Genomic DNA, 57,671 nt, shown 5'->3' with positions numbered 1-57,671 from the left:
TTCCTAATTGCTGATCATTTGTTGTTTCTGGTGTTGTTTCTCCAACAATTTGTCCACCGAATAGGACCAGAATACGGTCTGCCACATTGAGTATTTCATCCAGCTCAAACGAAATAAGCAAAACAGCCTTGCCTTGATCACGTTCAGCGATTAATTGTTGATGCACAAATTCAATCGCACCTACGTCCAGCCCTCGCGTAGGTTGTGCCGCAATCAAGACCTGCGGGTTTTTATTGATTTCGCGTGCGATAATGATTTTTTGTTGGTTTCCTCCTGACATCGAACGAACGAATGTATCAATGCCTGGTGTGCGTATATCAAATTCGTTCACTAAACGCGTTGCCATATCATCCATCGTTTTCTTATTAATGAAACCATGCTTGCTTATTTCTGGTTGATAATACGTTTGTAAAATTGTATTTTCACTGACAGAAAAGTCCAGAACGAGTCCATGTTTATGCCGATCCTGCGGAATATGTGACATTCCCGCTTCAGAAATCGTACGCGGTGCAAGATTGGCGATGCTTTTACCTTGTAACCAAATTTCACCTGAACGAATGTTTCGCATACCTGTTAAAGCTTCGATTAGTTCGGACTGACCATTGCCGTCTACACCAGCGATACCGACAATCTCGCCCGCCCGTACAGAGAAGCTGAGATTATTAACCGCGGCCTTGCCGTTACTACCTTGAACCACCAATTCTTTTACTGCTAATAACGCTTCTTTCGGGTTAGCTGCTCTTTTTGCAGTCTTAAAATTAACTTCTTTACCCACCATTTTTTCTGCCAATTGCTGCGCATCGCTCGATGCTACTTCCACACTTTCAATCCGCTTACCGCGCCGAATAATGGTGCAAGTGTCCGCTATTTCCATAATTTCCTTCAGCTTATGCGTAATGAGAATAATAGATTTACCCTCAGCTACAAGACGCTTCATAATAGCCAGTAATTCAGTGATCTCTTGTGGAGTTAACACAGCAGTCGGTTCATCAAAGATTAGAATATCTGCTCCACGGTACAGTGTTTTCAAAATTTCTACACGCTGCTGCATCCCTACACTGATCGACTCAATCGTTGCCATTGGATCAACATCAAGCTTATAACGTTCAGATAGTTCCTTGACTTTTTTACTTGCCCCTTTAATATCAATCTTCATCCCCTTTTTGGGTTCCATCCCGAGAATGATATTTTCTGTTACCGTAAAAGGCTCTACCAATTTAAAATGCTGATGCACCATCCCAATCCCGAGCTCAATCGCCTTGTTTGGACTATCCATCAGCTCATGTTTCCCATTCACATGAATCTCGCCTTCGTCTGGCTGATATAAACCGAATACGATACTCATTAGGGTGGATTTCCCTGATCCATTTTCCCCGAGCAAAGCATGAATTTCTCCACGCTTTAATTGCAAGCTAATCGAATCGTTGGCGACTACGCCGGGGAATCTTTTGGTTATCCCTTTCAGCTCTAACACGACATCTGTCTTAGTCATATAAGACCCTCCCCAAAATATTCGTCCCCTCTCTATCTAAGCTAATAATAGAAGAGGGGACGAGCTCGCATTATTTTTCCGGCACGACGATTTCACCATTGATTATTTTCGTGCGATATTCCTCGACCTTAGCAAGAACTTCCGGCGCTACGTTAACATCCGAATTTGGAGCAATATCGACTCCGTTTTCTTTGAGGCCCATTAACGTCACTTTACCTGCCGGAAATTCACCTTCAGCTAATTTTTTTGAAGCTTGGTAAACAGCCTCATCTACTTTTTTGATCATCGAAGTTAACGTAACATCTGGTCCGAAGGTTAAAGATTGATCTTTATCCACACCAATGACCCATACTTTTCCGCCCTTGCTGCCCCGTTCCTTCGCTTCATTAAACACACCATTGCCTGTTAGCCCTGCTGCATGGAATATGATATCTGCACCATCGTTATAGATTGTAGAAGCCGCAGATTTCCCCATATCTACCCGGTTGAATAGCCCTGTATAGTTAACGATTAATTTAGCATCTGGATTTACAGCTTTTATCCCTTCACGGAAGCCAGCTTCAAATCGTTTAATAACGGGAATTTCCATGCCGCCTACAAAGCCGATTTTATTCGTTTTCGTCGTTAAACCTGCGATAACACCTACGAGGAACGCGCCTTCTTGCTCCTTAAAAGAGATAGCTGCTACATTCGGCAGCACGAGGTCAGAATCAACAATTCCAAACATTTTATCTGGGTTTTCTTTGGATAGCTGTGTCACCGCATCAGCTAATGTAAAGGCAGTTGCCCACGTTAGATCATAGTTTGCTTTGACAAACTGATTCAGGTTAGGAACAACATCGCCATCTGTTTTTGGTTCTAGGTATTTCACTTCAAAACCAAAGTCCTTCTTTAATTTCTGCAACGCTTCCCAAGCACTTTGGTTAAAGGATTTATCATTTACACTGCCAAGGTCAGTTACCATTCCGACTTTCAGCTTTTTAAGCTCTTGTTTATTAGTCGTACCTGTAGCCCCTGCGTTACCCGTTTCGCTTTTGCTGCCATTTTGACCGCATGCTGTTATGACTAGCGTAAAAATCAGTATTAAAGGCAATAATGCTTTCATTGATCTTTTCATTGTGAATTCCCCCTAAAGTTATATTCCTCGATATCTGATTGATCTACTTGGTTTGATCTACTAACAAATCCAAGAAGCTTTCCCCGATAGTTGGTTTAGTTACCTTGAAATTTTCTGCAATTGTTGCAGCTAAATCAGCAAATGTATTTCTTGTGCCAATAGAAACGCTGTCCTTTGCTAACGATGGGCTGTAGATCAAAATAGGTACGTATTCACGTGTATGATCAGTTCCTGGCGCGGTTGGGTCATTGCCATGATCAGCCGTAATGATAAGTAAATCTTTGTCGCTGATTTGCTGCATGAGCTCTGGTACATATTGATCAAACTCTTCGAGGCAGGCAGCGTATCCTTTAGGATCGCGACGATGGCCATATAAAGAATCAAAATCAACTAAATTTGCGAATAACAGTCCTTTAAACGGCCGATTCAGCAGCTTGATCGTTGCCCTAATCCCATCCAGATTGCTCTTTGTTGGATACGATTCACTAATTCCTTGTCCTGAGAAAATATCGTTGATTTTCCCGACTGAAATAACATCGCAGCCTTCATTCTTGAGATGATCAAGTACGGTTTCTCCGAAAGGTTTGAGTGCATAATCATGCCGATTAGGTGTACGTTTATAAGCACCTGGCTCACCAATGTAAGGTCTCGCTATGACTCGACCAACTACATAAGGATCATTTAAGGTTAGCTCACGTGCAATTTCACATGCATGATATAACTCCTTTAATGGAATAACATCCTCATGAGCCGCGATTTGAAATACGCTGTCTCCGGAAGTATAAACAATCCATGCGCCCGTACGGAGCTGCTCTTCACCATACTCGTCCAAAATCTCAGTTCCAGAAGCTGGCTTGTTTCCAATTACCTTGCGACCCGTCATGGCTTCGAACTTCCCAATCAATTCCGTTGGAAATCCATCGGAGTATACTTGAAAGGGCAGCTTTACCTCGAGCCCCATGAGTTCCCAATGACCCGTCATTGTATCTTTGTTAGCGGATATCTCCGCCATCTTGCCATAACACGCTAGAGGATGATCCACTTGCAAGATCGTAGCCAGCGGTGCAATATTACCTAGTCCCAGAGCTGCGAGATTTGGTAATTTCATGTTCGGTACTTGCTCGCAAATATGTCCTAATGTATGGCTGCCTTCATCTCCGAAGTCCGAAGCGTCTGGTAAAGCGCCAATACCAACACTATCCAGCACAATCACGCTTATTCGCTCAAATTTCATAAATACACCTCAATTCTCAAAAAAAAGCTAAAGCAATGCATTGCTATTTTCCACCCAATCCATGCTACAATACGTTTCTAGCCGTTTCGCAATCTCTTACCTAAGAGTTGCTTAAATATTGAAATGCGAAAGGAAAAATACTTATGATCGACAACATCTCAGACATCTCGATTTTCTCGGACATTCCTAAGGATGAATTGCCAAAAATAACCCCATTGCTCAAAGAACGAAGATTCAAAAAGAATCATGTTCTGATGTTTGAAAATGACCAAAGTGACGAGGTTTATCTTATTCGCTCAGGTATGATCAAGGTTTATCGCATGTATGAAGGAAAAGAAGTCGTTCTAAGTATTACTAGTCCCGGTGATATCATTGGAGAAGTAGAAGCCTTGTCCAGTGACAATCATCGGATCTCATCCATAGAAGCCATAGAAGACGTCAACGTTTGGCTGTTGACAAAACGAGATTTCCTACAGCTTGTAGATCAATATCCTTCCATCCTGCGAAACGCTTACAAAATTCTTGTAGAGCGAACTCGAATGCTCAATCGCATGATTCGTTATTTGACCTTCCATGACGTACGTGGAAAAGTAGTTAATCTCATTATGGATCTCTATTACAACTTTGGAGTCGCAAGTGATAACGCATACAAAATCGATTTAAAAATTAATCAATCCTTGTTCGCCAACATGCTCGGAGTCACGCGAGAATCCATATCCAAAACGCTGGGTGAGTTTCAAGCGGAAGGACTGATCGACATTCGTGATAAGTACTTATACCTCCTTGATAAGGAAATGATAGAATCGATCTGTAATGAAACAGAAGAGCTCCCTACAATGCGCAAGTGGCATAACATTTAACGATGCCGTGCACCTAATAATACAAATGACAGCGCTTTATTTCCGTTACTGCGCTAACAGTTATTTTGTGAACCAGTTCACAAAAGTAAAGTAATCCCTTTAACATAATGTGGATTTCAATCGTGCTATGATTCTCGTGCATCCTATTTTGTAATGCACGATAAGAAACATTGGAGGGAATTCACATGAGTTTTCATATTGAAGCAAAGATTGGCGAAATTGCAGAATCCGTCTTATTACCTGGAGATCCGCTGCGTGCAAAGTATATTGCGGAGACCTTCCTCGAAAATGTCGTCTGTTACAACAATGTACGTGGCATGTTAGGCTTTACAGGCACATATAAAGGAAACCGAGTATCGATTCAAGGTACAGGCATGGGTATGCCTTCTGCATCCATATATATTCATGAGCTGATCAACGATTATGGTGCAAAAAATCTCGTTCGTATCGGAACATGCGGTGCCATTCAAGATGATGTTAATCTCCGCGATGTTCTTATTGCGCAAGCAGCGGCTACCGATTCGGCTATCATTCGCAACCAATTCCCTGGATATGACTTCCCTCAGATTGGGAGCTTTGATTTAATTAAAACCGCTTATGAAATTGGAGAAGGCAAAGGCCTTAACCTTCGCGTAGGGAACGTGCTTTCGTCTGATGTTTTCTACACAGAAGATAAAGATGCCGTTACAAAGCTTGGCCGGTATGGCGTATTGGCAGTAGAAATGGAAACAGCCGCACTTTATTATTTAACGGTTAAATTCGGCGTAAAAGGCCTCAGTCTCCTAACGGTAAGTGATCACATTCTCACTGGAGAACAAACGACTGCACAAGAGAGACAAACCACCTTCAACGATATGATCGAAGTTGCATTAGAAACCGTAGCTAAATAGATCTCATACTTATAATCAGTTGAAAATAAAAAAACAGATCATCCTCCTAAGAGGAATGATCTGTTTTCATAAACGGACTTATTTAATGCCTTGCTCTGCTACATAAGCCTGCCATTGTTTCGTGTATTCGGCTTGAATTTTCTCAAGACCAGCTTGTTTCGCTTTTTCCATGAAAGTGTTCAAGCCATCATCCACGCTCTTCACTAGACCCGCATTAAGCGGGAACAAGTATTGCTTCTCCACTTGCTCAAGCGCCGCTCTCTCCGCTTGGTATGGTGTGTAATCTTCTGCGAAACCTGTGAATTTATCAGGTACTTGGATTTTATCAAGATCGTCGAAGATTGCTTTTACGCCGTCATAGTTTTTGTCGAACAGCATGTACTCAGGGTTTCTCCAAGCCCAACCGTTCATGCCCTCGCGAGGGAAGCCGTTGGAGTTCGAATCGCCGATCATGGAGTAGTAACCGTCTTTCACTTCATAGTTTTTGCCTTCAACGCCATATTGCGTAAGCATGTTGTAGCGTTTGTCCGTAACCAGCTTCTCATAGAACGCAAGCGCGCGCTCTGCGTTTTTGCTGCTAGCTGGAATAGCGAAGCCGTTGTGGATCGGGTGTACCGGTGTTGCAATTCCGTTTGTTTTTGGGAACGGGTGGTAGCCCAGCTTCCAATCCGGGTGAGTCGATTGAATTTTGATAACCATATCATTGAAACGAGTTGGGTTGTCGCCGATAATAGCTGCAGCTTTACCGCTTGTTATCTGATCTTGCAAAGTATCTTTAACAGCTAGCACGTTTTTCACCATGTAACCGTTATCCTGCCAACGCTTCAATACAGTCAAATCTTGTTTTTGCTCGTCTGAACCCCAGTAGGAGTATACTTCATTAGGTGTTGCATAGTTGATGCCGACACCGTAAGGAAGCGCGCCGATTGGAGCGTGTGCAATACCTTTGAAACGGTCCATAAGGTTTGTTTTCACATCAGAGTTCATCGAAAGCGGTGTAACGGTTGGTTCGTTTTTCTTGATACCATCTAGATATTGCTCGAAAGTTGCAATATCAACGGGCGTAGGCAGATTGTATTTCTCACGCAGATCTTCGCGCCATACAAAGCCGTCCGTTACATACTCTTTGTAAGTAGCTGGAACCGTGTAGATTTGACCGTCGATTTTCACGGCTTCCCACATATCCGCAGGTACATAAGAGTTCAGCGTAGGCGCTGCAACTGGAAGAAGCTTATCAAGCGCTTGGAAAGCGCCTTTCTTTGCATACGATTGGTATTGTGTCCACTCCGCTGTATAGATCAAGTCAACCTGTTGGCCTGATCCGAGCAGCAGCTTATACTTTTGATCCCAATCTGTCCATGATGTGTAGTTGAATTTAACGGTAGCATTCAAATCTTCCAATGCCATTTTGTTTACTTGCTCTTGAATAGAAGCGATATCTTTAGGAGCATCGCCTAACATATAAAATTGCAATTCCACTTTTTTCGAAGTGTCGATGGCTGTTTTTTCCCCGCCTTCGTTTGTAGCGCCCTCTGTGTTTGTTGGAGCATTGGTAGCATTGCTGCCGCTATTTCCATTGTTGTTCGATCCGCAAGCTGCTAGTACTGTAATAAATACGATGATGGATAGAAACATGGAGACTGCTTTTGCTGCTTTCTTAGTCATGTGAATCCTCCCTTTAGTAAGTTCTTATCTATGTTAGCTAAACGCGGAATGATAGATCCCTTGTCTAGTTCTAACCTTTAACAGCACCGATCGTCAATCCTTTTACAAAATAACGCTGTACGAACGGATACAAGAATAGGATCGGTCCGGTTACGATAATGGACATCGCCATCTTCGTCGATTCAGTCGGCATGTCAGATCCCAGCGAGACACCGGTTCCTGAACCCATTTGCGCGACAAAGCTCATCGCATTAATGACGTTGTACAAGTAATATTGCAGCTGGTACTTGGTCGTATCGTTAATGAACAACGAGGAAGTGAACCAGTCATTCCAATAATGAAGCGCCAAAAACAATCCTACGGTTGCGATGCCCGGCATCGACAGTTGAAGCACAATTCGGCTATAAATGGTGAAGTCGTTTGCACCATCAATTTTCGCCGATTCAATAACCTCATCCGGTACAGCGGAGCGTATGAAATTTTTCATCAATATAATGAGGAAGGGCGTCATCAGACCCGGCAATATCAACACTTCAAGCTTGTCAGTTAGCTTCAAATACTTAGTCATCAGAATGTACCAAGGCACAAGTCCGCCGCCAAACAGCGTCGTGAAATAAATCATGAAGGAGAAGAAATTGCGATATTTGAAATCCTTGCGCTGCAAGACATATCCCGCCATCGTCATCAGGAACAACCCAAGTGTCGTACCGATAACCGTTGTTAATGTGGTAACGCCATAAGCCGTTAATACCTGCTTCGGAAAACGGAACACGGTCGCATAACCCTCAAAAGAAAACACGGTCGGGATGAGATGGTAGCCATCTCTTATAATGGCCTCATTTTGCGTAAAAGAAGCAGAGATGATGAGCAGGAAAGGAAACAAACATGCAACGGTTGATATAAGGATGACTACAAAAGCAATGAGTCTAAACCACTTCATATAATTGTCGTCTTTGATTTTCATGGGTACCTCCTACAGTTAGCTGATAGCGGTTGCTTCAGATCGTTTAGAACAATGCGTACTCGTCATTGATTTTCTTGATGATGTAATTGACGGTCATGATGAGAACGAAGCCGAATAGCGATTGGTACAACCCAGCGGCTGTCGACATTCCGATATCGAACGTTACCTTCAGTGAACGGTACACATACGTATCGAGAATATCTGTCGTATTGTAAAGAACGCCGTTGTTGCCGATCAGCTGGTAGAACAAGTCGAACTGACCTTTCATGATGCTGCCTAAAGCGAACAGCAGGAGCATGACGAATGTCGTCTTCAACATAGGAACGGTAATGTACCAGATACGCTGGAATATGTTCGCGCCATCAATTTTGGCCGCCTCATAATACTCTTCGCTAATTCCAGTAATCGATGCTAGGTAGATAACCATGCTGTATCCGATATTTTTCCACAGGTAGAAGATGATAATGAGGAACACCCACACCCAAGGCGTATTGTATACGTCCAATGAATCGTATCCGAGCGACTTAAGCGTCGAATTCAGAAATCCGCTTTCATAGTTGAACACGTTGTATACGATAACACTAAGAATAACGAAGGAAACGAAGTATGGCAGAAACATGATCGATTGCGTCAGCTTCTTAAACCATTGCAAGCGCAGCTCGCTTAGAAGAATGGCCAGCGCAATGGCGAGCACATTTCCAAGTAGAATAAATACGACATTATAGCCGACCGTATTTAAGGTTAGCCTAGCGAGAACCCCCGATTTCCATAAAAACTTGAAGTTATCGAGTCCAACAAATTGACTGTTGAACAAGCTTGTGTTGAAGTCGAACCTTGTGAAAGCGTAGTAGATACCTACCATAGGTACATACGAGTTAATTAGGAAGAAGATAAGCGCCGGCAATAGCATAAGGAAAAGTATACGATTCGTTACAAGCTCCCTAAGCACTCCATTTTTTTTCAACATGCAGATGATGTCTCCTCTCACAGCGTTCTTTTCTATTTCGTGTTGTCTGCTGTTCTCACTGTACGTCCAGCCCGTTTTGGAGAAAAGAGTAAGAATGCAAAGTCAGTGAACGAATTAGCGAAATGAACAGTGAACGATTTAAACTTTTATGTATTAACAAGCCATTTCACCGGTAACGCATAGCAAAAAAACCACGAGGTCGTCTGCTCGAAGCGTTATTCGAGACGAACGAAATCGTGGTTTTTACGACAAATGATTATGATTTTTGTAAAATCATGACGCCATGCGGCTCTATTTCTACCGTTTCGCTTACCTGAGAGTTTGTTAATAGGTCGAAATAGCTCGTATTTCCGAGAGAAATGGTCGATTGATGACTGTTATGATTCAAAACAAACGTATACACTTGATCATCCTTGACTCTCTGTGCGAGTTCCACACCCGCTGCTGCTGTGAACGGAGCAACAATCTGATGCTTATCGCACAACGTTTGGATCAAATCCGCTAACAATTTTTGTTCCGGCGCTGTTGCTACGTAATAGGCTTCACCAAGCCCAAACGAGTTTACCGTTAATGCCGGCATGCCTGCGTAGAAATCTTTGCCGTATGTCCCGAGAGCTCTCGCTCCCTCCAAATGAAGAAGATCACACAGCAAGCCGCACTCGTACGTCCCTGCTACATGGCCAAACGCCTCGCCAATCTCAACACTGTTGCGCATTTCGGGCAGCAGACTGTCAATTTCCTCTACCCATAAACCAAGCAGATTACGAAGCTTGCCTGGATATCCGCCAAGCGTGACCAGATCGTTCTCGTTTACGATGCCGCTGAAGAAGGTGGTGATAAAGGTGCCTCCACTTTGCACAAACGCTTCAATGCGTTCGGCAACACCCGGCTTTAGCATATACAACACAGGTGCAACGAGTATTTTGTATTTTGAGAAATCGCTAAGCGGACTAAGCACATCTATAGCCACATTCTGATCATAAAAAGCCTTGTAATATTTTTGCGCTTGGTCCAAATAATTCAGATCGACACTTGGCCCGCTCGTAATCTCTACCGCGTTCCACGTATCGATATCGAACAACAACGCCACCTCAGCATGAACCTCCGAATCAAGCAAACGATCACCAAGCTCGCCAAGCTCACGCCCCAGCGCAGCGCACTCACGAAATACTCGCGTATCCTCATGACCGACATGCTCGATAACGGCGCCGTGATATTTCTCGCATGCCCCGAAGGAGCGGCGAAGCTGGAAGAACATGACCGTGTCCGCGCCATGCGCAACGGCTTGATAGCTCCAAAGCCGCATCACGCCAGGCCGTTTTAAGCTGTTGTATGGCTGCCAGTTTTGCTGGCTTGGCGTCTGTTCCATCAGCATGAAGGGCTTGCCGTCCTTTAATCCGCGCATATAGTCATGACGCATCGCCACATTGCCCATTGGTTCATTCATTTGCGGATAGCTGTCCCAAGAGACGACGTCCATCGCTTCGCCCCATTTTTTCAGATCAAGCCCGTTAAACAAGCCCCAAATATTCGTCGTAATCGGAATATCCGGCGTAACAGCTTTCAGCTCCGCATATTCAACCTGATAGCACCCAAGAATAGAGTCGGACATGAACCGCTTGTAGTCGATGGCCATTGGCTGGAAGTTGCGATTGTCGCCGTTCAAATTGGATGGCGGAACAATTTCCTCCCATTCATAGACGGTATGGCCCCAGAAGCTCATATTCCACTCGGCGTTCAGCCGCTCAATCGTCTCGTACTTCACCTTCAACCATTCGCGGAACTCTGCAGCACAATTGCTGCAATAACAATGCGTACCGTATTCGTTGTTGATATGCCAAATGAGCAGTGCCGGATGATCTTTGTATCGCTCAGCTAACCTACGTGCCAGCTGGCCCGATAGTCTGCGGTACGTCTTGCTGTTCGGACAAAAGTTAGTACGAGCGCCATGCGTGCGCTTCTTCCCGTCAACATCAACTGGCAGCACATCCTCATATTTGCGCGACATCCATGCCGGCTGTGCGGCTGTCGATGTGGCTAGACAGGCATAGATTCCATTTTCCGCGATGAGGTTTAATAGTTTGTCCAGCCATTCGAAATGATAAGTATCCTCCGACGGCTGCAGCTTCGCCCAGCTGAATACGGGAAGCGTCACAACATTTATTCCCGCTTCCTTAAATAAACGCATATCCTCATGCCATATCTCCTCCGGCCACTGATCCGGATTATAATCTCCTCCGTACCAAATCTGTTTCAGCTTCGTATTAATCATTTCTTCACGGTCCCTTCTGCCATTAGCGTCGAATTCCGTGACATTCTAACGGATGCAGCACCCGCTTGTCATCTTACTTGGAGCGTTTCGCCAATAAGTTCACTCCAGTTCGTATTGTTCACTACATAAAATCAAGTTCATTCACCTTCATTTATTTGGTTCATTGCACCCAGATGCGAGTGAAGATTATAATGTTCCTTGTATCAGCCAACTGAAAAGTGAAATATTCTTACTAATTAATTAAAAGCATAGGATTAATCCTTAGCAATAAAGGGAAACGCTTACGCTTATTCGGTAAATTATGTTCATTCTAAATTGTTTTACATATATAAAGGGGGAGCCATCATGCCAGCTGTTCAATTGAAAAATAACGGAAAACTATACAGTAAGCTGCTGTTCACGATCACCTTGTGCATCGTGCTTACTTTATTGGTATCCTCCTTGTTTAATTTCTTCACTTACATGCAGATCGATTTGAAGAAAGCCTACCAGTCTGACGTCAGCAATCTAACTCAAACCAGCAAAGAAGTCATCAGCATGACCGAGAGCGCTCAGTCTCTCTCCTTCCAAATCTATCGAACCTTCAGCGTCTCTAAGCTTATGTTCTACAACGACCCTAACATTTATGATGTGACGGCAGCTATGAACGAATTGAACAACTATTTGAACTCCATGCCGTTCATTGAATCCATTTATGTGTACAATTCGGCCAATGGTCTGTTCTACACAGCCAGCCGTCAAGGTGAAGGGGGCACGTTCAGTAAAGAGGAGCTTGCAGATAGGGGGATTTTGGACATTCTCGACAACTATCAGGAGTATCGTCCGTTCACTCCTATTCCGAGAACCTATACAACCGTGAATCTGAGCGGTGAGCATCTAACGAAGGCTTATACCTATTTAGGTTATGATGCTATCGGTCAAACGCAAACGATTAATTCTGCTGTTATTATTAATATTTCTTCTGCTTGGATCAACAAAGATATTGGCGTCAATAAGAGCGACAGCGAAGGGAAATCATATATTCTAGACAATCAGAATCTTCTCCTATCCGGAGATTCACTCTTACCCAAGAAGCTAAACAACGAGGATAGCACCATCATTAACGAAAAGATTAAAAACAAGGAGTCTGGTTACGTTGTCGCCGACTTCGACGGAAAGAAGTCTCTTATCTCGTATACTTCTCCAGATTCCTTGGACTGGCAATACGTACGCGTGACACCATACAAGCATGTAACCAAAGCTATTTATTCCATCCGCAATACGACCATCTTGATTGCTGTCATCATTTTGGTGATCGGCTTATTTATCTCATGGCTGCTCTCTCGCATGCTGTATCGCCCTATTCATCAAATTATGAACAAGATGAACATTCTTGAAACAGAAAAGCGCAACAGTTCCTATACCATTAGGCAAAATATGCTGCGCAGCCTTATCCAAGGCTCACAATCATTGCAAACGAACGCGCAGCTTCAGAAGCTTATGCTAACTGGAATTAATTTCGACTTTCAGTCGTGTTATCGAGTTGTCCTATTAAAAATTGATGAGCTTGCCGCTTTGAAGCAAACGCGCGGAGATGATCTGCATGTCTATAAGTTTGCCATTATGAATATAGCTTCCGAGATCGCCCAAAACGATTATCGTGTGGAAACTGTTGACATGGGTGCCGATTATGTCATCATGCTTCTTGGCCGTCCCGACGATTCCGGTGAGCCTGATGACGAGCTGCTACGTCATATGCTTGCCAAAATTCAGCGATCCTCGTTGGATTTTTTGAAGATTGGTCTCTCGATCACCTATAGCCCAGAGGCCCTTCAGGCACAGCAGCTCTCTACCCATTACAAGCTGGTGAAAGAAGCATCACAGCACCGCTTGTTCCATGGTCTTGGCTCGTTGATTAATGGACAGGATATCATTTCCTTAAAATCGAAGGAGTATATCTTCCCCGCTGACAAAGAGCGGAAATTGACCGATGCATTAATGACCTCGAAGACGGAGGAAGCAAAAAAAATGTTTGCGGAAATCGTACAGGAGACGGCGCAGTATCCGATCCATGTCGTTCAGCTCGCCATCTCGCATCTGACGATGACCGTGAACAATATCTTGTTCACGATTCAGAAAAACAATAGTTTGGACGTTGAGGCAAGTCTTAGCATTCATATTCCAACGCCGGATCATTTTGAAACGATTAATGAGCTTAATGAAGTCTTTTTCTCGCTATTCGATGATATTCAAACGAAGCTTTCCATGAAACGCTCTACCAAACAGGGTGATCTCATTCGCAAGATAAATGATCTTATCCAAAAGGAATATGCAAATCCGAATCTAAGCCTGAACTGGATTGCCGATGAATTAGACATGTCCTCCATCTACTTGAGCCGAGTATACAAACAACAGACGTTAGCTACAATTGTTGATGTCATTAATAATGTACGTATGGAACGAGCGAAGGAGCATCTGGAGAATACCGATTTGTCGATCGTAGATATCGCTGTGAAGAGCGGCTATACAAGCAGCTCCTATTTCCACCGCATGTTCAAAAAGAGCTTTGGTGTAACACCTTCCGATTATCGTAAAACGAAACTGGGTTAACAAAGCGGCTATCGCCAGCCGCTTGTTTGAGACGGGCGACGATAATGACCTGATTATCAAGTTGAATAAATCGTTCAGCTAGTGCTAAACCAATTCCAGAGGCACCACCAAGGTTTGTTGATAAATGAAAAAAGTTCCGTTAGCATGGTGGAGAAAGCTTATTTTGGAGTAGAGGAGTTGTAAGCGGATGAAACAAAATAAATATGATGATTCTAATTTCTTTTCACAATACAAGGAAATGCCGCGTTCCACCCATGGACTTGAAGCTGCGGGTGAGTGGCATGTATTCAAATCCTTATTGCCAGACTTACATGATAAAAGCGTGCTTGATTTAGGCTGCGGCTTCGGCTGGCATTGCCTCTATGCTCGTGAACAGGAAGCAAGCTCAGTGGTAGGTGTTGATATTTCTGAGAACATGCTTCAAAAAGCTCGAGAACAAACCGATGACACTGCTATTACTTATATACAAATGCCGATTGAGGATATCGCATTCTCAGATTCTCAATTCGATATTGTTATCAGCTCATTGGCTTTTCACTATATCGAATCGTTCGAAACCCTTTGCAAAAAGGTATATGATTGTCTAAAACCGGGAGGAGCTTTCATTTTTTCAGTGGAGCATCCTATATTTACTTCCCGAAATGAACAAGATTGGCATTACGATGATCAAGGAAACCGTCTGCACTGGCCAGTAGATCAATATCAGTCAGAGGGCTTACGAAAAACATCATTCCTAACCGATAACGTTATTAAATATCATCGTACCGTTTCAACTTACATCAATGACTTGATTGGGGCTGGGTTTGAGTTAAAAACCATTAAGGAACCGATGCCTTCCGATGAAATGCTGGAGAATAATCCTCTGATGCAGGACGAGAATCGGAGACCTATGTTCATGATTATTTCTGCACAAAAAGCTAGCACTTCTAACTGACTTAGAAATTGCGAAACGGTTACGTGACTTATTCGTCGATTGTTATGGTGCAACACTGTAATCAGTGATTGACGCGTTTAGGTTTCAGCAATAAAGGTTTCAATTATAATAGTTCAAACCAAACCCCGTGCTTGAGTATCATCCCAGCGGTATTAGAAGATGTTTTTTGAATTCTGCATTCGATTAACGGACATCAGAGACCTTATCTACGGTATATCTTCCTGTTTCTCGATCCTAACGGACATAGCATACCTTATTTCGTAATTTCCAAGCGTTTGATCACTATTTTGGGCAAATAACGGCTTCTATGTCCGTTAGTAAGCAAATTGACCATAATAATCAGAAATAACGGCCTCTGTGTCCGTTAGGAGGCTGCCAAACGGCAGCCTTTCTCTGTCTAGCGCAACCGTGCATGAGTACACCTGAGCATCCATCTATACTGCATGCTCACCAGTGCGCTGGACGAGCAAGCGAAGGCGGGAGCTTCGTAGCGGCATTCCCTTTTGCAGCATTAAGCTGGAATTGTGTGAGAAAGAGACTCTCTGTGAGGTTGGCACCTTTGAGGTCAGCATCTCGGAAATCAGCTCCGATGAGATCCGCTGCTCTAAGATCGGCATCTCTGAGGTCTGCGGCAATAAGATAAGACCCTCTCAAATTTGCTCCTCTAAGGTCAGCGCCTCTAAGCTTGGCTCCAATGAGGTCGGCTCCTCGGCCGTAGGTTTTCTTACGTCCTCGAGTGCTTCTCTGCTCGCGATGGGCCTCCCCGCGCACAAGCTCACTGACTTTAAGAAGAAGTTCATTGACCTCAGCTCGATGTGCTGACACGTTCAGTTCCATGAGAGAATCGGGACTTAGGCGAGTGAGCCGCTCCGTCTCTTCGAGCGCCAATCTAAGCTCATCGTGAATTGGACGTGTCGTTTCCAATACAAGCGTCTCTCTCAAATACCAAAGCAGCTCATGGATTTGCCGCATGACCCGGAACACTTCGAACATTTGCTCCGCAGAATCTGGGACTTGCCGCCAATCATGACCGCCGTAGGTGACCTGTGAAACCTGTTGTCCAGCTCCAAAGCAATCGTAAACTGTACAACCTTTAAACCCCTGCTCCCTAAGACTATTATGTATGCCGCAGCGGAAGTTGGATTGTAGATTGCTGCAGGGATGACCGGCGTCTTTATCGATTGCAAAGTCTATAGAAGCTGCGAAGGGCAATGAAACACAGCATAAACCAAAACAATTCTCACAGTCAGCATGCAACCTGCCGTTATTCCAGTCAGGAATGGATTGTGGATTTTCGTGTATCGCAGACAAGGTGCGACCTCCTAAGCAAGATTATGTGCTGTTAATTGGATATTTATCTTATATAAACAGATTGTTTTACTCCAGTTCTTATATCCTATTACTGTAAATTCCTTCCGTCAATACCGGTATTGCTGCATGTGCTAAAGGGGTGCAATGGATTGCATTATATTCTAGATGAAGCGTTTGAGTTAGCGAAAGCTAATAGTAGGGAATTTGCTATAGGGAGCGTCGACTGGCGATTTTCGGAGATAATAGCGGCTATTACTGGATTACATTAAATATGCTGAGGATCGGAGGGGTTTGCATAGAGCCCAATTCATTGTTTTGAGCTACAGAATTGGGAAGATAAATTTTCGGTTGAAGCTTTCCACACAGAAATAGGGAACTAAAAAAAGCCGAGCAGCGGTTAAATCCTGTACAGGCTCGGCTTTTGACTATGTTTTTTTATAGTTATTCCCAGCGGGTCAAAACGATCGGACCTTCCTTCGTTATGGCCACGGTATGTTCAAATTGCGCCGCCCATGCTCCATCTCTAGTGCGCGCTGTCCACCCATCCTGCGCAATAAACACATCAGCTCTACCTGCTATTAGGATAGGTTCTATCGTTATAACCATACCTTCTTCAAGCGCGATCCCCTGACCGGGCATGCCATGATGCATAACCTCAGGAAATTCATGCATGCTTCTGCCAATGCCATGACCAACGAAAGCCGTTACCACCTCAAAACCAGCTCTCTCCGCTCTCCTTTGCACCGCGTAACCGATGTCTCCTAGCCGATTGCCTAGCACAGCTTGCTTTATTCCATCGTTCAACGATTGCTCTGCTGCAAGGAGCAGCTTTTCCATAGCTTTATTCGTCTTGCCGATCGCATAGGTCCATGCGGAATCTGCTTTCCATCCGTCCAAATCAGCCACCATATCAATCGTAACAATATCACCAGCTTCTAGCGGTTCTGAGTCTGGAAAACCGTGGCAGACAACCTCATTAACGGAGGCACACGTAGCGAATGGATATCCCTTATAGCCTTTCTGTGCCGGAGTCGCCCCTCGATCCAGCATGAACCGTTCAACAAATCGGTCAATTTCTTGCGTAGTAACGCCCGGCGCTATCCGTTTTGAGAGCTCTTTGTGACAGGCAGCGACAATACGGCCAGCTTTGTGAATGCCCAGAATATGTTCCTTTGTCTTCAAATCCACTGCCATGTGTGTACGAACCTCCTTTAGGTTTTTACATAAGTAAAATCCACTTCGAAAGCATAGACCTAGGTTTTATGCAATTAAAATCCAGCTCGGAAGCTTTTCCCGCCTATGATAACGAGTAGATTTGTCTATGTATAACTTATTCGAGAAAAGGAAGACACATGCCCATCATTTATGGCAAAATTATGATTTATCGGGTGTAAATATTCATTTAATCTGCATGCGATACGGAGAACTTTGACGTTTACATTTTACTGATAATACAGCTACCTCTTTATGGAAAATATAGGATGGTTCTGGACTAAAAATATGATGAATGAGTACGCGCCTTCGCCTATTGCATCCTCTTTCAAGTTAAGTCGTAACAACATCTTCCACGTCGTGCACGATTCTGTTGCACTTTTTACAACAGAACTCTGCTCAAGCCTCACCTACTCTGGCTACACTGTACTTACTACAGCAGATTCACCCCGATCCAGCTGATATGGCACTTTTAGAGCTATTTCTAATGCATTTCTGCAACGTAGCTTCTTTTCGCGGAGGTCATGTTAGGTTTCTATTGTATTTTCTACAATGCAGCTCGCAACGATATTCCTTACTATCCTGTAAAAAAACAAAAAGGCTTTGCATCCTGCCAAAAGACAGTTTACAAAGCCGTATCCTTCATGATGAGTTTAGCTGACCGAGGAGTTGATTCTGCCTAATTCATTTTCCACCAATGTCGTTAATTCATCTTCGTAGCCCCCGGTAATCCGGTACTTACGAATATACTCTTTAACAAATTTACGCGGGTCCTTGGGTTGAAAAATTCTCGTGAGTTCTTTCAGGCTTTCCTTGACTTCATTCTGGCTATGCTTCGCCATGAAATCTCCTCCCCTTTACGTTGGATGGTCGTCCTAAACAGCATTATACGAGACCGCATGCGGCGATTACACCGCAAGAACCCCCATTCGGTGCAGGCAACTCCATGGCCAATGAGTCACAATGTTCACATTTTTCTTACTATTATAACATTTTGATTCTGAATATGAAAGTTAACAATTATTAATCTCTTGGCGCAGCTTTTTCGGATTTTGGTGGCTGATTATGCTCGGAATCCCTTGCAGTTGTTATACTTATTACGTTTGGAGGCGAGACATCGGCTGACTGGTTAGACGTAGATGAAAGCCGATCTTTACGAAACATTCTCAAATATGCGATCACGCCAATAATGGCGACTCCGATTCCAAACGCTAAAACCAATGTCGTTACCCAGCCCTGAACCATGTCCTCGCCTCCTTCCCATATTACTTTTATCGGTATAATACGCTTAATTATTAATCCTGTTCCACTTCTATTATTTTTCCATAATTAGGTATTAGTATAACGTACAAGAAGCACGCAAGCAACTTGCGAAAGTGTGAACTAAATGATTCGATACGCGCCGATCCCACAAACAAGAAGCTTGCCGCCTTCATCCTTAACCTGCGCTTGCAGTGTCAGCGTACGTTCCGTTCGATGAACCAGCTCTGCCTCGCAAAGCAGCACGCCACCTTTGGCGCTAGCGAGAAATTGTGTGTTCAAATTTGCCGTTACAGCGCTCTTTTCTGGTGCTGCCAGCATAACCACCAGCCCCATCGCATTATCCATAAGTGACATCAGCACTCCGCCGTGAACGATGTTAAGCAGATTAAGATGCCGTTCAGAGGCGTCTAGGCAAATGACTGCTTTACTTGCGTTAGCCTGCACAATTTCACAGCCAAGCAATCCCCAAAAGGTCGCTTGCGCACGCTCTGCGAGCCTAGTCAGGTGACCGGCCTGATCCGCCTGTTGAACAAACCATTCCTCATCCATACCGCTCACTCTCCCTTCTTCTCCGCCTTCCGCGCCTTCTCAGCCTCGGCCTCCTCCTCCTGCAGTTTCCGGCGAAGCACTTTGCCGACCATTGTTTTTGGAAGCGTTTCCCTAAAGGAATAGTGGTGTGGCACCTTATAGGAAGCTAGTCGTTCTCTGCACCATCGATCCAGTTGACTGCTTGATACTTGCCAGCCCTCCTTAAACACAATAAATGCTTTTACCGTTTCGCCTCTGTATTCATCCTTCACACCGATAACTGCCGCTTCCCTTACGGCCGGATGCTCGAACAATACCTCCTCCACCTCACGCGGATAAATATTAAAACCGCCTGCGATAATAACATCCTTAATCCGATCCATTATTGTAAAAAAACCATCTTCGTCCATCGTAGCAAGGTCCCCTGTGTGCAACCATCCGTCCCGCAATACCTGATCCGTTTCAGCGGGCTTATTCCAATATCCTCGCATGACCTGCGGACCGCGCACAATTAACTCCCCAAGCTCGCCTATTGGCAGCTTCTCACCGCTTTCAGGGTCGATAACCGCAGCATCCGTATCTGGAAACGGAATGCCGATTGTGCCGATTTTACGCTTCTCCCATACCGGATTGGCATGTGTGACGGGGGAAGTCTCCGATAAGCCATAACCTTCAACGAGCCTTCCGCCGGTTAAAGCCTCGAACTTCTCCTGCACCTCAAGAGGCAAGGCCGCCGAACCGCTTACGCACACATTAATGGAGGAAAAATCGGTTTTCGCAGCTGACTTATGATGGATGAGTGCAACATACATCGTTGGCGCGCCTGGAAAAATCGTAGGTTTCTGCTGATTAATCGTTTGCAGCACCGTCTCCACTTCGAAGCGCGGAAGTAAAATGAGCGTTCCCGCCCGCAGTACCGACATATTCATTAATACCGTTAATCCAAATACATGAAACAGAGGCAGTGCCGCTAGAAAACGCTCCTTGGCATCCTCCGCTCTATAGCACCAAGTAGATATTTGTATCGTGTTTGCAACGAGATTGCGATGTGTCAGCATCACGCCTTTAGGCGTTCCAGTTGTGCCGCCTGTATATTGCAGCGCAGCAAGATCAGACCCTTTTGCCGAATCGGGCAAACTTACAGCCGCATGCTTCGTTGCAAGCAGCTTCTTATAAGAAACGACGCCAAAGCTGCCATATGGAATGTCTGCACGAAAACCTTCTTTTCGCTGCTTAAGAGGGTAAAGCAGGTTTTTCGGAAACGGCAGCCCATCCTTAATGGATGTTATAATGGCATGCTTCAACTGCGGCAGCGGGCCTGACTCCGGCAGTTTGCCTCGAACCCGAGACAAACGCGCATATAGAAGATCGACCGTAATGACAGCCACTGCTCCACTATCTGCAAGCTGATGCTCCAGCTCACGTTCCACATAAAGCGGATTCGTCTGAACGACAACGCCCCCCGCGAGCAGCACGCCATAAAAAGCAGCGACTGCCTGCGGGCAATTCGGCAGCATGATCGCCACCCGGTCTCCTTTGGCTATGCCAAGGGAAAGGAGACCATAAGCGAGATTAACCGCATTATCATACAGCTCGCGGTACGTTAATATTTTTCCGAGGAAATGCACGGCTGGATGGCTCGGATGATGATTAGCCGCATTAATTAAAAACTGGACTATGCTCTGATCCGGATAGTTTAGTGTTGAAGAAACCTCTTTCGGGTAATGTCGAAGCCATGGGCGCGCTTGCTCTTCAGTCTCGATGGACGGTTGCTCTGGCAAAGACGGATCTTCCGGTCTGAGCGAATCCATTCATGCTCTCCCCCTTCACACGACATAATGCTCACTTTTAATAACACGAGCGGCAATCGTTCGCTTCAAAGCAACCGTATCCGAGATCGGCGCACGCATCAGCTTTTTCAGGATGGAAAGCTGCATCTGCAGCCCATCTCCCGTCTCCAGTGCAGCGAGTGCAAGCTTCGCTAGCGACTCGACCCGCTCCATTGCCTCCTGCACGAAGACCGTTGTCATTGCTATAACATTTTCCGTCTTATCCGAAGCGGCTCCTCGGTTAGCCTTCCATATTTTTTGTGAGCGCAGCAGCGCGCTTTCCATGGCAAATATGTTGATCATAAGATCGGCAAGAGAACATAACACCTCTTGTTCCTGCTCTAGCCGCAGTCCCAGCTTCTGAACAGCAAGCCCGCCAATGGCGAGGAAGATTTTTTTCGCTTGACCTACGCGGAACGCTTCCTTGCTAAGCGGCTTTTCAAGGGGAGGTATCGGCATTGGCTGCACCAGCTCCGCTTGCAATGACCGAGCCTTGCGCAGCAGCGGCAGCTCGCCCTTTAACGCTTTTTTCATCAGCGTACCGGGAATGAGCATCCGATTAATTTCATTCGTCCCTTCAAAAATCCGATTAATTCGCGAATCCCGATAAATTCTCTCCACCTTATACTCGCGAATATAGCCGTAGCCGCCGTGAATTTGCACCCCTTCATCTGCAACAAAATCAAGTGCCTCAGATGCAAAAACCTTAATTATTGAGCATTCAATTGCATACTCTCCGATTGCCTTAGCTACCGTCATACCATCGGCTGCCACCCCGCCATCTAATTCCGTTGTCCGCAGCATCGAATCGATCCAGCCGGCAGTTCGGTAGACCATGCTCTCGAGCACATAAGTACGAATGTTCATATCAGCCAGCTTGGCGCCTATTAACGGATAGGAGGAAATCGCCTTCCCAAATTGTTTCCGCGTATTGGCATAGGCCGATGCAAGCTCAATAGTCTCCTTCGACGAACCGAGGCAAGCTGCTCCAAGCTTAAAGCGTCCTATGTTCAAAATATTAAATGCGATTTGATGCCCTTTTCCGACCTCCCCAAGCACGTTTTCAACCGGTACCGCAACATCTTCAAAAAATAAAGGGCGTGTTGAAGAACCCTTGATGCCCATCTTATGCTCCTCCGGTCCAATACTGAACCCCGGCATTCCCTTCTCCACAATAAATGCTGTAAAATACTCGCCATCTACCTTCGCATAAACGATAAACAAATCGGCGAAGCCGGCGTTCGTAATATAGAGCTTTGATCCATTCAATACGTAATGCTTCCCATTCGGCGATAGTCTTGCTGTTGTCTTAGCTCCAAGAGCATCCGAGCCCGATGCTGGTTCGGTTAAGCAATAAGCGGCTATGCGCTCCCCTGTCGCAAGCGCTGGGAGGTATTTTTCTTTTTGCGCAGGTGTACCGAAAAAAACGATCGGCAGCGTGCCGATTCCCGTATGGGCGCCTACTGATAAAGCGAACGAAGAGGATCTTGCTAACGTTTCTGCGAGCAGCGTCGTGCTTACCTTGTCGAGCCCCAGCCCGCCATAAGCCTCCGGCACATCTGCGCCCAGAAGTCCAAGCTCACCTGCTTTGCGCATCAGCTCCACTGTCAGATCGTAATTTAATGCTTCCAGCTCCGCATCCCGTGGCGTAATTTCCGCATCCATGAACTGCTGCGCCGCATCTGCCATCATACGCTGTTCTTCCGTAAAATCCTCGGGCGTCACGACCGATTCCGGCACACTGTCTTCCACGACAAACCGACCGCCAAAACGTATCGTCTCCGTCATGCGCAGTTCTCCTTTCAGCCAACCGATTTTTTTATTAATATGCTAAAATTTCCTCACTTACCGGATCACCTGCCACCGCTTATTGGGCAGCACTGTATACTTCAATCACACCTGCTGCTCCCATGCCTCCGCCTATACACATCGTGACAACGCCAATTCCGCCTCCTCTGCGTCCAAGCTCATGAATAAGCGACACCGTCAGCTTCGTTCCCGTACAACCAAGCGGATGACCGAGCGCGATAGCCCCGCCGTTCACATTGACGATCTCAGGATTAATGCCAAGCTCCTTGATTATGGGCACGCACTGAGCTGCAAAGGCTTCATTAAGCTCAAAAAGATCAACCTGCTCAAGTGTAATGCCAGCTTTCTTCAGCGCTTTAGGAACTGCTTCGATGGGACCGATGCCCATGACCTCAGGAGCGACGCCAGCTACACTAAAACCGCGGAATACCGCAAGCGGACGATAACCCAGCTCCTCGGCACGCGCCCTGCTCATCACGATTACGGCAGCTGCACCATCGCTCATTTGGGACGTATTGCCCGCTGTAACTGTACCTTCTCTTGCAAAAGATGGCTTGAGCGGAGCCAAGGTTTGAACCGTTGTCTCCGGCCGCACGCCTTCATCCGTATCGAAAGTAATCACTTTCGACCATGGGCGGCCAGCATCGTTCACGCCAGAGCGGCTGGTCGTTATCGGTACGATCTCCTCCTGAAAGCGCCCCGCCTCGATCGCAGCTGCTGCCTTGCGGTGGCTGGATGATGCAAACGCATCCTGCTCTTCACGCGTCACGCCATAACGACGGGCGACCTCTTCTGCTGTGTGCCCCATGCCCATGTAAACCTCTGGCTTTGTATCAACAATTGCAGGATGCGGCGACAGCCTGAAGCCTGTCATCGGCACATGGCTCATGCTCTCCACACCGCCGGCTGCAATAACGTCCGCATCGCCAAGCCTAATGCGCTCCGCTGCATATGCGATCGATTGCAGACCCGATGCGCAGAAGCGGTTAATCGTTACTGCCGGCGTCGTCACCGGCAATCCCGCATAAAGCGAGATCGTACGCGCCATATTCAAACCCTGTTCGCCCTCGGGCATCGCGCAGCCGATGATGACATCCTCTATGAGTTCAGGCGACAAGCCGGGCAGACGCGCAAGCGCCCCTTGCAGGACGGTTCGCCCAAGATCCTCTGCCCTCGTCTCCGCAAGGCTCCCCTTCGATGCTTTGCCGACTGCCGTCCTCACCGCAGCAACGATAACGGCATCACGAGCGTGATCTTCAAACGGTGATGAAGCTGACATTTCACTCTCCCCCTTTGGTTTATCACTTTCGGCTAATTACGCAGCGGTTTGCCTGTCGCAAGCATATGGCTCATACGCTCCTGCGTTTTACGTTCGCCGCATAAACTGAGAAATGCTTCGCATTCCAAATCGAGCATGTACTGCTCACTCACTTCTGCACCCGGCTGAATGTCGCCGCCAGCCAGCACGGAGCCAAGCTTGCCTGCGATAAGCGCGTCATGCTCACTAATATGACCGCTAAGCTGCATCGCTTGCACCGCTACCTTCAGCACCGCTCTGCCTTCTCGCCCGGCAACGCGGATACGCTCCTCCGCTGGCGGCGAGTAGCCGGCTCGGTCCAGCTCCAGTACCGCACGCTTCGCTTCGGCAATACGTGCCTCCTGCCGCATAATGACAAGGTCCTGCGGCCGCATCAGTCCCAAACGGCTAACCTCATAGCCGCTAGTGGATGATTTGGCCAGCGCAATCGTCTCGAACAGCGCATTCAAATGCGGCTGCAAGTCTCCGCCTTGCTTGCCGCCATTCGCAATAAAGGCCCGTTCGGCTGCCATTGCAGCCGCTTCCTTGCAGCCCCCGCCCGCAGGAATAAGGCCAACTCCCGTTTCCACTAAACCAAAGTATGTCTCTGGCGAATAAATTATACGATCGGCAGGCAGGCATGCCTCTACTCCGCCGCCTAACGTCATCCGGTGCGGAGCTGCTACGACAGGACGGTCAAGCCGCTTCAGCCCAAGCATACTGCTCTGGAAGAAGCGAATAATGTCCTCCACCTCATCCCATTCACCGCTTTGCGCCTCCATCAATAGAAGCATCAAGTTTGCTCCCACACAAAAGTTGCGTCCTTCATTCGCAATCACCAGACCGCGCCAGTTTTGTGAAACCTCCTCTGTGCTCTGCCGAATGGCAGATAATATATCACCCCCAATGGCATTGTTAGGTGAATGAAATTCGAGCAGCACCACATCATCGCCAATATCAATCAGACTAGCGCCCGAGGTGGACAATACGGTTTTGCCTGCAGCCTTTAATGCCGTTAAGGAAACCGTATCTGCTTCCTCCGCTTCCCTCTTGTATGCCCCGCTCGCAGCGTAGACTCGTTCCGTACCCTCCACCTTGTAGAAGCTTTCATGGCCAGCTTCCAGCCAAGCCGCAACCCACTCCGGGATAGCATCGCCCTCCTTCTGTATTTGCTGCACCGACTTGCGGAGTCCTATTGCATCCCACAGCTCGAAGGGTCCCAGCTCCCAGTTAAAGCCCCAGCGCATCGCGCGGTCGATATCCGAGATCGAATCCGCAATGACACCGACCTGCGAGGCTGCATAGAGCAGCGTTTTTTTAATTGTCGACCATGCAAATTTAGCATAGCGGTCCTGCGGGTCTGTTCGAAGCAGCGCCTTCACCTTTGCCGCCGCTCCCTTCGCTGCCTTGGACGCATCAATGACAGGCGAGTTTACGGACCGCTTAGGCCCATATTCGAGCGTATCCAGCTTAAGCGATTCAATCTCGCTGCCTCCTTTACCCTTCACCTTCCTGTAAAAGCCCGCTCCAGCTTTTTCGCCGAGCCGTCCAGAAGCTACAAGCTGCTCAAGCAGCGGCGGCCTTGCGAAAACTTTTTGCTCCGCTGGATCGCTGCTCCTCTCCCGCACATTATCCACGACATGCAGCAGCGTATCTAAGCCAACCAAATCGAGCATTCGCAGCGTCGCCGTCTTCGGTCTCCCCATCGCAGGCCCGGTCAGAGCATCCGCTTCCTCTACCGTCAGCCCAAATGCAAGTGTATCCTCAAGCGTTACAAGCATGCCGTAGGTTCCAATTCGGTTCGCAATGAAGTTCGGCGTATCCTTCGCAAGAACAACTCCCTTGCCAAGACGCTTCTCGCACACCTCCGTCAGCAGCCGAATAACCTCGGGTGTCGTGTCTTCGGTAGGCACGATCTCAACAAGCTTCATATACCGCGGCGGATTGAAAAAATGGGTTACCGCAAAATGCTGCCGAAACTCCTTGCTCCTTCCCTCTGCCATGGACGCAGCCGATAAACCTGATGTATTCGTGGAAACGATGCTGCCCGGCTTGCGAGCGGCTTCGATTGCAGCAAGCACCTCACGTTTAATATCGAGCCGCTCGACAACCGCCTCAACAATCCAGTCTGCCTCGCCTAGCGATGCTAGATGATCGGTCAAATTGCCTGGCGTAATGCGTGATGACCAGGACGGGTCGTAGAGCTGCGCTGGCTGTGATTTGCTCATTTTTGCAATAGCCGCATTTGCCAGACGGTTGCGCACCTTGGAATCAGAGAGCGCGAACCCCTGCCGTTCCTCCTCTGCCGTCAGCGTCTGCGGAACAATGTCCAGCAGTATGACTCGCATACCCGCATTGGCTAAATGGGCGGCAATGCCAGCCCCCATAACGCCGGAACCGATCACAGCGGCTCTGCGAATCGTGCTTATGTTATTTTGCGATGCTTGTATCGTCATAACCTCCTCCTCCTTTTCGAAAAACGGCGGCTTACTCCCCAAATATACTTTCGGCAAGCAGCTCAGCCACATCACGCGCAATTACTTTCTCATCTGCACCCAGCGCTTTCAAACCATCCTCCATCATCGTTAGGCAATAGGGGCAAGCGGAGCTGATGACCGACGGCTTTACTTCAAGCGCTTGAGCGGTTCTCGCATGATTGATGCGAGTTCCCGAATGCTCCTCCATCCACATTAGTCCGCCACCCGCGCCGCAGCACATGCCGTTTGAGCCCGAGCGCTCCATCTCTTCAATCTTTACGCCTGGAATGGAGCGAAGCAGGCTTCGGGGCGCTTCATAAGTATCGTTGTAGCGGCCGAGGTAGCAGGAATCGTGTACCGTTACTCGCTCCTCAATCGTATGCTCCGGCTTTAATGAACCTTCTTCAAGCAGACGAGCAAGCAATTCGGTATGATGCTCCACGATAATACTTGGACTGAGACCGAAATCAGGATATTCATTTTTGAATGTGTTATACGTATGCGGGCAAGCGGTCACGATTTGTGTAACGCTATATTTGCTAAGTGTTTCTATATTCTCGCGGCACAGCTCCTGGAAGAGCAGTTCATTGCCAATTCGTCTTGCCGTATCGCCAGAGCTTTTTTCCTCCAATCCCAGCGTAGCGAAGTTGATGCCTGCATGATTAAGCAGCCTTACCACATCGTATAAAACACGGCGGCTTCGCATATCATACGCACCCATCGATCCAGCCCAGAGCAGAACGTCAGCATTCTTCCCCTGCTTCTTTAGCTCCTGCATAGTGGGCACCCTTATGCCGGTTCGGCTCTCGCAATCGCTAATCCAAGCAGCCCGTTCGGCACGCGGCAAGCCCCAAGGGTTGCTTTGGCGTTCGATGTTTTGCAGCGCGCGCTGCCCGTCGGACGGCAGCCTGCCCTCCATCAGTATTAAATAACGGCGCATATCGATGATTTTGTCGACATGCTCGTTGCCGACCGGACATTGCTCCTCGCAATTGCGGCAGGTCGTGCATGCCCATAGCTCCTCTTCGGTCAAAACCTCGCCGATCAGCTCCACCTCCTCTGGTTTAGCACCATCTTTTATACTCCAAGCCCCAGCCTGCGCAGCCATTGTTGGCGCTATATTTGTGCCCCATTCAGATTCGGCTTCCCAAGCAGGGAGCACTGCTCCCATCACATGGGCATGAGGCTCGCGCGTTTTCGAATGCATTAGGCTGGCTGGAAGCCATGGCGACTTGGACGTTATGGCAGCGCCTTTCTCGGTCAAATGATCCCTCAGCTTCACAATAAGATGCATTGGCGACAGCAGCTTGCCGGTACTAGAAGCAGGACAGACATTCGTACAGCGGCCGCATTCGACGCAGGCGTACAAGTCAAGCATCTGTTTTTGCGAGAAATGCTCCACCTTCCCTGCGCCGAAGGACTCCGCTTCCTCGTCCTCTAGGTTAAGCGGTACAAGTCGGCCGGGAGGCGTGCTGCGTCTGAACCACAGATTCACAGGTGCGGTCAATAAATGAAAATGCTTCGACTGCGGCACGTACACAAGGAAGCTAAGCAGAACCAGAAGATGCAGCCACCAAAATAGTTCAAAACCAGCATGAGCCGCCGCGCTGTGCTGCTCTATGCCTGCACTTTCCAGCATATTAGCGAGCGGCGCGCTAACCGGAGCGAAGTCCGACTCAACAACAGATGCGTTAGACTCATTTGCCTCAGCCAAACGCTCGAAAGCTAATGAGAATAAAATAGTCAGCATCAACGAGCCAATAAACCACATGACGAGCGAAGGCTTCCACCCCCGCTTAAGCCGTGGAAGCCGCTCACCATAACGGCGAAAGGCACCGTACAGCACAGCAGCAAATACGAGCGTAACGGTCATTTCCTGCGTCAACGAGAACCAGTGATAATAGGGCAGGGGCAGCGGAACACCTCGGTTCAACCCTTTCCAAATCAAGTCCGCCGCACCAAACTGAAGTACAATAAAGCCATAAAAATAAACCAGATGCATCACGCCGCTTCTCACATCGTTCAGCAGCTTCCGATGACCTAATACCTGTGCGGTAAAGTTGGATTTGCTGCCGGACTTACGTCGATACCGTGTGAAAACCGTCGGCACCCCAAGCCTCATATACAGGATGCGCCTCTGCACAACCATTGCGAACATGGTGATAGCAAACAGCACAACCGCCGCGAATAACGTCCATCTTCCCCCTATCAACCATTGATCGACATTCCCAAGTGTCAAAAAAGATGGCATACGCCCCGCCTCCCTTATATGCCGGCCATAAAACCGAGCACCTACGCGCGCAGTAGTCGGACAAGTATTGAAGCGCTTACAAAAATAGCCGCGGTGCTCCATGTATATGAGCTTTCGGCCTTGAACATGCCGCTCAGCGGGCAATTGCAGACGGTCTATTCAATTGCAAAACTTCATATGTTAGCACTGATGGACAGTGTCAACAAATTAGCGGTACAAGTGAGGGAGCTTCTATGCTGAAAATAGTTGTGCTTCTCAAGCAAACGTTCGATACCGAGGAAAAAATCATTGTAACACCCGCTGGCGTTGATGAAAGAGACGCCAAATTTGTAATTAATCCTTACGATGAGTATGCACTCGAGGAAGCGATTCGCCAGCGTGAGCGGCTAGGCGGCGAGGTCATCGCAATCACCTGCGGCTCTGAGCGATCGCAAGAGGCGCTCCGAACCGCTCTGGCTATCGGAGCAGATGAAGCCATCCGGCTCGATAACGAAGCTTTGCCCGATGATAGCTCAGCCGTTGCTGCTGCTCTTGCTGCCGTTATTGGACCAATCTCCCCCGATCTGCTGCTAGCCGGCTTATTTGCAGTGGACAGCGGCGCTGGAAGCGTAGCTCTGCAAATTGCCGAGCTGCTTCGCTTGCCTCATGCCGCTTCAGCTGTGAAGGTTACAATCTTGTCAGCGGAGGAGCTTGGCTCATTGCCTGCGAATGAAGAAATGCTCAGCTCAACAGCAGCGGGGAACGCTGAGCGTTACGCATTAGTCGAGCGCGATGTTGAAGGAGATACCGAAACGGTATCGATTCCGCTCCCTGCGCTCATTACGGCTCAGCAGGGACTAAACGAGCCGCGTTATCCTTCTCTGCCAGGCATTATGAAGGCAAAGCGCAAGCCTCTTCGCACGATTATGGTTGCTGAGCTAATCGCCAGCGGCGTACTTGCGCTTGAAAGCGTTTCGCCTCGCACCGCTCGCACACAGCTGCTCCCGCCGCCTCCACGAGCAGCGGGAAAACGCATCCCCGGTGAGCCGGCCGAGCAAGCAGCAGCTCTTGTTTCACTGCTGCGGGAGGAAGCGAAGCTGTTTTAGGGGCGGTGGACGGACGGTAGACGGAGGATGCGGAGCTAGGGTGCGGCGGTCGACGGACCGTAGCCGGAGGATGCGGAGCTGCGGCTCGGCGGTCGACGGACGGCAGCCGGAGGATGCGGAACTGCGGCTCGGCGGTGGTCGGACGGTAGCCGGAGGAAGCGGAGCTGCGGCTCGGCGGTCGACGGACGGCAGCCGGAGGATGCGGAGCTGCGGCTCGGCGGACGGCAACCGGAGGATGCGGAGCTGCGGCTCGGCGGTGGACGGACAGTAGCCGGAGGATGCGGAACTGCGGCTCGGCGGTCGACGGACGGGTAACCGGAGGAAGCGGAGCTGGGGCACGGTGGTGGACGGACGGTAACCGGAGGATGCGGAGCTGCGGCTCGGCGGTCGACGGACGGGTAACCGGAGGATGCGGAGCTGGGGAATGGCGGTGGTGAGGGACAGGGAGGCTCGTAACTGCATTGGTGCAGCAACTACCTCTCTCGCTGACTGGAGTTTAAGTAGCTAAAAAGGCAATACCGCATATCAACTTGTGCAATATCGNGCTCGTAACTGCATTGGTGCAGCAACTACCTCTCTCGCTGACTGGAGTTTAAGTAGCTAAAAAGGCAATACCGCATATCAACTTGTGCAATATCGCGCTTTGTAGAGCAGCTCTAACCAACTTCCRTTGCAGTTTGTGCAATGGAATGAGCTKTTRAGCTGCGTYGACCGGCTTCTATTGCACTTTCTGCAATAGAATTACGGCTTGAAGGGTTTTATCCATGAATCTCCCTCCATTCTATTGCAAAACTACAGCGTAGCCTGCGTTAGACGCCCCCATGTGAGGTTTCTATTGCACAAACTGCAACGTAGNATCCATGAATCTCCCTCCATTCTATTGCAAAACTACAGCGTAGCCTGCGTTAGACGCCCCCATGTGAGGTTTCTATTGCACAAACTGCAACGTAGAAAAAATGCGCCGACTGGTAGCAGTAGTTAATGGGGTAAATGAGTTTGTCTAACAACTGTGGGTTAATTAAGTGAAGTTGGCGGGGTACTCCTATGTAGAAAAAATGCGCCGGCTGGTGGCAGTATTTAATGAGGTAAATGAGTTAGTCTAACAACTGTGGGCTAATTAAGTGAAGTTGGCGGGGCTACTATGATTCGAATTCTTTCGATGATCGGAGAGCTCCGATGAGAGCTAAAGCAGCCAGTATAACAAGGAAAACAAACTTAATAAGCATCATTAGGTCGCTTTGCAGACTGCAACGCAGTCATCGTGTCCTACTAGTTACTCATATTTACTGAAGTAGTTACTGAAGAATATAGTTAGTTTTCTTCTTGATCATTGAGCTAAGTTTATTTTGTGGGAGAGGAGCTGCATCCTATGTCCAAAACCATTCTCGTATTTGCAGAAAGCCGGAACGGCGCGCTGCGCCGAGTGGCGCTGGAGGCACTCGGCGCAGCGCGCAGGCTTGCAGGCAAGGACGGCCATGTTCACGCCGTCCTTGCCTGCTTCGGCGGTGCGGCGGATGAAGCCGCCGCACTGATCGCGCGGGGAGCGGACGTCGTGCATATCGCCGACGATCCGGCCCTCCGCGCCTTTGCGCCCGAGGCGTACATCGCCGCCCTCAGCGCAGCCATGACTGCGGTGCAGCCGGACGCGCTATTGCTCGGCCACACCGCTTTGGGGCGCGAGCTCGCGCCCCGAGTGGCCGCAGCCTATGGCGCCGGCCACATTGCCGACGTCATTGCCATCGAAACATCTGACGATGGCAATGACGCCTTATTCATTCGCCCGCTCTACGCCGGCAAGGCGTTCGAGCGGCGCAGCTTTGTTTCGGGCGCGACGTGGGTGATTACGGTGCGCCCGAACAACCTGCCGGCGGCGGAACCGCTTGACGACGCCGAAATAAAGGGCTCGGCAGCGGAGCTTCCGTTCACGGTGCCGCGACTCTATACCACCGTGCACAGCCTTGTTCGCCGTGCCGGTGGCCAGCTAGATCTAGCCGAAGCCGACGTCGTTGTTTCCGGCGGTCGAGGTGTTCGCAGTTCAGCAGGCTTTGAGCCGCTGCAAGCGATGGCTACTGCGCTCGGAGGCGCAGTCGGAGCCTCGCGTGGCGCTTGCGATGCCGGCTACTGTGATTATGCTCTGCAAATTGGCCAGACGGGTAAAGTCGTCACGCCGCAGCTCTATATTGCCTGCGGAATCAGCGGCGCTATTCAACATTTGGCGGGTATGAGCCAATCTCGTGTCATTGTAGCTATCAATAAAGACCCCGATGCCCCCATTTTCAGCGTAGCTGATTACGGCATCGTAGGCGATTTATTCGAGGTCGTTCCGCTATTAACAACAGAACTCCAACGCGCACGCGCTTAATCATTTTCACTATAGAGCTTCATACAACGCTGCTGTTCACCATACTCACCCAAATCTCTCCCCTCAAAACAAAGCAGGCGTCCTACCTTTCTCGGCATCATACAGAGCCGAATCAGGAATAGAACGCCTTTTTGTTGATCATATTTCTTTCATACCTATGTTTCTTACCTATGTTTCTTACCTATGTTTCTTACCTATGTTCCATACCTATGCAAAGTCCGGGCGGATCTCCCGGATGCAATCCGGCGACTCGTACAAATCATCATGCACCGCGTTCGTAACTGGGTAGGCGCGCATGAGATAAGTGTCCATTGCCTCAAGATGCTTCCGCAGTCCGCTGAATTCTGTAATACGCGGATTGAGCCAGTCTTCTATGCCATCTTCGTCCAATATAACCGGAACCCGAGGCTGCCACACCGACATCGCTCCCGTCGAAGCTGCGGTAATCATCGTGAAGGCACGCACTTCTTTGCCGCTTACGTTTTTCCAGCAGTCGTAGATACCCGCAATGCCAAAAAGCTGCTGGCTCGGAACAACGATATGCATCGCCCTCGGATCACGTTCTTTCCCGAATTGCTTTTGACCAAAAAAACCGCTGCATGGCAGAACACATCTTTGTCTGCGCAGCATTCTCTCTAAAAAAGGCTTCTCGGACAACGTCATATGATCCGCATTAACCGCATCCTTCGCCCAAAAAGGAAACAGCCCCCACCTCGATTCCTCCATCGTCCGTTGATCGAATCGATCATTCATGACAATCGAAACCGTCTGAGTCGGAGCTGCATTAAACCGGTTCGTATGCCCCCGAACCACTTTACCTACCTGAAACATTTCCACTATATCGCCAATATCCGCTGTTAACGAAAACCGTTCAATCATCGCGACCACCCTTTTCACGTTGTTGAATCCAGTTTTTGTTAAAGTCACGAAATTTATGCAACGTTCCTCGTTAGAATATCAGAATGCTCTATACAACGGTTTGTCGAAAATAGTTCATTTACTCCGTTTAGACCTTCCGCCTACATCGTAAATCGTTTTCGGAATTTCAGCGGAGGCATTCCCGTATGGGATGCAAACAGCCTTGAGAAATGTGGCGTCTGCCGGAAGCCTGTTTCCTCCGCAACTCTTGCAATGGTCCAGTCTGTCTTAATAAGCAGCAGCTTAGCTTGATCGAGCCTGTAATAAAGCAAATATTGCTGCGGCGTGCAATCAAAAACCTCACTCATGCAGCGCGTAATGTAATTGGTATGTAGTTGAAGCACATCGCTCAGCATCGTGTTGCTGATTGGAGAGCGATAATTCAGCTTTAAGTAAGCGGCTGCACGCTCCGCTACTGAAACAGCTGCTTTTGCTGCATCCGAGCGCCAGCCTTCGTCCAGCATTTGCAGCAAATGCAGAAACCGCTGCTGTCGATCCCAGAACGCGCCATGCGATGAGCCTTTGGAAGCTTCATGCAATTGTGAGAAAATAAGATTCGCTTCATCGGTGTATGTAAGCTTCATTTTTTTGGGCAGACGTATGGCGTAGGTATAGTAGTCCCCTCTAAGCGATCCGCTCTGATTACCTACCGTCTCCTCCCATGCACCGACTGTTTGAAAATGAATCCAATCAAATACGGTTTCTTCCTCGCATGGGCGCGTAGAATAATGCCAACGGTCAGGTCTGAGAATAAGCACATCTCCCGGACCGAGTGTCCAGCTGCGATTGTCCTCTGCTACATGCAGCGCTCCCTTGTTTACATACAACAAATCAAATACGCCGAGGTTTGTCCGATTCGGATGCTCCTCGCCCGCGTGATAAACCAATCGGTTTGATTCTATGAAAAATGGCAATGGTGGTGAACGAAATGTTAGTAATAGCTCCTCTGACAACCTAATCTCTCTCCTTCTAAAGTTTTGCGTAGCAAAACTTACTTCGTAAGCATTAGCTTTGTTTTGCGTAGCAAAACTTACTTCGTAAGCATTAGCTTTGTTTTGCGTAGCAAAAACTCACTTCGAAAGCATACGCTTACTTTTGCGCAGCAAAATAAACCTCGCATTCAATCGCCATGTGCAAATATGCAAAAAATGACTACTGCTCATGTTACTTGAAAACCATTTCATTTGTCTACAACAAAACAAATCCCCCTTCATTCCGCATCCGGAAATGACTTGGGGGATTTGCAAATTTTGTATCATTTTCAGTAAAAATTTCACATAACTAACTGCTCTGCCGAACCCGGATTAACCTTAAAGAAGTCTACGTCTGGCAGTAAGCTTTTGATCAAATACATATAGTCATAAGAGAACTCAAGCGATTCCTCATCAGGCTCAAACACGACCTGTTTCCCGCTCAGTAGGGAGAACACTTCTATTCGAGTAGGAAGCTTCTCAAAAGCGCTCATGCAAAATACCGATGTCATGTGGAAAAACAGATTAAGGGAATCTTCATCTGTATCTACTGCTAGCTTTTGCACGATATATTCATCAAGCGAACCTTCCTGCTCAGCGGAAACCAAATGAAAGATTTGCGAAATCTCCAAATCAAGCTCATCCACATAAGCCGTCATTTGCTCATAAAAAATGATCGGCATGCTCGGAGCTGCGCCGCCAAGCAAGAAGACTGTCAAATGCTCCTTAACCGTTTGCTTCATTTGCAAATAATGCTCATCAGAATGAAATTTATAATTTCGATTCGTCCACCAATTCTCAACGGAAGTATGTATGGCTTCTATCGAGCGTGTCTCTTTTGACTGCCGGTAAAAGTCGTTTACAGTGTGGCTGGCTGCATATTGAACAAGCTGTCGCCAATTCACATCACTTTCCTGCTTGCGACCGGACTTTCTTCGAGCGAACCGTTCAGGACAACGCAGCAGTTCTTCTAGCTTATAATCTTCAACTCTCAAAATCGCAGGTAGATGCTCCATCACAAAGTTTCTCGTTTCATTATCCGGCTACCGCTACTAGACCCGCAATTTGGCGTCCTAATCTTCTTCCTTGCTCTTTCTCTTCTTCAGACGCGTTATATTCAAATTTAATGCACTCGCCTGCTATTTCTGCACCGAGCTCCTTCAGCTTTGCTTCTATTATATCCACAGCGCCGCAATAGATCGGATATGATGTATCTCCAGATCCAAATACTGCTGCTTTCTTGCCGATAAGATCAAGTCCATCCATTTCATCATAAAAATCGATAAACTCATCCGGCAGCTCGCCATCTCCCCACGTGTACGCACCAATAATTATGCCGTCATAATGATTCAGCTCATCCGCACTGGCATCGAAGGCCTCTTTGGAGACAACCTCCGCACCCGCTTCCTTAGCGCCTTCTACAATAGCCTCTGCCATTTCTTCTGTATTTCCCGTCATACTAGCATACACCACAAGTATTTTTGGCATCTTCCATTCCTCCGCTTCCTATTTGTTTGTCGTTAGACATTTATCGTTTGAATGCCTTGGAAAAGCGTAGCGAGATACAGATTGCCGTCTTGCATATCAATATCTGTTACCGGATAGCCAAGTTTAACCGACAGTAATGTTACTTGATTACAAAGATAAGTAAGCTTTGATAACCCGCGATCCGTACATACATAAACCTCATTGCCCTTCGCCTGAACGGAGAATATAAAATTTTTGCCGAATCTTATCCGGTCAAACCTTCCTTTTTTATCGCCGATGAACAGTTCCCCTTGATCGCTTGTTCCGATTAAATGGCCTCTGAATACCGCTAAGCTAGTTACACTTGCACCCAGCTCAAAATGAGCCCAATCATCCATAAAACGATCGTATAAGGAGATGCCGCTCTCATGTGCAATGATCAAATATTGCGGCAAATTCATAAAATCGAATACCCGTTTATCTTGGCAAGCTATTTGCTCCCATTTGGAGCCTGCTTTGGACCAAAGCCCATATTCCGTTGCAACGTAGCTAGTTCCGCCGATCTTTCGATACTGATAACTAGGAATCAATATGCCATCATTGACCCATGCTTCTCCGTTCCATTCATATAAGCCGCTGCTTGTGCAGGCATGCAGCAAATCATGCTGCAATTGCAGCCGATTTACGTTGGTCTGATCTTCCATACCTTGATCAAGCTTCTTCCATTCTCCTTCATCATCGATTTGATAAATGCCGTGACCGACTGAAGCTGCGAACAAGCAATCAGCTCCTGCCTTAACGGACGAGAAGGGAAAGAGCAGCCAATTCCAAGGCTTGCTCGTTTCAGTCTGCATATCTCTCACTCCTAAAAAATAATCGTTTTATCGTTCTCTCCGCGCTGAAAATGCTTTCAATATGTTCCATTCTTTATATAAGATGTTAATGTGTATGACAGTTCAAGCTCTATCCTGCTAGATGTATATGGTTACTGCATGTAGTGATAATGATTATCACTTTCGTATACATGATAACCATTCTCAATGATTATGTCAATCCTGTTCTTCATTTATTCTTCATTCATCGATTAGTGAACAAAAAAAAGAAACGACAGATGAGGCTATATTCCTCATCTGTCGTTTTCTATTCTCAACCTGATTCCTTTATTACAGCTTAAATTGAATTTGCAGCTTGAAAAGTATTTTCATCTGATTATTCTCGAACTGAACATCCCTCACCGTCACTACATCCTGCGCCGGCAAATCTAGCGGAATGACGATCGTTTCAAGCGTGTTAAGCGGCAGCTGAATAGCCTTTACAGCTAACGATTGCGGCTTTAGGACTATGTTTGGAGACTGCCAATCCAGCGAATATACCGCATCCAGCCTAGCAGGAATTTTATTCTTATAGGTAATATTCATCCGAGCTATCAGCTTGTCCTCTTCGAGATCAAAGTGGGCTCCATCCAGTCGAATATCCTTTGCCAGCTCCGAGGTAGCAGCTCCTGATTTGTTCATTGCGTACTCGTCTTTCATATGCTTTTTGATCAAATGGTTAATATCGGATTCCGTCAGGACGAGCTCCAGTTTTACTTTTTTGACCATATCCAGCGCTTTCTCTTTCACATCAATAGGCGCATAGCTCATGTCCAGCCTCTCGTCCGGTGCAATATAAGATAAGAACCACCATAGTGCACCACCAAGCAGCAAAAGAATGACGATGACGCCTATCAGAAGTCTTTTTAAGGTTTTTCCCATGCGAATCCTCTCCTTGCTATACAAATAAACGATTTCTATTACTTCAACTCACAATGATAGTGCTATAATGAATCCAATCATTTTTACTGTTAATCCAAAAAAGCCGAGAGGATGGTCACCATTGAACACAAATCCTGTACCGATGCATCGGGTTGGGCTTGAAGATATCGTTCAAGCTCAAATGCACTTAAAGGATATCATTACACGTACGCCACTTCAACATAACCGTGTGCTGTCCGAGCGGTTTGGCTGCAATGTACTTTTAAAACGAGAGGACCTGCAAATCGTTCGCTCGTTCAAACTACGCGGAGCTTATCATATGATGCGTTCACTGCCGCCAGAAATACTTTCTAAAGGTGTGGTTTGCGCAAGTGCTGGCAACCATGCACAAGGCGTGGCTTACTCTTGCCAAACCCTTGGCATTCCCGGCAAAATATACATGCCCAGCACGACTCCTCGCCAGAAGGTGTCACAAGTCAATTTTTTTGGCGGCTCCCAGGTTGAGGTTATCCTTATCGGCGACACCTTCGACGATGCCTATGCCGAAGCCGTTGCAGAGAGCAACCGCAATGGTCTTGCCTTCGTTCATCCATTCGACGATCCCAAAATCATAGCAGGTAACGGAACGGTTGGCCAAGAATTAATGGAAGCTTCTGATACCGTGCCCGACTTTGTATTCGTGACTGTAGGCGGTGGCGGACTTGCAGCCGGCGTTGCTTCTTATGTGAAGATCGTCTCACCCGCAACAAAGGTGATTGGCGTTGAACCGGATGGCGCGCAATCGCTGAGGGCCTCACTTGATGCAGGAGAAGTCATAACTCTTGATCAGATTGAGAAATTCGTCGACGGCGCAGCCGTTAAACGAATCGGTGATTTAACATTTGAGCTTTGCAGAGAATTGCTTGACGATGTTATTTCCGTGCCTGAAGGAAAAGTATGTACGACGATGCTCGACTTGTACAATGAGAATGCAATCGTAGCTGAGCCCGCAGGTGCACTGCCTATCGCTGCGCTTGAAGCCTATCGTGAGCAAATTCAAGGCAAGACGGTCGTCTGTGTCGTAAGCGGCGGCAATAATGATGTCGACCGGATGCAGGAGATCAAAGAACGCTCTCTCATCTATGAGGGTTACAAGCATTACTTTATGGTCAGCTTCCCGCAGCGCGCCGGAGCTCTTCGAGAATTTCTCGACAGCGTGCTTGGACCTAATGATGATATAACACGATTCGAATATACGAAAAAATCAAACAAGGACAATGGGCCTGCACTCGTCGGCATCGAGCTGAAGCACAGAGAGGATTACAATCCGCTCGTTGACCGTATGAGTAAGAAGGGCTTTCAGTTTCTCGAGCTGAACAAGGATCCTGTTTTATTTAACCTGTTAATCTGATCTGCCTGATGAATAAGATACGCCCCGTATCCATTAATGGACACGGGGCGTTTGTCATTACCAGGCGTAGGCGCGCGGTGCATCTCCACCAGGACCTGGGAATATTTCATCAATACGTTTCAATGCAGATTCATCTAACGAGATTTCAACTGCACGAAGCGAGCGCTCGAATTGGTCCAGCGTGCGGACACCGATAATCGGAGCCGTTACTGCCGGGTTAGCGAGCAGCCATGCTAATGAAACAAGATCCTCAGGCTCGCCAAGCTCGTCACAGAAAGCCGCATAAGCGTCTAGCTTATCACGATGCTGCTCGAGCCGTTTCGAATCTCCGCTGCGGCGGCCTCCATCCTTGCGACGGTGGTTGCCTGCAAGCAAACCGCCGTCAAGCGGACTCCACGGAATAACGCCAAGTCCTAATTCCTTCGAAGCCGGCAATACTTCCAGTTCCGGCAGACGGCATAATAGGTTGTACTTATGCTGCTCAGATACTAGACCAATTGAGCCTCTTGCCTTCGCTTCACCTTGCGCAACTGCAATATCCCAGCCGGCAAAATTACTTGAGCCTATGTAGCCAACCTTGCCTTGGTATACCGCTGTTTCGAATGCTCCCCAAAGCTCGTTCCAGTTTGCGCTGCGATCCACATGATGCATTTGGTAAAGTTCTATATGATCCGTTTGAAGACGCTTAAGCGAAGCTTCCAAATGTCTGCGAATTTTATATGCGGATAGTCCAGCTTCACGGTTTGGACCGTCATGATTATCATGCATGTCGCCGTACACTTTTGTAGCCAGTACAGTGCGTTCGCGACGTCCGTCGCCTTGCTTGAACCATTTTCCGATAATTTCTTCCGTACGGCCCGCGTTCTCACCCCAACCGTAAATGTTTGCGGTATCGATAAAATTAATGCCTGCATCTAGAGCAGCGTCTAATATACGAAATGATTCCTTCTCGTCTGTATCCACACCAAAATTCATTGTACCCAGACATAAACGGCTGACGCGAAGTCCTGATCTTCCTAGTTTCGTGTATTGCACTCTAATCATCGCTCCTTCAATTTTGAAATAGGATGGATTGCGTATTCATTATACTAAAAATACACAAAGTAACCAAACAGCGTTCACAATCGCATAACAAATGTTCGTTACACTAACGGCAGGAGGTGTGTCTATGATACGTTTCGAGGAAAATCCACAGCCGAAATTGTTAATTTTGTACGCTTCATATGGAGAAGGGCATCTTCAAGTGGCACGCGCGATTAAGGGAGCTTGGGAGGAGCATGGCAATTATCACACCGTAATGGTGGATTTAATGGCGGAATCTCATCCTTGGCTAAATGAGTTTGCTAAGCGCTTTTACTTAAAGAGCTATACGCATATGCCTTCCCTTTATGGCTGGATGTATGATTTCACAAGGCTAATGAAACATGATTCATTATTTGGCGCGCTGCTTCACTCCTTTGGTACAGAAAAAATTAGGCGTATTCTCGCCGCAGAGCAGCCAGATATCGTCGTGCATACCTTTCCCAGCTTCGCTCTGCCGAAGCTTAAGAAACGTAAAAACTTCCATCCGCCCTCCTATGCTGTCATTACCGATTTCGATCTTCACAGGCGCTGGGTTCATCCAAGCATCGACCGCTATTATGTCGCAACGGAAGATTTAAGGCTGGAGCTTACATCACTCGGTATACCAGAACGCGCCATCCAAGTGAGTGGTATTCCGCTTAAGCGAGGCTTCCGCGCAACGGCTGCCTCAAGTGAACTCTACGAACGGTATGGACTAAATCCTAATAAACCTACTGTCCTTATTATGGCGGGAGCGCAGGGTGTTTTGCCTGACGTATCGCAAATTTGCAGCAGCCTTTTGCAAAACGCTGAAATTCAGGTTGCGTTAGTATGTGGACATAATCTTTTTATGAAAAATATTATTCATCAACAATTCCAAGCACATGAAGGGGCTTCTCGCCTGCAAGTATATGGGTTCATAGAGCCTATTCATGAGTTAATGGCCATATCCGATTGCCTCATAACCAAACCTGGAGGCGTCACACTCTCAGAAGCAATCGCTGCAGAACTGCCCATATTTATCTACCGGCCGGTTCCCGGACAAGAAAAACAAAATGCATTGTATCTGAAATCCAAAGGCGCGGCCATCATTGCAAATGAAGTGAATGAGCTGACGGAACAAATTTTGAAACTCGTTCATGATCCGTTACGTCTTACTAGTAGCAGACTGTCCACTAAGCAGCTTCAAACCTCACAAACCGCAGCAGACAGCATTGTTTTGGATATTTTATCCAATTTTCGTATAATGGAGAAAGCAATCACTTTATAATGGATAAGGGGCTTGCCCGTGATTACAAATCAGAAAAGTTGGTTTGGAGCGGAGATGCGGCTTATCTCCGTTATTTTGTTTATTGTGGAGTTTGTAAGAGGTGCTGTACTCGTTAGCCTATTGCCTATTTTTGGAGCAAAAACATTAGGCCTCGCGCCTGATGTTATCGGTGCAGCTATTTCAGCTCACTACATAACCGATACGCTGCTCAAAATGGCGATTGGCTATTTGTTAGATCGTTTTTCAACTCGTATCGTCGTTCAGGCTGGTTTAATCATATCCTTGGTTGGCGTTTATTTGCTGCAATTCGCCGAGCTGCCATGGATGTTCATTGGTTCAGCTGCGTTATATGGTATCGGGATGTCACCGATTTGGATCGTTTGCTTGACGAAAGTAACCGAACAGCAGCGCGCAACCCAAATGGGGATGCTCTACACGATTTGGATGGTCGGACTAGGAAGCGGTCCGATCGTATGTAATATTCTACTTGATTTCAGCGTATCATTTACGTACAAACTGCTTGTCAGCATGTCTGTGGCTGCATGCCTGTTAACGCTTTTCATGAGTAGAGAACGAGCGGTTACAACGAACCGTATGCCGCTTCGAACACAGCTCAGCATTCTGAAGGATAGACTCGGACATATGAAGATGCTGCTGCCGGGAATGATTTTGCAGACGACAGGGGCTAGCATGCTCGTTCCGATATTGCCTAGCTTTGCAAATCAAGAGCTTGGCATCTCAGGCACGCAATATTCTATTCTTCTAACAGCGGGAGGACTTTTTGCCGCGGCAGGACTCATTCCAATGGGAAAGCTCGCCGATAAGCTGGCTAATAAAAAATGGTTTCTCGTGACTGGTTTCGGAGCGTTTGCATTTGGCTTATATATGCTAGCATCAGGTCTTTCGTTCTGGTATTGTTTACTAATAGCAGCTGCTCTTGGATTATCCTACTCCGCTATTCTGCCTGTATGGAATGCGCTGCTCGCAGCGTATGTGCCACCTAATCAAGAGGGGCTTGGCTGGGGTGTATTATCTACCTTTGAAGGCATTGGCGTTATGATCGGTCCAGCTGCTGGCGGCTTAATCGCTGCTTGGAACGGGGAAGCTTCTGTTTTTTGGACAAGTGCTATCCTCTTTGGATTGATCGGCTTATTTTATTTATGGTTCCCATTTCCGACATTCGCTACAAATGAAAAAGCTACAAACAAGTAGAACGGGGTTAGATCTATGAATGATTGGCGCAACTGGCTGGAATACTTAAAACACTTGGATCTCGATTCGATCCAATGGACATTGGAAAGCTATTCGCAATGGGGGCCATTTCCCGGTATTTTGCTTCCGATGCTTGAATCTTTTCTCCCTTTCCTCCCATTAATTCTTATCATTGCAGCTAATGCCAACATTTACGGCCTTGGCTTCGGCTTTCTTTTCTCATGGATCGGTGTAACTGCCGGCGCTATCTCCGTATTTTGGATTAGTCGAAAGCTGGGGCGCAATGTGAAAGGGAGACTGGAGCGGCGTTTTCCAAAATCAGAGCGGTTTTTCAATTGGGTTGAACGCAGAGGCTTCACGCCTTTATTCTTGCTGGCTTGCTTCCCATTTACACCTTCGATCGTTATAACCGTCGTATCCGGCCTTAGCAAGGTGCCCTTTCCTACATTTTTGCTTGCTACACTGCTTGGTAAGGCAGTTATGATATTTTGCATCTCCTTGATTAGCTTCGATATCGGCAATCTGGTCGATGAGCCTTGGCGTATATTCGTCTCGATTACCGCTGTATTGGTCATGTGGTTTGGGGGCAAACGTCTCGAGTCTCGCTATCAGGTGAATGGGTGAGGTGATCGAATCTGCTTACATGGTCCATCTTAAATCATTGGCCGGTACATATGACGCGCCCCCTCCTCACATGGTTTGATGTTGGGGCAACGACGATCGTGCTGGTCATTACATTTGCACTGCTCGCTGGCATGTTTATGTTCATTCGAATCGTTTCTGACGATTCAGATAAGTTCAAGGACATCAAAGAGATGGTGGAGACAATCTTCGGTACGCCTGCCCATCTCCGTCCTCAACCCGAACAATCCTCCGCCAAAAAGAATGGCCAAGCCGAGCTCATAAATGATGCCGCGGCTGCTAAAGCACCATTTTCCGAACCATGTCCCGCTTGCGATGAGATCGTCACTGAACGTGATTCGGTTTGCCCCTCATGCGGACTCCAGTTATTATAGATTTGCTCATATCCCTCCAACCTGTACTCATACATTTCATCCTTTTGTGGCACACTGTTGAGGATCTTCTTCTGAAGATAAAGAAAACGAAAAACGATGAAATTCTCAGGAGGGTGACCATATGTCAGGCGAACAGCCATCCGATCAACAGAAGGCAGCAAGTAAGGCGCAATCTCGAGCAGACCGCAATCTAGCCAGCAAAGAAAAAGCAAGCGAGCTGCAGTCAGATGCCGATCGTTCAGCGGTGCCTAAGCACGGATTATAAGCACAGGAAGGTTGGTTGACACCATATGAGCAATGATAATAACCATAATGAAATGAATCCCCTATCCGGTGAGCCAGTTGAAGTAAAAGGCACCTACCGTAATGAATGGGGACGTGAAGAGCAGTTGGAACGCGGAGAGATATTCCCGGCGGATCCGATGCTCGGAACGACAGAGTGGCAGCTCGTTGAGCTCTACTTCAATAATCATCATCAAGGGCATACTGATCCACGATTGGTACCGCATGATAATGCCAATAACCCAGAAGCTCATATGCAGCATCCAAGACGTCATGAAGGAAGCAATAAAACGGATGATGATCAGTAAGCATTGAGCATGCAGCAATAAAAGCAGAAAAAATAGCAGGTCAGAGCGCTCGTATGCGGCGTTCTTGCCTGCTGTTTTTGTTTTGTTTGTTTCGTATGCAACTTATGGTAATCGGTACAACTACTGCACTTACTGCAGCAGAAACCTAACATGCCGTACCATTTCGTTAGCTGCGTTGCAGTTATACAATAGATTAGCCGTGTTATAGGAGAACTAAGCTTCATTTATAGGATTCTATTGTACTTACTGCATCGTAGATCGAAAAATGCGCTTGTGGAGCTCATTCTGTTGTAGTAACTGCAATGTAGACCTACGTTGGGTGGCTACAAAGTTACTCTGGCTATAGCAGCCTGCTGTGTAGAATGAGCTATGTAGCTGCAAGCCACTCTGATTACCGCAACCTCCACCGAAGATTCAGTTTTGCTAATCATCCAACTTATCACGTTATTACTTCGTTCCCTCGCCCGACTCCTCTGAACTGCGCTTCGCGCTTTCTTCACGCTGCGTCACTTGATCGAGCAGCTTCTCCAACCGTCGTAAATGGTAGGCGTATTCGAACAATGCCGAAGCAACAAAGACGAGACGCTTATGCTCATCCGGATCTTCCAAAATGTAAGCTGTTAACTCCTTCACGAACCTCGCTTCTCTTTCTTCCTCGGGCTCAATCAGCGCATTGGGCTTCATTTTCCCTTCAGCTTTCAGCAAAATATGCTCGTGATATTTCGACAAATCCTCAATTTGCCGATCGAAGCGCAGCGCCCACTCACTGGCGCTTGGCGAGGAAAAGTAATGCTCCTCCACCACATCGAGGAGATCAGCCCCTTTTTGCAGAGACTTAATCATTTGTTTCGATACAAGCAGCTGACGTGCATGGCTCGTCTTCGTCCTTGCAAGCACTTGGCGTTCTTCTTCAAATACAGCGTGACGTTCCTCCAGCTTGCGCAGCGTATCATGCAGCTTGTCCTTCTCTTGACGGAAAACCTGCTCCTTCATTTCATTTGAAATTGCCGTACGAAGCAGCAGTGAAAGCTGTGAATACGCCTGATGAACCTGTTCGGTAAATTGCTTCCTTGGACGTGGAGGAAACACAAGTACATTAACCGCGAATGAAGCGCCAATACCGGTAAGCACCATTAAAAATCTTCCTATCGCCACGTCCCAGCCTTGTCCATTCGCTTCCATGATGGCAACGACCGTAACCAGCGTCAGACTAATCGTGCTCTCCATCTTCAAACGTATACTGATAAGAATGACAAGGATACAAACAAGACCTGCCGCAATCGGCGTATGACCGAATAACCGAACAGCTACAATCGCCATTACAGCGCCAAGCAGATTCGTTTGTACTTGATCCGCTACACGCTGCCATGAGCGGTATATAGAAGGTTGAATCGTAAAAATAGCTGCCACGGCAGCAATAAGCGGGGAAGCGAAGCCGAATAAACTGCTCAAGTAAATCGCTAACGCAACAGCCATCCCCGTCTTTAAAACTCTTGCACCAATCGTCATGTTGATTCTGCCTCCGTCACAAGAAGTTCGGCTGAAGCCACCTCTCTTCCATTTACCCAAAGTGTCACAAGATGAAGCCCGCTATAATGCTTGCGCGTCGTTAAATCAGCAAAACGATGAACGCGAACACTTGAAGCTGATGCTCCTCCGGCATACTCACGATCCGATAGCAGAAAACGTTTTAGCGACGTTTTGCCTCCAGACTTCACGAACGTTATTCCATATTCGATACGCAGCTTAGCCGGCTCACCCTCACGCAGCTGTACGCGATAGCGTAAAGAAACCTCACCGCCGATAGCTACCGACTGTGGATCTACCTCGATTGCAGCAAAAGCTACAAGCGGACGTTCCGTTTCCTCTGCAGATGTGTGCTTCGCGTACCCAAACAATTCCATGATTTGCGGGCTCGATTGCTTGATCAGCGTGCGGCAACCATGGCGAATGATCCAATCCGTCTTCGCATCATTGCCGATCCAAGCCTTCGCAAGCGCAATAACGAGCTCGGGATGATCCTTCGCAATATCATTCAAATTGTTAGCTACGCTCTTGCGCACATAAAGTGAAGGATCACATTTCAGTTTCTCCAAAATCGGAACAATCGGCGATGGATCGCGCTTAAAGAGCGGCAGCGCCTGCGCCCACGGAAGACGGGGCCTTATTCCTTCGCTCGCAAGCCGCCTTACATGCTCATTCGGATGATCTGCCCATATAAGCATTTGCTTAGCCATACGCTGTGGATCCTTCAGAATGAAAGCTCTTATCGCAAATTCTGAGGTCGAATATTTCGTAAAGCGCTCAAGCGCGTCCAAAGATAGCTCCCAGTTCTGCGGTTCCAGCCCAAAAACTTCGACGAAGTCTGGAAAAATGATAAACGGCAGCCCTGTACATTTTTCATCTATTTGATATAAAACAGCCAGCGCTTCATCATAAGCTTGTGGTAATGAGGCACCAAGCGCTTCTGTTATTTTTCGAGTGCGAGCCTTTAGCTCAAGCTGCTCCCAGTCACCATCTCGTACACGCTCTGCGAAAAGAATGGCGTCAAAAGGGCTCCATGCTGTCTTCAGCAAACCCGCAAATTGTTCCAAAAATAATCCGTCATACATAGCTTTAAGCGGTTCTGCCAATTTAAATCCCCTCCTCCAGTTATTATACCGAAAAATCCGATCCGTTCACTACTTGCATGCGTTATTCGTTTATAACTGCTCTGTAAACAGCAAAAAAAGCTCCGAAACGCTCCTACAGGAGCGCTCCCGAGCTTGGTTTATTTATAAAATGATTAAATGTAGCGTGCTATGATACCGGACAACTGCTGAGCGATTGCATTCGATCCCGCTGACAGCTGATCATTCGTGAAGCGAGCCCGAACGAATGTCTCATCCATATCCATAGCTTCTGCAAAAAAGGAAGACAACCCGCGCGCACGCCGGTCGATCTGAAGCACCAGCTCAAGCTCACGATCCGATGGATAGAACATAACTTCCAGCTCATCAAGCTGACCGCGGAACTGTGAAGTTGGAACAAACTCCAGCTCTTGAATAAAAGGCATTTTACCACCAAGGCGGGAGGAGTACTCACATTCTGCCTTGCGCAAACGGAAGCCGAGCAAATTCAGCGCCTCAAGCACCGTATTCATTGCGGCAGTCGGAACGACTTCGATTCGGTCATTATCACCTGGATCGACACCTCCGCGAACGTCTAATTCCGTTTTCACCCATACAGGTGCGTGGCCGATTGTAAGCGGTGTTTGATGAGGAAGCTGAAAGGAGAAAGACACCTCCCGATTCTCATTTGCCTGCAGCGTGAATGGGGCGCTCACATGATAGCGACCTACCACTCCCTGCTGCTTAATTTTACTGTCATTGCTCTCGCGTATATATTCTGTCATGACCGATAGTTGTATCGTTTCAATACGCTGCTCCACGTTGCCGCCCTGAATCTTAACGATACCTCGAACCTCTTCACCTGGTGCATAACGTGCTTTTTCTAACAATGTATCAATCTTTGCTGAGCCAATACCGATGCTTGCCAAAAAACGATTAAACATCAAACCGACCTCCAATCAAATTATCATCTATCCTAACTGCATAACCGTATTACGATGTCTTTAAAATTAAGTTTCAAATTCCATTTGACTTCTTCATGTCGGACTCGGTTGTTCCTTATACGGCAATTGAATGATAAAGGTCGTCCCGATCCCTAGCTCGCTTTCTGCCGAAATATGTCCTTGATGATTAGTGATGATCTTATAGGTGACCATTAAGCCAAGTCCGGTTCCTTTATCCTTCGTTGTATAGAAAGGTTGACCGATCTTAGACAGCTGCTCCGCAGGCATACCTGTTCCTTCATCTTTAATTCGTATTTCGACTCCGAGATCACTATCGAGGGACATATTAATCGTAACGACGCCACCGTTATGCATCGCTTCAATCGCATTTTTTAGTACATTAATAAACACTTGCTTTAATTGATCCTCAACGCAAAACACCCATAATGGACGGTAATCCGAATGGAATTTAATGATGACATTATGCAAAATAGCTTGTGTCTCTAGTAAATTGACCGTGTCCGCCATCATTTGACGGGAGTCTTTATGCGCAAACTCATATACCTGTGGCTTGGAGAGCATAAGCAACTCACTGACAATGGATTCGATACGAATGAGCTCCGTTTTCATAATTTCGTAAAAATTGTTGATATTCCCCCTGCCTGATGTTATGAGCTGCAGAAACCCTTTTAACGAGGTGAGTGGATTTCGAATTTCATGTGCAATGCCTGCCGCTAATTGGCCTGCCACGTAAAGCTTCTCAGAATTAATGAGCAGCTCCTCGTTCTTTTTTCGCTCAGAAATATCTCGAATAATGACTTGTTCAATTTGCTTACCCGAAAAGGTAGAGCTCGCTCGTACCATTTCCGTATGAAGCAGTGTTCCTTGCATGGACATCCATTGCAGCTCAATCGGCTTATTGGGTGCCTCCTCTCCTGCTCGACCCGCTGCAAGCCATGCTGCCATTTCACTATGATATGGCTCCGCCAATAAATTATAGACGTTTGAACCGATAATTCCGTCCCCTGACTGCACCTCGAACAAGCGCAAACCCGCACGGTTCATAAATCCCCATTTATCATCACTTATTATGGCAATCGTATCCATGGAGTTTTCAACTAGAAGCTTATAACACTCATTCATTTGGCTGTATTTGTTCGAGGCCAGCCAGGTCGAGAGACTGAAGCTAAGGATAATTAAGTTAGATAGCCCAAGCAGAAAAGCAAGCATCAGCAAATATTTATTTAACAGGTCTGTAGTTAAAACATCTCCGTAATCAATCTGCAGTGCATGCATCCCAATCAGATGAGTGACCATATTAGACAGTCCAAGTGATATGCAGCTTTTCAGTTTATACCTTGTCGTCTTTGTTTCCAGCCAGTAAAAAGCCAGAAAAGCGCCAACAAAGCTGACTCCAAAGGAGAGCCAAAATAGCAGCCAGTCCATCTTTAGTACAATGACTGATTCCGTCAGCTTCGACATGTAATGAAGCATGTTAGCTCCAAGTGCCATTAATAAAGCGCTAAATAAGAAACGTCCCGATGTGAACGCTTGTTTTTTCAAAACAATAAATGAGGAATAGACGATAACAACAAATACGACCGTTATCGGCAGCATGCTCCAATTCATGACCAATCTATAGTCGGACGCAAGCAATAATACAAGATGCATCGTCCATAGGCCGAGCCCATATACGGAGGCTCCGCCAATAATCCTATTGAATCCGTGTGCCTGTTCCCTTGGCAGAGGCTTCTCGATCATATTCAGCATCGTGTAAGACGCAAAACAGATGATGAAGAGCGATAAAATTAAATAAAACGGATTTCCATCTATAATCAGATCGTTCATAGAACTCCTTAAATAACCATTAATTTGCTTTCAATAGTAAAATTCGACAATCTCCACCAAAAACCTCTCTTCATTCGGTCAATCATTTCAATTTTTTGTAAGAAATTTAGACAGTGTTTCTCTTCTCCTCATCTTCGGCTATTATAGTAGAATGACTTTAGTAGAATCAGACGATAATAGTCTACTATGCTGTTGCTAGCTTTGCTAATTCCGCTTTATATAGCACGAGGCTAAACGTCAAACATTATTAACGCTTCTCAAAACGCGTAGGAGGAAAAGCAATGAAAATCATTAAAGAGTTTAAAGAGTTTGCGATGAAAGGCAATGTCATCGACTTAGCGGTCGGTGTAATTATCGGAGGCGCATTTGGTAAAATCGTTACTTCTCTGGTTAACGATATTATTATGCCGCCGATTGGAAGGATTTTAGGAGGGGTTGATTTTAAAGATTTAAAAATCAATCTCTATAGTCAAGCACAAATAAATGCTTTAGAAGACAAAACTACGGCACCCACCATCAACTACGGTCAATTCATTAACGTTATGCTGGACTTTTTAATCGTTGCTTTCTGTATCTTTTTGCTTGTTAAAGTGATCAATGTTCTTCGCCGTAATGATAAGAAGGAAGCTGCACCTGTGGAAGTAACCGAGAAGGATTGTCCATACTGCTTGTCCAAAGTACCTGTGAAGGCTACGCGCTGCAAGCACTGCACATCCCAGCTTGAGGCTGCTGCACATGGCTGATGAGCTGTTCGATATTTATGACGAGCAACTTCAGCCGCTAGGCACCGCGACACGTGCAGAGACGCATGCGAACGGTTATTGGCATCGTACTTTCCATTGCTGGCTGACGCGCCGCGAAGGAAACCGTAGGCTCGTGCGGTTTCAGTTGCGCCAGGCCGGCAAGGATACGAACCCGAGCTGCTACGATATAACCGCGGCTGGTCATTTGACCGCAGGCGAGACAATCCGCGAGGCCATTCGCGAGCTTGAGGAGGAGCTCGGGGTAACCGTTTCATTTGAACAGCTTCTACCACTCGGGCAAATTCGGGAAAATATTAGCGGTGAAGTAAATGGAAAACCTTTTATCGACCGAGAGGTCAGCGACGTTTTTGGCCTCGTGTGCGAGATGCCTTTGACAGAACTTCAGCTGCAGCCCGAAGAAGTGGCTGGCGTATATGAGGCTGATCTAGATGAGTTGATTGCTTTGTTTGAAGGCTCTTTATCCGCGGTTTCTGCGGAAGGTGTTGAACTAAGTGGTCAGAATGCGCCGCTAACGATTGTCCAGCGCTCCGTTTCGGCGAAGCAATTCGTGCCGCGCGACTTTTCTTATTATACGAGCGTACTTCAGGCGCTGCGCGATTGTACTTAAAGGAGGCATCGCTTTTGCCCGTGGACTCGCGAACTCCCATTGCTCGCTCCCAATTGCTATACCATTGGTCGATTAAACCATGGATGTTATAAAACTCAGTATTGCGCGGCGCTAGGTCAAAATCATTCAGCTCGGGCTGATTGTACAACCTCGCCGCCATTTCATGAAAACAGCCGTGGAGATTGCTCTCTATAAAGCTGCCAAGCTCGTCGGCTGAAGCGAACGAACGCGGATTAGATAATACTCGCTGTTCCGCACCCGCATTAAAGCAGGAGGAACGCCTGATGCCTTCAGGCACCCCATTCCAACCCGCAACCCAGCTTCGGTCATACCCCATGGAATCATGCCAGCTGTATACCCTATTTATAAAATCGCGATGAAATCGCAAAAACCGATCGCCATAGCCCGGCGGCGGTATCGTTCCCGGAACCAAATGATTCGTATGATGCCATACGCCGTGTTCATCTAACAATGCTTGCGGAAAATTAGGTATTCGCGGCATCCTCTTCCCCTCCACATTCCTACATTATTCTCGTCTCTCACTCCTATAACATATGCGGCCAATACATCTCCTGTGATTATGGACAAGTATTACCATCCAAGTGTTGAAATTAACCTTCCATTCTTGTATGACCCGCTCGCTTCCTGCATACCTATATGACATACCATTTGAATGGAGGTCTTTGGCTTGGCAGAAAATATGATGAACATGGGCAATATCGGCAATATGGGCAATGTGCCTAACACAGGCAATATGGGCAGCATGCCGAACATGAACACAATGAGCACTATGCCAAACGCAGGCAACATGGGCAGCATGGCAAATATGAACAACATGGGCAATATGCCAAACGTAGGCAGCATGGGCACCATGCCTAATATGAGCAATATGGCAGGCATGGAGAAACCCGTTCCGGTGCTCTATCAAGCGGAAGCACAGCACACGGCAATGGTGATGGAGGTTCGCGAACGCGTTATGAACATGTGCGGCGGTCATATGCATAAATACGTTTGTGTCCAAACGGTCGATGGCCATGTTTTTGAAGGCATGCTTGTGCATATCGATCACTGCATCCTATATTTGCAATGTACAATGAGAGATCCGCGAGCATTCATGAGCCCGTACAATACGGTGCTGCCACTTGTTCTTTATGAACTTCTCGTTATTACGCTGCTCTAAGCCTTAGTCAAGTTATGCTTGGGTTTATTCGACAAAAGCATGTCCCTTTTGACATCGACGGTCTATGACTGCGAAAGCTGTCATACATATGCATAGAATGAATCGTCGATGAAATGAGGGGAGTAGGCTCATGATTGAACGAATAAATCGGCTTCAGGTAGAGCTCCCGCCATCACCTTATGCGGATGCGAATGCCGCGGCAGCAGTACAAGAGCTGCTTGGAGGAAAATTTGGTGAAATGTCTACCTTAAACAACTACATGTATCAGTCCTTTAACTTTCGCGAGAAAAAAAAGCTAAAGCCCTTCTACGACCTAGTATCAAGTATTACAGCAGAGGAGTTTGGCCATGTAGAGCTTGTTTCGACAGCCATTAATATGGTGTTAACGGGAACTACAAGCCCCGGTGATCCGAATGCTACGCCGCTGAGGGAAGGTGTAAATAAGCGCAACAGCTACTTTTTTATCCAAAACGCTCAAACCTCGTTGCCTGGTGATTCAATGGGTCGTGCTTGGACTGGCGATAATGTATTTAGCAGCGGCAATCTCGTGCTTGATCTGTTGCATAACTTCTTCTTGGAGTGCGGGGCGCGAACACATAAAATGCGGGTTTATGAGATGACGGACCACCCCACCGCGCGGGCGATGATTGGTTATTTGCTCGTTCGCGGCGGCGTTCATGTGCTCGCTTATGCCAAAGCGCTCGAAATTGCTACGGGCGTCGACGTGAAGAAGCTCATACCTATTCCCGATCTTAGCAACAACAGCTTTGAAACGGCTCGGAAGTATGAAGCCATGGGGCTCGGCAACAAGCTGTATACATTCAGTCAGAACGATTACAAGGATATCGTCCTCATTTGGAATGGACAAAATCCGCTTACCGGCGCTGAGCTCGAGGTCATTCAGGGCGCACCGCAAGGCGCGCCTATGCCTGATTTGAGTGAGCTGCCGGAGGAGTTTGCGCCGGGCATCTCGCAAGAGGATTTTATTGAAATTGCCCGTCGGCTCCAGAAGAACGCCGGTCTATAGTCTTATCGGTTATACAAGGAAGACCTCCTCATGCGCGCAAAGCGGCTTGGAGGTCTTCCTGCTCCTATTCCCTCGTTTCCCTATGCTATACTAGACGAAAGGCGAGGGAACGAAGGTGATTGCGATTCAAATTTTGGCTATGCTTACTATGCTTATTGATCATATAGGCCTCCTATGGTTTCCTGAAAACATAGTATGGAGAATCATCGGACGGCTTGCACTTCCGTTCTATGCGCTGGCGATCGTGCTTGGCTATTATCGAACGAGCGACCTGAATCGCTATCTGAAAAGGGTCGCATGGATTGCGATTTTGTCGCAGCTGCCTTATCAATTTGCTTTTTATCGGCTTGAAGTCAATACGGTAGGCTCTTTATTTGTCTGTCTGCTGCTTCTGCGCCTTCTCGATAAATGGAACGGCAAACCGTTCCTACAAGTTCTGATTTGTCTTTCGCTCGCTGGATTGCTTGAGTTTCTGCCCTTCAGCTATGGCGCATATGTTGCGCTGCTCGTACTCATTTATCGTTATGCTCAAAATCAATCGATTATTTTGTTTCACTTTTCCTTGGAAGTGGTAAGCATCATTATAAAGGAATGGTTCATTCAGCCCTTTAGCATATTTGCTACTATTTTAATGGTCTATGTACCCGACTTCATGCGCAGACTCGATGCAATAAAAGTGCCACGCTTCGTCTGGCGCAGCTTTTATCCGCTTCATCTGACGCTCATCGCAATCATCTATTATGCAACCAGCAACCAAAGCTTCAAAGAAATGTTACGCACGCTATCGTTCAATTGATCATTCTGCCAGTGTTTTCGTGGCTTTCATACATGAGATTGCAGCTTTATTCCATTAAAACATGTGCAGTAATTGTCGAACATGTTAGAAAAGTGTAAATAAAGTAAACAAAATTCTGACCACATATTCATAAGGGGCTAAAATATTTACGTTAGAATGGAGGAAATTGATCGGAGGTGTTATAGGAAATGATGAAAATCGTTACCTTTAAAAGTCGTTCTGTCCCAGTCTACTACCCTAATGAAAAATCCGCATCCGTAGATCTGCTTCATCATAAATTGTACGAATTAGAACTCGATTTTGACTTCCGCAAAAAATGGAGAAGAATCAAATCCGTTGAAATGGTACGCGATGTGGCTATTTTCCAGTATAACGATGGCACAAAGCTCTATCTTGAAGTATGTTAGATAACTCTTAAAGAAAGACCTGAAGGCAATATGCCCGTCAGGTCTTTTTGTGTTTTCATCCTCTTTATTCACGATGCAAGCAAAAACGCCCCAGCAGCACCTCGCTGCTAGGGCAGTACGCGTTCTCCTTTATGCTAAACCTTAAATTTCATAATTTCCTTCTGCAAATGCTCCGCCATACTGGCAAGCATGGCAGATGCCGCCGCGATTTCTTCCATCGAGGCCGTCTGCTGCTGCGCCGCAGCCGCTACCGATTGCGTACCAGAAGCACCTTCAACCGCGATATCAACGACCTCTTTAATTGTCAGCATCACCTGTTCCGTACCTGCTGCAATGCCATTCGCCGCATGCGAAACCTCGTCAATTTGCTCAGCAACCTGCATAACCTCGTCCCTTATAGAGCCAAACATGCGGCCTGCTCCCTCAACTGCTTGGATGCCGCCTGAAACGACAGTGCCCGCATCATTCATCGCCAGCACCACACGCTCCGTCTCCGTGCCCACAGCCATAACAATCTTCGTAATATGATCGCTTGATTCCTTCGTTTGCTCTGCTAGCTTGCGTACCTCGCCAGCTACCACTGCGAAGCCTTTACCATGCTCGCCCGCCCTTGCCGCTTCTATAGAAGCGTTCAGTGCAAGCAGATTCGTTTGAGCAGAAATGTCCGAAATGACCTGTACCATTCTAACGACTTCTGTGGATCGATTCCCAAGTCCTTGTACTGCTGAAGCCAAACTATTAAAGGATAGCTGTATCGATTCCATTTGAACAATAGCCTGCTCGAGCGTCTCACTTCCTACTGTTGCCTGGTGGGAAGTTTTTTTGGCTGCATGTGATGCTTGCTCCGTGCTTACTGCTATTTGCTGGACGCTTGCCGACATTTCGTGTATTACCTGAAAGCTTTGCTCAGCGCTGGCCGATTGCTTCTCAGCTCCGTCCGCTACTTGCTGGATCGTATAAGCGATATGCTCGCTTGCCTGACTAGTTTGTTCACCGCTAGCCATGAGCTCCTCCGAGGAAGCGGCTACCTGATCGACGCTGCTACCAACCTCGTGAACGAGTGTTTTAAGCTGCTTTACCATTTCATTAAAACTTTCGGCCAGCACACCCGTCTCATCTCGATAATGGCAAATAATCGGATCTATTCGAAGATTTCCCTTTGCAACCTCCATTGAAAGCGCCGATACCTGCTTTATTGGCCGCGTCATGCGAATCGTAAAGAGAATCGTTGCTGCAATACCGACCGCTATCGTAATTAATAATGTAACAATGGTAACCGTCACAATCTGTTCGGCACCTTTATTAAAATCCTGCATATATGTACCCGAAGCGATAATCCAGCCCCAGTGAGGGTCCTTTTCTAGATAGGTAATTTTTGATGCCAGTTGATCCTCTGTACCTGGAAGCGCAAAAGTATAATAAACAAAGCCGCCCCCTGACTCCGCTTTCTTCATGAAGGCATCTGTAATGGGGAGGCCCAGCTCGGAATCGAGCACAAGCTCACCATTGCTGTGCTTCATCCCAACGATACTGCTGCCTTCCATCGTGGGATGGGCCATCATGATCGAATCTTTGTCAAATGCAAAAGGATAACCGTTCTCTCCGAGATCTATCGTTTTATTGATTGGCCGTTTGCCTGCCTCATTCTTTGGCCCAAGCATAGATACTTTGACGAACTCCTCTGCTTTGGCACGGTCAATCGCTCCTGCTTTCACCTGCGTGTCAAGCAATGCAATTAAACCAATGGTGCTTTTAACGCTGTTTCGAATAAGCTTCTCGCCGCCATTGTCAAGCTCACTAACAGCAGTATTGTAGCTTAGAGTGCTGACCAGAATGCTGGGAATTAGCAAAAGCGACAAACATAACGCCATCAGCTTTACACGAATCGTAGGTTTTATGGATCGAAGATTTTTTAGCTTGTTCAATAGACTCACTTTACAATTCTCCTTTTGCTTTGCTCTCAGCTGAATATTCCGAACGTCGTATCATAGATATGTCAAGTACGTCAGGCTCCTGTGGCTTGCCTAGAAGGAAGCCCTGCACATAATTGCAACCCCATTCGCTCAATAATTCGTATTGCTCCTTATACTCTACACCTTTGGCAATAACCTCTAGTCCTAGCTTATGAACGAGATTAATAATGCCTTCAACGATAATGCGCTCAGCGCTTTGCAGATCAATTTTTCTAATGAACGACTTATCGATCTTGAGACAATGAATTGGCAATTGATTCAAGTTAGTGAGAGAGGAGAAACCTGTTCCAAAATCATCAAGGACGATGCGAACGCCAGCCGCTCGAAGGTAGCTAAGTGTAGATATCGCTGCAGTTGAGGTGTGAAGCACACTACTTTCCGTTATTTCGAGTTCAAAAGAAGAAGGGGGCAGCTGGTACTCCTTTAATACATTCAGAACCGTTTGAGAAAAGGTCGGATCTTGCAGCTGAAGAGAAGATATATTAATTGACATGTTAAGACTATTCAAACCATATTTACTCATGTTCGCGAGCATTTTGCACGATTCTCTAAGCACCCATTCACCAATAGCCACAATTAGACCGCTATGCTCAGCAATAGGTATAATCTCTGAAGGTGAAATATCGCCAAGCTCCGGATGCTGCCAGCGAAGCAGCGCTTCAAATCCTTTAAGCTTGCCGTCCGTTATACGATAGATGGGCTGATAGCTGAGACGGAATTGCTGTAAATATAATGCAGGTCTTAGCGCCGCTTCGATAGCGATGCGCCGGTTAAGCTGGTTCGTATCCTCCAAACTGTAAAATTTCGCTCGATTGCCGCCCTGCTCTTTCGATTGATATAAGGCTGATTCTGCTCGGCATATCAGCTGCTCGCTTGTACGTCCATCCTTCGGATACAGCGTAGCCCCAATACTCGACGTCAAATATAGTTCAGTTCCGTCCATATCAATAGGGCGCTCAATCGCATTTTTGATTGCCTCCACAGCTTGCAAGCTTTGTTTTTCATCCTGCTCTACTGGCATAGCTACCAAAAAACGATTTCCCCCAACCCTGCTCACCGTCGTAGCAGACTTTCTCGCGTCTGCTAAACGCTGCCCCATCGTGAGGAGCACATGGTTGCCAAACTCTGTTCCTTTGGTTTCATTTACACGATAAAATTTATCCAAATCCACCAACGCCACCACCATCCGCTTGCCTGCTGCCCGTACGACATTTACGGCCAATTCGAGCTGTGCAAAAGCCTCTTTGCGACATGGCAATCCGGTCAACGCATCCATGTTGTTCGACCACCATCCATTTCCATTCCAGTTATATAAACTCATTTTGTCATAAAACTATTAGAAAAATTAATGGTAGATATTTAGAACTATGTTAGAAAATTTAATACCCATTCATTCAACCTTACAATTAGGCCAAAGGTAGCATTTTTCTACATCATTTGTTAGCAAAAAAAAAAAGA

General features: G+C 47.1%; 50 protein-coding genes (1 of these 50 only partly in view). 20 read left to right on the top strand and 30 right to left on the bottom strand.

Features of this window, described 5'->3' with window-relative positions; all coding sequences use genetic code 11:
* The 3 genes from AC787_RS19205 to deoB form a co-directional block, all read right to left on the bottom strand.
* A protein-coding gene (locus AC787_RS19205) for an ABC transporter ATP-binding protein (protein ID WP_054026258.1) crosses the window boundary here: on the bottom strand, positions 1–1,492 show its 5' portion. It extends 44 nt beyond the left edge of the window; the window shows 1,492 of its 1,536 coding nt (coding positions 1–1,492); it begins with the start codon at positions 1,490–1,492; the stop codon falls past the left edge of the window.
* A gap of 70 nt (positions 1,493–1,562) precedes the next feature.
* Positions 1,563–2,609, bottom strand: coding sequence for a BMP family lipoprotein (locus tag AC787_RS19200; RefSeq protein WP_054026257.1), 1,047 nt, complete (start codon positions 2,607–2,609; stop codon positions 1,563–1,565).
* Positions 2,610–2,652: 43 nt separating this feature from the next.
* A complete protein-coding gene (deoB, locus tag AC787_RS19195) occupies positions 2,653–3,843 on the bottom strand; it encodes a phosphopentomutase (protein ID WP_054026256.1) in 1,191 nt (396 codons plus the stop codon).
* A gap of 143 nt (positions 3,844–3,986) precedes the next feature.
* Between deoB and AC787_RS19190 the strand changes: the two genes are divergently transcribed.
* Both AC787_RS19190 and deoD read left to right on the top strand, forming a co-directional pair.
* Entirely contained in the window at positions 3,987–4,703 is a 717-nt protein-coding gene (locus tag AC787_RS19190; protein WP_054026255.1) for a Crp/Fnr family transcriptional regulator, read from the top strand.
* 185 nt (positions 4,704–4,888) lie between these two features.
* Positions 4,889–5,593, top strand: a complete 705-nt coding sequence (deoD, locus tag AC787_RS19185) for a purine-nucleoside phosphorylase (protein ID WP_054026254.1) — start codon at positions 4,889–4,891, stop codon at positions 5,591–5,593.
* Between the two features lie 78 nt (positions 5,594–5,671).
* On the opposite strand, the gene AC787_RS19180 is transcribed toward deoD, so the two are convergent.
* From AC787_RS19180 to AC787_RS19165, 4 genes are all read right to left on the bottom strand, one after another.
* Positions 5,672–7,264: an extracellular solute-binding protein gene (locus AC787_RS19180; protein WP_200930753.1), complete on the bottom strand. Its 1,593-nt coding sequence runs from the start codon at positions 7,262–7,264 to the stop codon at positions 5,672–5,674.
* A gap of 64 nt (positions 7,265–7,328) precedes the next feature.
* A complete protein-coding gene (locus AC787_RS19175; protein ID WP_054026252.1) occupies positions 7,329–8,222 on the bottom strand; it encodes a carbohydrate ABC transporter permease in 894 nt (297 codons plus the stop codon).
* A 43-nt stretch (positions 8,223–8,265) separates the two neighbouring features.
* Positions 8,266–9,189: an ABC transporter permease gene (locus AC787_RS19170; RefSeq protein ID WP_082360856.1), complete on the bottom strand. Its 924-nt coding sequence runs from the start codon at positions 9,187–9,189 to the stop codon at positions 8,266–8,268.
* 256 nt (positions 9,190–9,445) lie between these two features.
* Complete coding sequence (locus AC787_RS19165; protein WP_054026250.1) at positions 9,446–11,461, bottom strand: beta-galactosidase; 2,016 nt, start codon at positions 11,459–11,461, stop codon at positions 9,446–9,448.
* A gap of 345 nt (positions 11,462–11,806) precedes the next feature.
* On the opposite strand from AC787_RS19165, the gene AC787_RS19160 reads away from it, so the two are divergent.
* Together AC787_RS19160 and AC787_RS19155 are read left to right on the top strand one after the other, a co-directional pair.
* The gene (locus AC787_RS19160; RefSeq protein ID WP_054026249.1) at positions 11,807–14,050 is read left to right on the top strand and encodes a helix-turn-helix domain-containing protein; all 2,244 of its coding nucleotides are present in this window, start codon (positions 11,807–11,809) and stop codon (positions 14,048–14,050) included.
* Between the two features lie 187 nt (positions 14,051–14,237).
* Positions 14,238–14,984 carry a class I SAM-dependent methyltransferase gene (locus AC787_RS19155; RefSeq protein ID WP_054026248.1) on the top strand — a complete coding sequence of 249 codons (747 nt, stop codon included), beginning with the start codon at positions 14,238–14,240 and terminating at the stop codon, positions 14,982–14,984.
* Between the two features lie 447 nt (positions 14,985–15,431).
* Here the strand turns inward: AC787_RS19155 and AC787_RS19150 are convergent, their stop codons facing one another.
* From AC787_RS19150 to AC787_RS19105, 10 genes are all read right to left on the bottom strand, one after another.
* Complete coding sequence (locus AC787_RS19150) at positions 15,432–16,295, bottom strand: pentapeptide repeat-containing protein (protein ID WP_054026247.1); 864 nt, start codon at positions 16,293–16,295, stop codon at positions 15,432–15,434.
* 441 nt (positions 16,296–16,736) lie between these two features.
* Positions 16,737–17,489, bottom strand: coding sequence for a type I methionyl aminopeptidase (map, locus tag AC787_RS19145; RefSeq protein WP_054026246.1), 753 nt, complete (start codon positions 17,487–17,489; stop codon positions 16,737–16,739).
* A 671-nt stretch (positions 17,490–18,160) separates the two neighbouring features.
* Positions 18,161–18,349: a hypothetical protein gene (locus tag AC787_RS19140; protein ID WP_054026245.1), complete on the bottom strand. Its 189-nt coding sequence runs from the start codon at positions 18,347–18,349 to the stop codon at positions 18,161–18,163.
* Between the two features lie 181 nt (positions 18,350–18,530).
* Positions 18,531–18,752, bottom strand: a complete 222-nt coding sequence (locus AC787_RS19135; protein ID WP_054026244.1) for a hypothetical protein — start codon at positions 18,750–18,752, stop codon at positions 18,531–18,533.
* A 138-nt stretch (positions 18,753–18,890) separates the two neighbouring features.
* The gene (locus AC787_RS19130) at positions 18,891–19,319 is read right to left on the bottom strand and encodes a PaaI family thioesterase (RefSeq protein WP_054026243.1); all 429 of its coding nucleotides are present in this window, start codon (positions 19,317–19,319) and stop codon (positions 18,891–18,893) included.
* 5 nt (positions 19,320–19,324) lie between these two features.
* Positions 19,325–21,109 (bottom strand): long-chain-fatty-acid--CoA ligase, encoded by a 1,785-nt coding sequence (locus AC787_RS19125; protein ID WP_054026242.1) that lies wholly within the window; start codon positions 21,107–21,109, stop codon positions 19,325–19,327.
* Positions 21,110–21,124: 15 nt separating this feature from the next.
* Positions 21,125–22,915, bottom strand: a complete 1,791-nt coding sequence (locus AC787_RS19120) for an acyl-CoA dehydrogenase family protein (protein WP_054026241.1) — start codon at positions 22,913–22,915, stop codon at positions 21,125–21,127.
* A 79-nt stretch (positions 22,916–22,994) separates the two neighbouring features.
* Complete coding sequence (locus AC787_RS19115; protein ID WP_054026240.1) at positions 22,995–24,215, bottom strand: acetyl-CoA C-acyltransferase; 1,221 nt, start codon at positions 24,213–24,215, stop codon at positions 22,995–22,997.
* Positions 24,216–24,247: 32 nt separating this feature from the next.
* On the bottom strand, positions 24,248–26,689 hold the full coding sequence (locus tag AC787_RS19110; RefSeq protein WP_054026239.1) for a 3-hydroxyacyl-CoA dehydrogenase/enoyl-CoA hydratase family protein: 2,442 nt from the start codon (positions 26,687–26,689) through the stop codon (positions 24,248–24,250).
* A 31-nt stretch (positions 26,690–26,720) separates the two neighbouring features.
* Complete coding sequence (locus AC787_RS19105; RefSeq protein ID WP_054026238.1) at positions 26,721–28,961, bottom strand: (Fe-S)-binding protein; 2,241 nt, start codon at positions 28,959–28,961, stop codon at positions 26,721–26,723.
* Between the two features lie 236 nt (positions 28,962–29,197).
* On the opposite strand from AC787_RS19105, the gene AC787_RS19095 reads away from it, so the two are divergent.
* The 3 genes from AC787_RS19095 (at position 29,198) to AC787_RS19085 (ending at position 32,408) form a co-directional block, all read left to right on the top strand.
* Positions 29,198–30,046 carry an electron transfer flavoprotein subunit beta/FixA family protein gene (locus AC787_RS19095; protein WP_054027144.1) on the top strand — a complete coding sequence of 283 codons (849 nt, stop codon included), beginning with the start codon at positions 29,198–29,200 and terminating at the stop codon, positions 30,044–30,046.
* A 278-nt stretch (positions 30,047–30,324) separates the two neighbouring features.
* On the top strand, positions 30,325–30,483 hold the full coding sequence (locus tag AC787_RS34135) for a hypothetical protein (protein WP_161807552.1): 159 nt from the start codon (positions 30,325–30,327) through the stop codon (positions 30,481–30,483).
* Between the two features lie 932 nt (positions 30,484–31,415).
* Positions 31,416–32,408, top strand: a complete 993-nt coding sequence (locus AC787_RS19085; RefSeq protein WP_054026235.1) for an electron transfer flavoprotein subunit alpha/FixB family protein — start codon at positions 31,416–31,418, stop codon at positions 32,406–32,408.
* A gap of 207 nt (positions 32,409–32,615) precedes the next feature.
* Here AC787_RS19085 and AC787_RS19080 read toward each other — a convergent pair whose 3' ends face one another.
* The 6 genes from AC787_RS19080 to AC787_RS19055 all read right to left on the bottom strand — a co-directional run bounded on the left by AC787_RS19080 (position 32,616) and on the right by AC787_RS19055 (position 37,518).
* Complete coding sequence (locus AC787_RS19080) at positions 32,616–33,287, bottom strand: SOS response-associated peptidase (RefSeq protein ID WP_054026234.1); 672 nt, start codon at positions 33,285–33,287, stop codon at positions 32,616–32,618.
* Positions 33,288–33,427: 140 nt separating this feature from the next.
* Positions 33,428–34,279 carry an AraC family transcriptional regulator gene (locus tag AC787_RS19075; RefSeq protein WP_054026233.1) on the bottom strand — a complete coding sequence of 284 codons (852 nt, stop codon included), beginning with the start codon at positions 34,277–34,279 and terminating at the stop codon, positions 33,428–33,430.
* A gap of 320 nt (positions 34,280–34,599) precedes the next feature.
* Complete coding sequence (locus AC787_RS19070; protein WP_054026232.1) at positions 34,600–35,313, bottom strand: hypothetical protein; 714 nt, start codon at positions 35,311–35,313, stop codon at positions 34,600–34,602.
* Positions 35,314–35,332: 19 nt separating this feature from the next.
* Entirely contained in the window at positions 35,333–35,785 is a 453-nt protein-coding gene (locus tag AC787_RS19065) for a flavodoxin (protein ID WP_054026231.1), read from the bottom strand.
* 32 nt (positions 35,786–35,817) lie between these two features.
* Complete coding sequence (locus tag AC787_RS19060) at positions 35,818–36,618, bottom strand: hypothetical protein (RefSeq protein ID WP_054026230.1); 801 nt, start codon at positions 36,616–36,618, stop codon at positions 35,818–35,820.
* A 309-nt stretch (positions 36,619–36,927) separates the two neighbouring features.
* Complete coding sequence (locus AC787_RS19055; RefSeq protein ID WP_054026229.1) at positions 36,928–37,518, bottom strand: hypothetical protein; 591 nt, start codon at positions 37,516–37,518, stop codon at positions 36,928–36,930.
* Positions 37,519–37,660: 142 nt separating this feature from the next.
* Here AC787_RS19055 and ilvA point away from each other — a divergent pair, with 142 nt between their 5' ends.
* Positions 37,661–38,908, top strand: coding sequence for a threonine ammonia-lyase IlvA (ilvA, locus tag AC787_RS19050; protein ID WP_054027143.1), 1,248 nt, complete (start codon positions 37,661–37,663; stop codon positions 38,906–38,908).
* Positions 38,909–38,965: 57 nt separating this feature from the next.
* On the opposite strand, the gene AC787_RS19045 is transcribed toward ilvA, so the two are convergent.
* A complete protein-coding gene (locus tag AC787_RS19045) occupies positions 38,966–39,943 on the bottom strand; it encodes an aldo/keto reductase (RefSeq protein WP_054026228.1) in 978 nt (325 codons plus the stop codon).
* 133 nt (positions 39,944–40,076) lie between these two features.
* On the opposite strand from AC787_RS19045, the gene AC787_RS19040 reads away from it, so the two are divergent.
* The 6 genes from AC787_RS19040 (at position 40,077) to AC787_RS19020 (ending at position 44,058) form a co-directional block, all read left to right on the top strand.
* Positions 40,077–41,240, top strand: coding sequence for an MGDG synthase family glycosyltransferase (locus AC787_RS19040; protein WP_054026227.1), 1,164 nt, complete (start codon positions 40,077–40,079; stop codon positions 41,238–41,240).
* Between the two features lie 18 nt (positions 41,241–41,258).
* Positions 41,259–42,452: an MFS transporter gene (locus tag AC787_RS19035; protein WP_235561013.1), complete on the top strand. Its 1,194-nt coding sequence runs from the start codon at positions 41,259–41,261 to the stop codon at positions 42,450–42,452.
* 15 nt (positions 42,453–42,467) lie between these two features.
* Complete coding sequence (locus AC787_RS19030; RefSeq protein ID WP_054026226.1) at positions 42,468–43,076, top strand: TVP38/TMEM64 family protein; 609 nt, start codon at positions 42,468–42,470, stop codon at positions 43,074–43,076.
* Between the two features lie 50 nt (positions 43,077–43,126).
* Positions 43,127–43,468, top strand: a complete 342-nt coding sequence (locus AC787_RS19025; RefSeq protein WP_082360853.1) for a zinc ribbon domain-containing protein — start codon at positions 43,127–43,129, stop codon at positions 43,466–43,468.
* A gap of 121 nt (positions 43,469–43,589) precedes the next feature.
* A complete protein-coding gene (locus AC787_RS34485) occupies positions 43,590–43,733 on the top strand; it encodes a hypothetical protein (RefSeq protein ID WP_162839316.1) in 144 nt (47 codons plus the stop codon).
* Positions 43,734–43,758: 25 nt separating this feature from the next.
* Positions 43,759–44,058 (top strand): hypothetical protein, encoded by a 300-nt coding sequence (locus AC787_RS19020; protein ID WP_054026224.1) that lies wholly within the window; start codon positions 43,759–43,761, stop codon positions 44,056–44,058.
* A gap of 447 nt (positions 44,059–44,505) precedes the next feature.
* Here the strand turns inward: AC787_RS19020 and AC787_RS19015 are convergent, their stop codons facing one another.
* From AC787_RS19015 to AC787_RS19000, 4 genes are all read right to left on the bottom strand, one after another.
* A complete protein-coding gene (locus AC787_RS19015; protein ID WP_054026223.1) occupies positions 44,506–45,567 on the bottom strand; it encodes an FUSC family protein in 1,062 nt (353 codons plus the stop codon).
* The gene (locus AC787_RS19010) at positions 45,564–46,691 is read right to left on the bottom strand and encodes a DNA alkylation repair protein (protein ID WP_054026222.1); all 1,128 of its coding nucleotides are present in this window, start codon (positions 46,689–46,691) and stop codon (positions 45,564–45,566) included. The genes AC787_RS19015 and AC787_RS19010 overlap by 4 nt, the downstream gene beginning before the upstream one ends.
* Positions 46,692–46,843: 152 nt before the next feature.
* Positions 46,844–47,611 carry a sporulation protein gene (locus tag AC787_RS19005; RefSeq protein WP_054026221.1) on the bottom strand — a complete coding sequence of 256 codons (768 nt, stop codon included), beginning with the start codon at positions 47,609–47,611 and terminating at the stop codon, positions 46,844–46,846.
* 93 nt (positions 47,612–47,704) lie between these two features.
* Positions 47,705–49,459 (bottom strand): ATP-binding protein, encoded by a 1,755-nt coding sequence (locus AC787_RS19000; protein WP_054026220.1) that lies wholly within the window; start codon positions 49,457–49,459, stop codon positions 47,705–47,707.
* Positions 49,460–49,740: 281 nt separating this feature from the next.
* Between AC787_RS19000 and mscL the strand changes: the two genes are divergently transcribed.
* The 6 genes from mscL (at position 49,741) to AC787_RS18970 (ending at position 54,240) form a co-directional block, all read left to right on the top strand.
* Positions 49,741–50,202, top strand: coding sequence for a large-conductance mechanosensitive channel protein MscL (gene mscL / locus AC787_RS18995; protein WP_321166127.1), 462 nt, complete (start codon positions 49,741–49,743; stop codon positions 50,200–50,202).
* A complete protein-coding gene (locus AC787_RS18990) occupies positions 50,195–50,830 on the top strand; it encodes an NUDIX hydrolase (RefSeq protein ID WP_054026219.1) in 636 nt (211 codons plus the stop codon). The genes mscL and AC787_RS18990 overlap by 8 nt, the downstream gene beginning before the upstream one ends.
* A 688-nt stretch (positions 50,831–51,518) precedes the next feature.
* Positions 51,519–52,010 carry a hypothetical protein gene (locus AC787_RS33350; protein ID WP_054026218.1) on the top strand — a complete coding sequence of 164 codons (492 nt, stop codon included), beginning with the start codon at positions 51,519–51,521 and terminating at the stop codon, positions 52,008–52,010.
* Between the two features lie 130 nt (positions 52,011–52,140).
* Positions 52,141–53,037, top strand: a complete 897-nt coding sequence (locus tag AC787_RS18980; protein WP_054026217.1) for a manganese catalase family protein — start codon at positions 52,141–52,143, stop codon at positions 53,035–53,037.
* 115 nt (positions 53,038–53,152) lie between these two features.
* Positions 53,153–53,833, top strand: coding sequence for a TraX family protein (locus AC787_RS18975; protein ID WP_235561012.1), 681 nt, complete (start codon positions 53,153–53,155; stop codon positions 53,831–53,833).
* Positions 53,834–54,021: 188 nt separating this feature from the next.
* Positions 54,022–54,240, top strand: coding sequence for a hypothetical protein (locus tag AC787_RS18970; protein WP_054026216.1), 219 nt, complete (start codon positions 54,022–54,024; stop codon positions 54,238–54,240).
* Positions 54,241–54,374: 134 nt separating this feature from the next.
* Here the strand turns inward: AC787_RS18970 and AC787_RS18965 are convergent, their stop codons facing one another.
* Both AC787_RS18965 and AC787_RS18960 read right to left on the bottom strand, forming a co-directional pair.
* Positions 54,375–56,174 carry a methyl-accepting chemotaxis protein gene (locus AC787_RS18965; RefSeq protein WP_054026215.1) on the bottom strand — a complete coding sequence of 600 codons (1,800 nt, stop codon included), beginning with the start codon at positions 56,172–56,174 and terminating at the stop codon, positions 54,375–54,377.
* Between the two features lies 1 nt (position 56,175).
* On the bottom strand, positions 56,176–57,489 hold the full coding sequence (locus AC787_RS18960; RefSeq protein ID WP_054026214.1) for a putative bifunctional diguanylate cyclase/phosphodiesterase: 1,314 nt from the start codon (positions 57,487–57,489) through the stop codon (positions 56,176–56,178).
* Positions 57,490–57,671 lie beyond the last annotated feature (182 nt).

The sequence above is a fragment of the Bacillus sp. FJAT-28004 genome (assembly GCF_001280845.1).
GTDB lineage: Bacteria > Bacillota > Bacilli > Paenibacillales > Paenibacillaceae > Pristimantibacillus.
This window is presented reverse-complemented; position numbering and strand designations above follow the sequence as displayed.

Coding starts and splice junctions, on each gene's coding strand:
- ilvA (WP_054027143.1), top strand. CDS start 37,661: ATGCATCGGGTTGGGCTTGAAGATATCGTTCAAGCTCAAATGCACTTA.
- AC787_RS19005 (WP_054026221.1), bottom strand. CDS start 47,611: ATGTTTAATCGTTTTTTGGCAAGCATCGGTATTGGCTCAGCAAAGATT.
- AC787_RS19160 (WP_054026249.1), top strand. CDS start 11,807: ATGCCAGCTGTTCAATTGAAAAATAACGGAAAACTATACAGTAAGCTG.
- map (WP_054026246.1), bottom strand. CDS start 17,489: ATGGCAGTGGATTTGAAGACAAAGGAACATATTCTGGGCATTCACAAA.
- AC787_RS19135 (WP_054026244.1), bottom strand. CDS start 18,752: ATGGTTCAGGGCTGGGTAACGACATTGGTTTTAGCGTTTGGAATCGGA.
- AC787_RS18960 (WP_054026214.1), bottom strand. CDS start 57,489: ATGGATGCGTTGACCGGATTGCCATGTCGCAAAGAGGCTTTTGCACAG.
- AC787_RS19030 (WP_054026226.1), top strand. CDS start 42,468: ATGAATGATTGGCGCAACTGGCTGGAATACTTAAAACACTTGGATCTC.
- AC787_RS19015 (WP_054026223.1), bottom strand. CDS start 45,567: ATGACGATTGGTGCAAGAGTTTTAAAGACGGGGATGGCTGTTGCGTTA.
- AC787_RS19020 (WP_054026224.1), top strand. CDS start 43,759: ATGAGCAATGATAATAACCATAATGAAATGAATCCCCTATCCGGTGAG.
- AC787_RS19070 (WP_054026232.1), bottom strand. CDS start 35,313: ATGGAGCATCTACCTGCGATTTTGAGAGTTGAAGATTATAAGCTAGAA.
- AC787_RS19125 (WP_054026242.1), bottom strand. CDS start 21,109: ATGGATTCGCTCAGACCGGAAGATCCGTCTTTGCCAGAGCAACCGTCC.
- AC787_RS19065 (WP_054026231.1), bottom strand. CDS start 35,785: ATGCCAAAAATACTTGTGGTGTATGCTAGTATGACGGGAAATACAGAA.
- AC787_RS19165 (WP_054026250.1), bottom strand. CDS start 11,461: ATGATTAATACGAAGCTGAAACAGATTTGGTACGGAGGAGATTATAAT.
- deoB (WP_054026256.1), bottom strand. CDS start 3,843: ATGAAATTTGAGCGAATAAGCGTGATTGTGCTGGATAGTGTTGGTATT.
- AC787_RS19080 (WP_054026234.1), bottom strand. CDS start 33,287: ATGATTGAACGGTTTTCGTTAACAGCGGATATTGGCGATATAGTGGAA.
- AC787_RS19105 (WP_054026238.1), bottom strand. CDS start 28,961: ATGCCATCTTTTTTGACACTTGGGAATGTCGATCAATGGTTGATAGGG.
- AC787_RS19140 (WP_054026245.1), bottom strand. CDS start 18,349: ATGGCGAAGCATAGCCAGAATGAAGTCAAGGAAAGCCTGAAAGAACTC.
- AC787_RS19200 (WP_054026257.1), bottom strand. CDS start 2,609: ATGAAAAGATCAATGAAAGCATTATTGCCTTTAATACTGATTTTTACG.
- AC787_RS34485 (WP_162839316.1), top strand. CDS start 43,590: ATGTCAGGCGAACAGCCATCCGATCAACAGAAGGCAGCAAGTAAGGCG.
- AC787_RS19000 (WP_054026220.1), bottom strand. CDS start 49,459: ATGAACGATCTGATTATAGATGGAAATCCGTTTTATTTAATTTTATCG.
- AC787_RS19175 (WP_054026252.1), bottom strand. CDS start 8,222: ATGAAAATCAAAGACGACAATTATATGAAGTGGTTTAGACTCATTGCT.
- mscL (WP_321166127.1), top strand. CDS start 49,741: ATGAAAATCATTAAAGAGTTTAAAGAGTTTGCGATGAAAGGCAATGTC.
- AC787_RS19055 (WP_054026229.1), bottom strand. CDS start 37,518: ATGGGAAAAACCTTAAAAAGACTTCTGATAGGCGTCATCGTCATTCTT.
- AC787_RS18980 (WP_054026217.1), top strand. CDS start 52,141: ATGATTGAACGAATAAATCGGCTTCAGGTAGAGCTCCCGCCATCACCT.
- AC787_RS19060 (WP_054026230.1), bottom strand. CDS start 36,618: ATGCAGACTGAAACGAGCAAGCCTTGGAATTGGCTGCTCTTTCCCTTC.
- AC787_RS19120 (WP_054026241.1), bottom strand. CDS start 22,915: ATGACGGAGACGATACGTTTTGGCGGTCGGTTTGTCGTGGAAGACAGT.
- AC787_RS19155 (WP_054026248.1), top strand. CDS start 14,238: ATGAAACAAAATAAATATGATGATTCTAATTTCTTTTCACAATACAAG.
- AC787_RS19040 (WP_054026227.1), top strand. CDS start 40,077: ATGATACGTTTCGAGGAAAATCCACAGCCGAAATTGTTAATTTTGTAC.
- AC787_RS19025 (WP_082360853.1), top strand. CDS start 43,127: ATGACGCGCCCCCTCCTCACATGGTTTGATGTTGGGGCAACGACGATC.
- AC787_RS18970 (WP_054026216.1), top strand. CDS start 54,022: ATGATGAAAATCGTTACCTTTAAAAGTCGTTCTGTCCCAGTCTACTAC.
- AC787_RS19115 (WP_054026240.1), bottom strand. CDS start 24,215: ATGTCAGCTTCATCACCGTTTGAAGATCACGCTCGTGATGCCGTTATC.
- AC787_RS19110 (WP_054026239.1), bottom strand. CDS start 26,689: ATGACGATACAAGCATCGCAAAATAACATAAGCACGATTCGCAGAGCC.
- AC787_RS18990 (WP_054026219.1), top strand. CDS start 50,195: ATGGCTGATGAGCTGTTCGATATTTATGACGAGCAACTTCAGCCGCTA.
- AC787_RS19130 (WP_054026243.1), bottom strand. CDS start 19,319: ATGGATGAGGAATGGTTTGTTCAACAGGCGGATCAGGCCGGTCACCTG.
- AC787_RS34135 (WP_161807552.1), top strand. CDS start 30,325: ATGCGGAACTGCGGCTCGGCGGTCGACGGACGGGTAACCGGAGGAAGC.
- AC787_RS19190 (WP_054026255.1), top strand. CDS start 3,987: ATGATCGACAACATCTCAGACATCTCGATTTTCTCGGACATTCCTAAG.
- AC787_RS19085 (WP_054026235.1), top strand. CDS start 31,416: ATGTCCAAAACCATTCTCGTATTTGCAGAAAGCCGGAACGGCGCGCTG.
- deoD (WP_054026254.1), top strand. CDS start 4,889: ATGAGTTTTCATATTGAAGCAAAGATTGGCGAAATTGCAGAATCCGTC.
- AC787_RS19170 (WP_082360856.1), bottom strand. CDS start 9,189: ATGTTGAAAAAAAATGGAGTGCTTAGGGAGCTTGTAACGAATCGTATA.